The sequence below is a fragment of the Cribrihabitans pelagius genome (assembly GCF_048820915.1).
Lineage (GTDB): Bacteria > Pseudomonadota > Alphaproteobacteria > Rhodobacterales > Rhodobacteraceae > Cribrihabitans_A > Cribrihabitans_A pelagius.
Genome location: NZ_JBMERR010000003.1, coordinates 165,405 through 221,262, shown reverse-complemented (window position 1 = coordinate 221,262; position 55,858 = coordinate 165,405). Strand labels below are relative to the sequence as shown.

At 66.3% G+C, this 55,858-nt stretch carries 51 protein-coding genes (1 of these 51 running past the window's edge); 24 read left to right on the top strand and 27 right to left on the bottom strand.

Features of this window, described 5'->3' with window-relative positions; genetic code table 11:
• Positions 1–112: 112 nt before the first annotated feature.
• From ACOHX0_RS04295 to ACOHX0_RS04285, 3 genes are all read left to right on the top strand, one after another.
• Positions 113–583, top strand: a complete 471-nt coding sequence (locus tag ACOHX0_RS04295) for a transglycosylase SLT domain-containing protein (RefSeq protein ID WP_420675437.1) — start codon at positions 113–115, stop codon at positions 581–583.
• A 193-nt stretch (positions 584–776) separates the two neighbouring features.
• A complete protein-coding gene (locus ACOHX0_RS04290; RefSeq protein WP_420675436.1) occupies positions 777–1,232 on the top strand; it encodes a hypothetical protein in 456 nt (151 codons plus the stop codon).
• Positions 1,229–1,912 carry an HTTM domain-containing protein gene (locus tag ACOHX0_RS04285; protein ID WP_420675435.1) on the top strand — a complete coding sequence of 228 codons (684 nt, stop codon included), beginning with the start codon at positions 1,229–1,231 and terminating at the stop codon, positions 1,910–1,912. The genes ACOHX0_RS04290 and ACOHX0_RS04285 overlap by 4 nt, the downstream gene beginning before the upstream one ends.
• Before the next feature lie 79 nt (positions 1,913–1,991).
• Here the strand turns inward: ACOHX0_RS04285 and tig are convergent, their stop codons facing one another.
• From tig to pdxR, 4 genes are all read right to left on the bottom strand, one after another.
• Positions 1,992–3,323, bottom strand: a complete 1,332-nt coding sequence (gene tig, locus ACOHX0_RS04280; protein WP_420675434.1) for a trigger factor — start codon at positions 3,321–3,323, stop codon at positions 1,992–1,994.
• 404 nt (positions 3,324–3,727) lie between these two features.
• Complete coding sequence (locus ACOHX0_RS04275; protein ID WP_420675433.1) at positions 3,728–4,846, bottom strand: porin; 1,119 nt, start codon at positions 4,844–4,846, stop codon at positions 3,728–3,730.
• Between the two features lie 328 nt (positions 4,847–5,174).
• Positions 5,175–5,906: a hypothetical protein gene (locus ACOHX0_RS04270; RefSeq protein WP_420675432.1), complete on the bottom strand. Its 732-nt coding sequence runs from the start codon at positions 5,904–5,906 to the stop codon at positions 5,175–5,177.
• 44 nt (positions 5,907–5,950) lie between these two features.
• Positions 5,951–7,429 (bottom strand): MocR-like pyridoxine biosynthesis transcription factor PdxR, encoded by a 1,479-nt coding sequence (gene pdxR / locus ACOHX0_RS04265; protein WP_420675431.1) that lies wholly within the window; start codon positions 7,427–7,429, stop codon positions 5,951–5,953.
• 122 nt (positions 7,430–7,551) lie between these two features.
• On the opposite strand from pdxR, the gene ACOHX0_RS04260 reads away from it, so the two are divergent.
• The 7 genes from ACOHX0_RS04260 to ACOHX0_RS04230 all read left to right on the top strand — a co-directional run bounded on the left by ACOHX0_RS04260 (position 7,552) and on the right by ACOHX0_RS04230 (position 14,790).
• Positions 7,552–8,373, top strand: coding sequence for a YggS family pyridoxal phosphate-dependent enzyme (locus tag ACOHX0_RS04260; protein ID WP_420675430.1), 822 nt, complete (start codon positions 7,552–7,554; stop codon positions 8,371–8,373).
• Positions 8,374–8,433: 60 nt separating this feature from the next.
• Entirely contained in the window at positions 8,434–9,255 is an 822-nt protein-coding gene (locus ACOHX0_RS04255; RefSeq protein WP_420675429.1) for an arginase family protein, read from the top strand.
• A 128-nt stretch (positions 9,256–9,383) separates the two neighbouring features.
• Positions 9,384–10,196 carry a YqcI/YcgG family protein gene (locus ACOHX0_RS04250; RefSeq protein ID WP_420675428.1) on the top strand — a complete coding sequence of 271 codons (813 nt, stop codon included), beginning with the start codon at positions 9,384–9,386 and terminating at the stop codon, positions 10,194–10,196.
• A 70-nt stretch (positions 10,197–10,266) separates the two neighbouring features.
• On the top strand, positions 10,267–11,193 hold the full coding sequence (locus ACOHX0_RS04245) for a DMT family transporter (RefSeq protein WP_420675427.1): 927 nt from the start codon (positions 10,267–10,269) through the stop codon (positions 11,191–11,193).
• 126 nt (positions 11,194–11,319) lie between these two features.
• Entirely contained in the window at positions 11,320–12,300 is a 981-nt protein-coding gene (gene cysK, locus ACOHX0_RS04240; RefSeq protein ID WP_420675426.1) for a cysteine synthase A, read from the top strand.
• A 15-nt stretch (positions 12,301–12,315) separates the two neighbouring features.
• Entirely contained in the window at positions 12,316–13,455 is a 1,140-nt protein-coding gene (metX, locus tag ACOHX0_RS04235) for a homoserine O-acetyltransferase MetX (protein ID WP_420675425.1), read from the top strand.
• An 81-nt stretch (positions 13,456–13,536) separates the two neighbouring features.
• Positions 13,537–14,790 (top strand): Zn-dependent hydrolase, encoded by a 1,254-nt coding sequence (locus tag ACOHX0_RS04230; RefSeq protein ID WP_420675424.1) that lies wholly within the window; start codon positions 13,537–13,539, stop codon positions 14,788–14,790.
• Between the two features lie 48 nt (positions 14,791–14,838).
• Here the strand turns inward: ACOHX0_RS04230 and ACOHX0_RS04225 are convergent, their stop codons facing one another.
• From ACOHX0_RS04225 to ACOHX0_RS04210, 4 genes are all read right to left on the bottom strand, one after another.
• Positions 14,839–16,818, bottom strand: coding sequence for a CocE/NonD family hydrolase (locus ACOHX0_RS04225; RefSeq protein WP_420675423.1), 1,980 nt, complete (start codon positions 16,816–16,818; stop codon positions 14,839–14,841).
• An 89-nt stretch (positions 16,819–16,907) separates the two neighbouring features.
• On the bottom strand, positions 16,908–18,311 hold the full coding sequence (locus ACOHX0_RS04220; protein ID WP_420675422.1) for a TRAP transporter large permease: 1,404 nt from the start codon (positions 18,309–18,311) through the stop codon (positions 16,908–16,910).
• Positions 18,312–18,316: 5 nt separating this feature from the next.
• Complete coding sequence (locus ACOHX0_RS04215) at positions 18,317–18,955, bottom strand: TRAP transporter small permease subunit (RefSeq protein WP_420675421.1); 639 nt, start codon at positions 18,953–18,955, stop codon at positions 18,317–18,319.
• 82 nt (positions 18,956–19,037) lie between these two features.
• Entirely contained in the window at positions 19,038–20,054 is a 1,017-nt protein-coding gene (locus ACOHX0_RS04210; RefSeq protein WP_420675420.1) for a C4-dicarboxylate TRAP transporter substrate-binding protein, read from the bottom strand.
• A gap of 502 nt (positions 20,055–20,556) precedes the next feature.
• Between ACOHX0_RS04210 and acs the strand changes: the two genes are divergently transcribed.
• The 8 genes from acs to ACOHX0_RS04170 all read left to right on the top strand — a co-directional run bounded on the left by acs (position 20,557) and on the right by ACOHX0_RS04170 (position 30,035).
• Positions 20,557–22,518, top strand: coding sequence for an acetate--CoA ligase (gene acs, locus ACOHX0_RS04205; protein ID WP_420675418.1), 1,962 nt, complete (start codon positions 20,557–20,559; stop codon positions 22,516–22,518).
• Positions 22,519–22,526: 8 nt separating this feature from the next.
• A complete protein-coding gene (locus tag ACOHX0_RS04200) occupies positions 22,527–23,210 on the top strand; it encodes an adenylate kinase (RefSeq protein WP_420675510.1) in 684 nt (227 codons plus the stop codon).
• Between the two features lie 203 nt (positions 23,211–23,413).
• A complete protein-coding gene (locus tag ACOHX0_RS04195) occupies positions 23,414–23,698 on the top strand; it encodes a DUF4212 domain-containing protein (protein ID WP_420675417.1) in 285 nt (94 codons plus the stop codon).
• Position 23,699: 1 nt separating this feature from the next.
• On the top strand, positions 23,700–25,481 hold the full coding sequence (locus ACOHX0_RS04190) for a sodium:solute symporter family protein (protein WP_420675415.1): 1,782 nt from the start codon (positions 23,700–23,702) through the stop codon (positions 25,479–25,481).
• 102 nt (positions 25,482–25,583) lie between these two features.
• Positions 25,584–27,419 (top strand): putative nucleotidyltransferase substrate binding domain-containing protein, encoded by a 1,836-nt coding sequence (locus ACOHX0_RS04185; protein ID WP_420675414.1) that lies wholly within the window; start codon positions 25,584–25,586, stop codon positions 27,417–27,419.
• Between the two features lie 106 nt (positions 27,420–27,525).
• Complete coding sequence (locus ACOHX0_RS04180) at positions 27,526–28,050, top strand: hypothetical protein (RefSeq protein WP_420675413.1); 525 nt, start codon at positions 27,526–27,528, stop codon at positions 28,048–28,050.
• Positions 28,047–29,459, top strand: a complete 1,413-nt coding sequence (locus tag ACOHX0_RS04175) for a 3'-5' exonuclease (RefSeq protein WP_420675412.1) — start codon at positions 28,047–28,049, stop codon at positions 29,457–29,459. The genes ACOHX0_RS04180 and ACOHX0_RS04175 overlap by 4 nt, the downstream gene beginning before the upstream one ends.
• A 75-nt stretch (positions 29,460–29,534) precedes the next feature.
• A complete protein-coding gene (locus tag ACOHX0_RS04170) occupies positions 29,535–30,035 on the top strand; it encodes a flavin reductase family protein (protein ID WP_420675411.1) in 501 nt (166 codons plus the stop codon).
• On the opposite strand, the gene ACOHX0_RS04165 is transcribed toward ACOHX0_RS04170, so the two are convergent.
• The 8 genes from ACOHX0_RS04165 to ACOHX0_RS04130 form a co-directional block, all read right to left on the bottom strand.
• Positions 29,995–30,942, bottom strand: a complete 948-nt coding sequence (locus ACOHX0_RS04165; protein WP_420675410.1) for an ATP-binding protein — start codon at positions 30,940–30,942, stop codon at positions 29,995–29,997. The two genes, ACOHX0_RS04170 and ACOHX0_RS04165, sit on opposite strands and share 41 nt — an antisense overlap.
• A 151-nt stretch (positions 30,943–31,093) precedes the next feature.
• A complete protein-coding gene (locus ACOHX0_RS04160) occupies positions 31,094–32,080 on the bottom strand; it encodes an ABC transporter substrate-binding protein (RefSeq protein WP_420675409.1) in 987 nt (328 codons plus the stop codon).
• 118 nt (positions 32,081–32,198) lie between these two features.
• Positions 32,199–33,044, bottom strand: coding sequence for an ABC transporter permease (locus ACOHX0_RS04155; RefSeq protein WP_420675408.1), 846 nt, complete (start codon positions 33,042–33,044; stop codon positions 32,199–32,201).
• An 85-nt stretch (positions 33,045–33,129) separates the two neighbouring features.
• A complete protein-coding gene (locus tag ACOHX0_RS04150) occupies positions 33,130–34,047 on the bottom strand; it encodes an ABC transporter permease (RefSeq protein WP_420675407.1) in 918 nt (305 codons plus the stop codon).
• Entirely contained in the window at positions 34,044–34,502 is a 459-nt protein-coding gene (locus ACOHX0_RS04145; RefSeq protein ID WP_420675406.1) for a GNAT family N-acetyltransferase, read from the bottom strand. The genes ACOHX0_RS04150 and ACOHX0_RS04145 overlap by 4 nt, the downstream gene beginning before the upstream one ends.
• Positions 34,495–35,334 carry an ABC transporter ATP-binding protein gene (locus ACOHX0_RS04140; protein WP_420675404.1) on the bottom strand — a complete coding sequence of 280 codons (840 nt, stop codon included), beginning with the start codon at positions 35,332–35,334 and terminating at the stop codon, positions 34,495–34,497. Before ACOHX0_RS04140 ends, ACOHX0_RS04145 begins: the two co-directional genes overlap by 8 nt.
• Before the next feature lie 58 nt (positions 35,335–35,392).
• Positions 35,393–36,847 carry a dihydropyrimidinase gene (hydA, locus tag ACOHX0_RS04135; RefSeq protein ID WP_420675403.1) on the bottom strand — a complete coding sequence of 485 codons (1,455 nt, stop codon included), beginning with the start codon at positions 36,845–36,847 and terminating at the stop codon, positions 35,393–35,395.
• A 198-nt stretch (positions 36,848–37,045) separates the two neighbouring features.
• Positions 37,046–38,296, bottom strand: coding sequence for a Zn-dependent hydrolase (locus tag ACOHX0_RS04130; protein ID WP_420675402.1), 1,251 nt, complete (start codon positions 38,294–38,296; stop codon positions 37,046–37,048).
• A gap of 280 nt (positions 38,297–38,576) precedes the next feature.
• Here ACOHX0_RS04130 and ACOHX0_RS04125 point away from each other — a divergent pair, with 280 nt between their 5' ends.
• Positions 38,577–39,191 (top strand): TetR family transcriptional regulator C-terminal domain-containing protein, encoded by a 615-nt coding sequence (locus ACOHX0_RS04125; protein ID WP_420675401.1) that lies wholly within the window; start codon positions 38,577–38,579, stop codon positions 39,189–39,191.
• 217 nt (positions 39,192–39,408) lie between these two features.
• On the opposite strand, the gene preA is transcribed toward ACOHX0_RS04125, so the two are convergent.
• From preA to ACOHX0_RS04100, 5 genes are all read right to left on the bottom strand, one after another.
• A complete protein-coding gene (gene preA / locus ACOHX0_RS04120; protein WP_420675400.1) occupies positions 39,409–40,713 on the bottom strand; it encodes an NAD-dependent dihydropyrimidine dehydrogenase subunit PreA in 1,305 nt (434 codons plus the stop codon).
• Positions 40,706–42,100, bottom strand: a complete 1,395-nt coding sequence (locus ACOHX0_RS04115) for an NAD(P)-dependent oxidoreductase (RefSeq protein ID WP_420675399.1) — start codon at positions 42,098–42,100, stop codon at positions 40,706–40,708. Before ACOHX0_RS04115 ends, preA begins: the two co-directional genes overlap by 8 nt.
• 166 nt (positions 42,101–42,266) lie before the next feature.
• Positions 42,267–42,908 (bottom strand): cupin domain-containing protein, encoded by a 642-nt coding sequence (locus ACOHX0_RS04110; protein WP_420675398.1) that lies wholly within the window; start codon positions 42,906–42,908, stop codon positions 42,267–42,269.
• An 83-nt stretch (positions 42,909–42,991) separates the two neighbouring features.
• On the bottom strand, positions 42,992–43,390 hold the full coding sequence (locus ACOHX0_RS04105; RefSeq protein WP_420675397.1) for a RidA family protein: 399 nt from the start codon (positions 43,388–43,390) through the stop codon (positions 42,992–42,994).
• 364 nt (positions 43,391–43,754) lie between these two features.
• Complete coding sequence (locus ACOHX0_RS04100) at positions 43,755–44,018, bottom strand: DUF2312 domain-containing protein (RefSeq protein ID WP_420664257.1); 264 nt, start codon at positions 44,016–44,018, stop codon at positions 43,755–43,757.
• A 225-nt stretch (positions 44,019–44,243) separates the two neighbouring features.
• On the opposite strand from ACOHX0_RS04100, the gene ACOHX0_RS04095 reads away from it, so the two are divergent.
• The gene (locus ACOHX0_RS04095) at positions 44,244–44,462 is read left to right on the top strand and encodes a hypothetical protein (protein WP_420675396.1); all 219 of its coding nucleotides are present in this window, start codon (positions 44,244–44,246) and stop codon (positions 44,460–44,462) included.
• Positions 44,463–44,602: 140 nt separating this feature from the next.
• On the opposite strand, the gene ACOHX0_RS04090 is transcribed toward ACOHX0_RS04095, so the two are convergent.
• A complete protein-coding gene (locus ACOHX0_RS04090; RefSeq protein ID WP_420675395.1) occupies positions 44,603–44,818 on the bottom strand; it encodes a hypothetical protein in 216 nt (71 codons plus the stop codon).
• A 264-nt stretch (positions 44,819–45,082) separates the two neighbouring features.
• On the opposite strand from ACOHX0_RS04090, the gene ACOHX0_RS04085 reads away from it, so the two are divergent.
• Both ACOHX0_RS04085 and ACOHX0_RS04080 read left to right on the top strand, forming a co-directional pair.
• Positions 45,083–45,946 (top strand): MBL fold metallo-hydrolase, encoded by an 864-nt coding sequence (locus tag ACOHX0_RS04085; RefSeq protein WP_420675394.1) that lies wholly within the window; start codon positions 45,083–45,085, stop codon positions 45,944–45,946.
• Between the two features lie 79 nt (positions 45,947–46,025).
• Positions 46,026–46,454 (top strand): protein tyrosine phosphatase family protein, encoded by a 429-nt coding sequence (locus ACOHX0_RS04080; protein ID WP_420675393.1) that lies wholly within the window; start codon positions 46,026–46,028, stop codon positions 46,452–46,454.
• A 1,034-nt stretch (positions 46,455–47,488) separates the two neighbouring features.
• On the opposite strand, the gene ACOHX0_RS04075 is transcribed toward ACOHX0_RS04080, so the two are convergent.
• The 5 genes from ACOHX0_RS04075 to ACOHX0_RS04055 form a co-directional block, all read right to left on the bottom strand.
• Positions 47,489–48,841, bottom strand: coding sequence for a FliM/FliN family flagellar motor switch protein (locus ACOHX0_RS04075; RefSeq protein WP_420675392.1), 1,353 nt, complete (start codon positions 48,839–48,841; stop codon positions 47,489–47,491).
• A 74-nt stretch (positions 48,842–48,915) separates the two neighbouring features.
• Positions 48,916–51,594 carry an ATP-binding protein gene (locus tag ACOHX0_RS04070; RefSeq protein WP_420675391.1) on the bottom strand — a complete coding sequence of 893 codons (2,679 nt, stop codon included), beginning with the start codon at positions 51,592–51,594 and terminating at the stop codon, positions 48,916–48,918.
• Entirely contained in the window at positions 51,594–52,112 is a 519-nt protein-coding gene (locus tag ACOHX0_RS04065) for a hypothetical protein (RefSeq protein ID WP_420675390.1), read from the bottom strand. Before ACOHX0_RS04065 ends, ACOHX0_RS04070 begins: the two co-directional genes overlap by 1 nt.
• Before the next feature lie 59 nt (positions 52,113–52,171).
• On the bottom strand, positions 52,172–52,552 hold the full coding sequence (locus ACOHX0_RS04060) for a response regulator transcription factor (RefSeq protein WP_420675389.1): 381 nt from the start codon (positions 52,550–52,552) through the stop codon (positions 52,172–52,174).
• Positions 52,553–52,645: 93 nt separating this feature from the next.
• Positions 52,646–53,953 (bottom strand): short-chain fatty acyl-CoA regulator family protein, encoded by a 1,308-nt coding sequence (locus ACOHX0_RS04055; protein ID WP_420675388.1) that lies wholly within the window; start codon positions 53,951–53,953, stop codon positions 52,646–52,648.
• A 232-nt stretch (positions 53,954–54,185) separates the two neighbouring features.
• Here ACOHX0_RS04055 and ACOHX0_RS04050 point away from each other — a divergent pair, with 232 nt between their 5' ends.
• Both ACOHX0_RS04050 and ACOHX0_RS04045 read left to right on the top strand, forming a co-directional pair.
• Positions 54,186–55,532: a substrate-binding protein gene (locus ACOHX0_RS04050; RefSeq protein WP_420675387.1), complete on the top strand. Its 1,347-nt coding sequence runs from the start codon at positions 54,186–54,188 to the stop codon at positions 55,530–55,532.
• Between the two features lie 186 nt (positions 55,533–55,718).
• Positions 55,719–55,858 carry the 5' portion of a branched-chain amino acid ABC transporter permease gene (locus ACOHX0_RS04045; RefSeq protein ID WP_420675386.1) on the top strand. The gene runs 883 nt beyond the window's last position, so 140 of the gene's 1,023 nt are visible here — the first part of the coding sequence; the start codon lies at positions 55,719–55,721; its stop codon lies off the right edge, out of view.

The following is a 55,858-nucleotide window of genomic DNA, read 5'->3' as shown; positions in this document are numbered from 1 at the left end:
CCGGCAATTCCCCGCCGCTGCGCCGCGGATTTGCGCGGCTGGCGCAACCGCCCCGTTGCAGGATGCCGGAAGCTGGCTAATCTCGCTGCGACAAACAACCAGCGGAGCCCGCATGACGCGCCGGATCAGTCTCATTTTATTTTTTGCCGCCGCGGTTCTCGCCGCCTGCGGCACCCAGGCGGAACCGCCGCAACGGGCCGCATTCAGCCCGCCGCTCTTTCCCAATGAAACCCCCCAGCTGCGCCAGGAAATCAACCACTGGGCCGACCACTACGAGGTTCCGCGCAGCCTGGTCCACCGCCTAGCCATCCGCGAGAGCACGCACCGCCCCTGGGCCGTCAACCGCCCCTACTACGGGCTCTTGCAGATCCTGCCGGCCACCGCCCGCTCGATGGGCTTCAAAGGCCAGCCGGACGCGCTTCTGGACCCCGGCACCAACCTCCAATATGCGGTGAAATACCTGCGCGGCGCCTGGCTCCTGGCCGACGGCAGCCAGGATCAGGCCGTCAAACATTATTCGCGCGGCTATTATTATGAGGCCAAGCGCCGCGGCATGCTGGAAGAGACCGGCCTGCGGAACTGACCGCGCCGCCTCACGGAACTGGCGCCACAGACCAACCGCAGCGCGCCGCAGGCGCGCTGCCCGGCCCAACGGGACGCAGGCAGGCCCGTCAGGGCGTGCCAAGGACGGGCGGGAGCCCCCGGGCTGGCAGTCTTCACGCTTCAGCCGGGGCGGTTTAGGCAAATTGTAACCGTTGCCGCGGCAGACTTGCGCCATGGCCTCTCTGCTCTCCCTCCTGCTGCCCGCGCTGCTGCCGTCCTGGCGCTTCTTCAAGACCGTCGAGCCCTCGCCGCGGCTGGAATGGGCGCTGCTGCCCGGCGCGGAACAGCCCGCGGAAACCTGGCAAGAATTCCGCCCCCGCCCGCAGCGGATCGGCCCCTTTCGCATGGCGCTGCGGCTGCTGTGGAACCCGCGCGGGAACGAGACCCTGTTCCTGGTCAGCTGCGCCGAGCGCCTTACCGCCAACCCCTCCGCCCACACTGCGAACGAAATCCACAGCCGCATCGCCGCCGAGCTGCAACGCCACCCGCCGCCGGGTTCAGCCCTGCCCTCCGCCCTGCCCTATCTGCAGTTCCGACTGGTCTTCCATGACCGGCAGGAGGGCGCGCTTGTGCGCGCCGTCACCTATGTCTCCGAGCCGCGGCGGCTCCCATGCAGGGCCGCGGCATGAGTTTTGAGACCGCCCTGCGCGCAACCGAGATGCTGCTGGCTTTTGCCTTCCTGCAGCAAAGCGCCGAACACCTTACAGCCCGCGGGGACGAGCAGCGGCTTCACATCGCCCGGCTGATCCTCAGCGGGCTTTTGCTGTCCGGCATCGCCACGCCTTACGTGCTGCTTGCGCTCTGCGGGCTGGGTCTGGCGCTGCTGCGCCGCTTCCAGGGCCCCTACAATGGCGGCAGTGACAAGATGAGCCTTCTGATCCTCACCTGCCTGACGCTCGCGCACCTGCTGCCTTCCCGCCCCTGGCAGGAACTCGCCTTCGCCTATCTCGCGGCCCAGCTTGTGCTCTCCTACTTCATCTCCGGCCAAGTCAAGATCATGAACCCCGAATGGCGCGCGGGCCGGGCCTTAGGGGACGTCTTTGCCTTCTCCGCCTACCCGGTCAGCGAGGGCCTGCGCGGCTATGCCGCCCGCCCTGGCCTTCTTTTCATGATGAGCTGGGCGGTAATGCTGTTCGAACTTCTATTCCCGCTCGCACTCTTCCACCGGGAAGCACTGATGCTGGCGCTGTTCACCGCAGCACTGTTCCACCTTGCCAATGCCTGCCTGTTCGGGCTCAACCGTTTCTTCTGGATCTGGCTCGCGGCCTACCCGTCGATCCTATGGCTGCAAGAGCGGCTGGTGCTGTGACCGCGCCACACTCCTAAACGCAAAAGACCGCCCCGGGGGGCGGCCTTTCGTCAATTCTGCTTGCGGCAGGGAGAGGAAATTACTCCTCTTCCAGCGCCTCGACAGCTTTCTGCAGATCTTCCTTGGAGACTTCTTTCTCCTCGACCTTGGCCTGCTCGACGATGTGGTCGACAACCTTGTCTTCGAACAGCGGCGCGCGCAGCTGCTGCTGCATCTGGGCGTTCTGCTGGATGAATTCGAAGAACTGGCGCTCCTGGCCCGGGTACTGGCGGGCTTGCTGCATGATCGCTTGGGTCATCTCGGCGTCGGTCACTTCGACCTCTGCTTTCTGGCCCAGCTCGGCCAGCAGCAGGCCCAGGCGCACACGGCGCTCGGCCAGCTTCACGTGCTCTTCGGTCGGCTCGATCTCGGCGTGGTCGTGGCCCTGCACTTCCGGGTTTTCCTCGTGCCACAGCTGATGCGCGATCTGCTTGGCCTCGGCGTCGACCAGCGACGGCGGCAGGTCGAAGGAGACCAGATCGTCCAGCTTGTCCAGCAGCGCGCGCTTCAGCACGGCGCGGGCGGCACCGGCGTATTCGGCTTCCAGGCGCTCACGGATCTGGGCTTTCAGGGCGTCCAGATCGTCGGAGCCGAATTTCTTCGCCAGCTCGTCGTCGATCTCGGCCGCTTTCGGCGCCTTCACTTCCTTCACGGTGCAGGAGAACACGGCTTCCTTGCCCGCCAGATGCTCGGCCTGGTAGTCCTCGGGGAAGGAGACGGTCACGTCCTTCTCTTCGCCCGCCTTCACACCGACCAGCTGCTCTTCGAAGCCGGGGATGAAGGAGTTGGAGCCCAGAACCAGCGGGTAGTCGTCGCCTGCGCCGCCTTCAAAGGCTTCGCCGTCGACCTTGCCGACAAAGTCCATCACGACCTGGTCGCCGTCTTCGGCTGCTGCACCGTCTTCGCGGGCCTCATATTCCTTGGCGGTGTCGGCCAGGTTGGCGAGCGCTTCGTCAACCGCTTCGTCTTCGGCCTTCACGACCAGCTTTTCCAGCTCGATGCCCGAGAAGTCGACGTCCGGGATTTCCGGCAGCGCTTCATACGACAGATCGACGGCAACGTCGTCGCCCTCTTTCCAGTCCTCGTTGGTCATCTTGACGTCCGGCTGCATCGCCGGGCGGTCGCCGCTGTCCTCGAAGTGCTTGTTCATCGCCCCGTCGATGGCTTCCTGCATCGCTTCGCCCATCAGGCGCTGGCCGAACTGTTTCTTCAAGAGCGCCATCGGGACCTTGCCCTTGCGGAAACCCTTCATCTCGATTTCCGGCTGCGCTTCGACCAGCTTTTCGTTGACCTTCTCGTCCAGCTCGGAAGCGGTGACGGTGATGGCGTAGCCGCGTTTCAGACCTTCGTTCAGCGTCTCGGTGACCTGCATCCTATTCCCCATAGAGATTCGGGGCGCGCGCGCAGGCTCCGCCCCCAGACAATTTGGGGCCTTCTATTTGCCCAGGCCGCCCGGCGCAAGAGGCATTGCCCGCCTGCGGCGGAAATAGGCAGCTTGGCATTGGTTTCGGTCTGGAAACCAACGGCGGCCGCGCATCGCCGGCGCGCGCGGGGGCGATGCAGGCGGAAGTGACTGGCAGTTTACACCGGCCAAGTCCGTACGCCTTCTCGATGGGCCGCCCAACCGCTGCAAAATCGCCGCCCGCGTGGGAGCGCGCCGGCGATGCGCGGCGGCCTGCGGCCTTGTCCCGCGCCTGAGGAATCTGTGCCCCCCAAAAAAAGAAAACACGCCCGCGGGGGCGTGTTCTCCGTTCCGGTATCCGAGGGAAGGGACGATCAGAACTTCCAGCGGGCGCCCGCCAGGACCACGTCTGCGTCCTGGTAGCCGGCACCGCTGTTGTCCTCGTAGGAGTATTCGCGGTAGGCAAGATAGGTTTCGACGTTGTAGGCGTCGACCTTCTGCACCGCGGCCACCCCCCAGGAGTCCGCGCTGTCGCCCGCGCTCTCCATGTCGGAGCCGTCATAATAGTCGACGGAGAAAGCGGTGGAGCCGGCCGCGAACAGGTTGGCCTTATAGCCGAGCTTGGCATAGGCGTAGCTGCCCGCGATGTCGCGCTCTCCTGCGGCGAGGTTCAGCGACAGGCCGGTGGCCTTGTGCAGAACTGCGAAGGAGCCCGAGACGTCGCGGCTGTCTTCCTTGCCGGTCTCCTCGGTCCACGAAGCGCCCAGGCCTGCGTCCAGGTTGAAGCCCGCAACATCCTCGCGGCCATAGCGCACGGCGACGTCATAGGTCTCGCGGTCGTTGTCCTCCTTCAGGATGTCGGTGCCGTAGGAGGTCGAGAGGGTGAAGCCCGCCAGTTCCGGCGTGTCATAGCGCACACGGCCCAAACGGGTGCCGTCCAGATCGGTAAACACGTCGCCAATCTCGATGGTGCTCAGCGTGCCATCGGCCTGGCGGAACCGGTAGCCGCCCGCGGAATCCGCAACCGAGTTGGAGGCGCCAAGGCCGGTGCCCGAGAAATCGGCGCCGGTGATGCTGTCAGTGGCCATCGAGCCCTGACCGGCGGAAAAACGGCCATAGCGCGCGGTGTCGAACTGCAAGTCCACATGGCGGATGTCGGTGCGGTCCCAGCTCAGGTTTTCGCCGGTGGAGATCTGATCCACCCCGGCCGAGGAGCGGAACCCCATCGCGGTCTCGAAGTTGAAGCGCAGAGTATTTTCACCGTAGCTCTGCTCCAGCCAGAAGCCGAGGCGCGACTTGGAGGCTTCATTGTCGACCAGGCGGCCGAAGTCTTCCGCGCCGTCATCGAAGGACTGGAAGGCGGGGTTCAGATGACCGTACCAGCTAAATCTGCCGCCGGTGTCATTGGAATATTCGGGGCCCGCCAGCGCGGGACCTGCAAGCGCCACAGCCAGCGCGGTTGCGCTGACAGTTGCAGCGAATTTGGTGCTCATTTTTCTGAGTCTCCTGTTCCATGCCGGACCGTGGTCTTCTCCATCCCTGAAGCCGCGGCCCGGCACCGGGCTATCATTGCATTTTTGCAGAGGAGAGGGTTGAAACACGGGCCGCGCACCCACGCCGAAAACGCCAGCGGAATCCCGCCTATGGCGGAATTTTGCCTGCGAAAATCCGCCTGCTTTCAGTCAGTTGCGTAATCCGGATCACATTCCTGAACCAGCCCTTGCAGAGCTGCCATGCGGGCGCCGCAACCCTGCGCCAACGCACAGAAGCCAGTTTAGTGCCGCACGGCCGGGAACAGCAAGCTGGCGGGAGTTCGCGGCTTCACACCGCGATCAGCAGCGCCGAATAGGCGGCCGCGCCAACCGCAAAGGCAGCAAAGCTGCTCTGGCGCTCCTCCGGCAGTTCCTCCTTCAGCACGTTGAGCACCACACCGCCGGCAAGGAAGGAAAAAACACCGATCAGCCATTCCTCGGGGATCTCCGCCACCACCCCCATCAGCCAGCCGGCAAGAACCGCGCCCGCAATGATGAAGCGGCCCTTGCGGTCGTAAAGCTCCCGGTGGTCGTCATGCATACCGAAATCATTGGTGACGAAATGCAGCCCCATTGCCACCACGTAGAGACCCAGCGACAGCAGCCCCGGGTCTTCGCGGTGCAAAAGGAAATAGCCGACAAGAAAGTTATAGAGCGCAAAGGCCCCGATATGAATCCAGAAGGCCCGCGCCTCGGTCCGGTCGCGTCCCGCCTTGGAGGTCTGCACCAGCCGCTCCAGCCCATAGAACACCGCTAGCCCCGCCAGTGCCAGCACATAGACCAGCCGCTCAAGCGCTTCCGCCACGCTGGCCAGCGCACCCTCGTGGTCTGCCAGCGCCTCCTGATGCTCGGCCAGCTCGGGCAGCAGGTGGACAAAGACATAGGCCACCGCCACCCCGCCCGCGATCGACAGCCAGCGGCTGCGCGGAATCCCGTCGAGGAATTTCAGCTTGGGCACCAGATAGTGGATGGCGGCAAAGGCCAGCGCGGCAAACAGCGAAGGAACATATAGGTCAGGCATGGAAAGCCAACGCCTGGGCGTCCCCCGGGTTCCCGCCGCGCGCCCTAGGCAATCTTGTCCGCCGCCTTGCGCAGGAGCGACACGCCCTGGCGGATCCACTCCGGGTCGACGGCGGCATAGCCCATCACCAGCCCGATCTGCGCATTGCGCCCCGAAGACAGCGGCGGGTCGCACAGGCCGCGCACCGAGTAGATCCCCACCCCCAGCCGCAGCGCCTGCTCGATCAGCTCGCCCTCGCGGGCGGCAGGCAAGTCGCGGAACCAGACCACCACATGCAGCCCCGCCTCGCCGCCCTCGATCTCCACCGCATCGCCAAAGGCCGCGTGCAGCGAGTCGATCAGCGCCGCCCGCCGCTGCGCGTTCAGCCGCCGCTGCCGGCGCACCTGGCGCTCATAGGCGCCGCTCTCGATCAGATCGGCCAGCGCCTCCTGCCCGTAAAGCGAGGTATGGCGGTCGGTCAGCTGCTTGGCGGTGACGAAGGCCTCGCGCAGCCCCTCGGGCACCACCACATAGCCGATCCGCATGGTGGGCGAGAGGATCTTTGAAATCGTGCCGACATAGATCACCCGGCCAATCTCGTCGACCGAACACAGCGGCGGCAGCGGCTTCACGTCATAGCGGTACTCGCTGTCGTAATCGTCCTCGATGATCCAGGCGTCTGCCTGCTTCGACCACTCGATCAGCTCCAGCCGCCGCTCGATCGGCATCACCCCGCCCAGCGGGTACTGGTGCGAAGGCGTGACATAGGCCAGCCGCGCCCGCATTCCGGCAAGCTGCGCGGTATCCAGCCCCTTGGAGTCGACATCGATCGGCACCGGCCGTGCCCCAGTCATGGTGAAGGCCATCCGCGCCATTGCATAGGCCGGGTTTTCGATCACGAAGGCATCGCTCGGGTCCAGCAGCATCCGCGCCGACAGGTCCAATGCCTGCTGCGAGCCGCTGACGATGATGATCTGCTCCAGCTGGCAGCTGAGCGACCGCGAGCGCCACAGGTAGCCCTGCAAGGCCCGGCGCAGGCGGCGCGAGCCTGCCGGCTCGCCATAGGCCAGCACCGGGCTGCGGCGCAGAAGTGCCGCGTTGACCGCCCGCTTCCAGGCCGCGATAGGGAAATCGCCGGGCGCCATCTCGCCGTAGCGAAAGTTGACCACCAGCCCCTTGCGCGAAGGCTGCGGCAGCGGTCCGGCGGTCAGCAGCTTCCGCCCGAAACTGGACAGCGGCACCGCCCCCGCCGTGCCGGCACTGGCCCGCTTGGCCCGCGCCGGGGTGCCCGGCAGCGGCGCCTTTACCGCAACCCGCGGCCGCGCGCCCTGGCGCACTGCGATATAGCCCTCGGCCGCGAGCTGCTCATAGGCAACCGTGACGGTGGTGCGCGACACGCCCAGCTCCTCGGCCAGGGCTCGGGAGGACGGGATGTCCTCGCCCGCCGCATAGACGCCGGAGAGGATCTGCTTCCGCAATGTCAGATAGATTCGCTTCGCGCCAGGCCTGGTAATGCGTGTTTTTGCCTCTGCCAACTGGACCACCTTTTTTCTGCCAAACTGGCCGTGTTGCCCAAGCTAGTTTGGTTTTAGACAAATCGCAATTCTGGATTGAGCGCTTACTAGCAAGCTCGCCGCTGTCACGAAACCGCGAAGTGGACGACACCATGCAGACTGACGCCGACGCCCGTTTCGGAGAAGACCCGCAGCAGCTGTTCCGCCGCCGCCACGCCGAGGTGCTGGCCCGCATCGCAGCCGCCTGCACTGAAGCCGGGCGCGACCCGGCCGGGGTGCGGCTGCTGCCGGTGACCAAGACGGTGCCCGCGGAGATCCTGCGCCACGCCCATGCCGCCGGACTGGACCAGTTTGCCGAAAACAAGGTGCAGGAAGCCCGCGGCAAGGTGGAAACGCTGGCGGATCTGCCGCTGCGCTGGAGCATGGTGGGCCACCTGCAAACCAACAAGGTGAAATACGCGGTCCGCTTCGCGTCCGAATTCCAGGCGCTCGACAGCCTGAGGCTCGCGGCGGAGCTCGACCGCCAGCTGGACCGCGCCGGGCGCAAGCTCGCTGTCCATGTGCAGGTCAATACCTCCGGTGAAGCAAGCAAATACGGGCTTTCCCCCGCAGAACTGCCTGCCTTCCTGGACGCCCTCGCCGCCTATCCGCGGCTGAAACCGCAGGGCCTGATGACGCTCGCCCTGTTCAGCGGCACCCGCGATCAGGTGCGCGGCTGCTTCCGCCTGCTCCGGCGCCTGCGCGACGAAAATCTGGCAGCGCATCCGGCAGTTAACGGCCTGTCGATGGGCATGTCCGGCGATTTCGAGGACGCGGTGCGCGAGGGCGCCACCGTGGTGCGCGTGGGTCAGGCCCTCTTTGGCACCCGGCCGACGCCGGACGGACACTACTGGCCCGGCACGGCGGGCACGCCCGCTGACGCCGCCCCCGATACCACCGCAAGCAGGCCCGGGCGCAGCAGCGCCGCAGGCTGAGCCAGCCAAGAGGCCGCCAACGGCCCGATGACAATAGTTTTGAAAGTGAGGATTACACCTGTGGACTTCAACCTGATCGTATCGCAAGGCCGTGCGGCCGACAAAACCGCGCGGACCATCAAGGGCGCGGCGCTGACCGCAGCCGCGCTGGAGGAGACCTTTGGGGTCAAGGCGCTCTCCGTCGGCGAGCCCTCGCCCCCGGCCGAGGACGACTGGACCGACAGCCTGCCCCAGGCCAAGCCCACGCTGGAGGCGGTGCGCGCCGCCGTCAGCCGCAGCGTCGAGAGCGGCAAGCTGACCGTGCTGGCCTCCAACACCTGCTCGATCAGCCTTGCCACCCTGCCGGTGCTGGCCAAGCATCACCCGGATGCGGTGCTGCTCTGGGTCGATGCCCATGGCGATTTCAACACGCCGGATACCACCGATACCGGCTATCTCGGCGGCATGGTGGTGGCCGCGGCCTGCGGGTTGTGGAACAGCGGCCACGGCGCCGGGCTCAAAGCCAGCCAGGTGATCTTCACCGGCGCCCGCGACATCGACCCGCTGGAGGCCAAGCTGATCGAAAAGGCCGGCGGGCAGATCCTGCCGGCGGGGGATTTCTCTCCGGAAGCGGTGCTGAAGGCGGTCGGCGGCCGCAAGGTCTGGATCCATATCGACTGGGACGTGCTGGAGCCCGGCCATATCCCGGCAGACTACAAGGTGCCCGGCGGCCTGGTGCCCAAGCAGCTGCGCGCGCTTCTTGCGGCGCTGCCTTCTGAGCAGGTGCTGGGGCTGGAGCTTGCGGAATACCAGGTGCCCGCCGATGCAGGCGAGGCCGACGCCGCGCTCACCGCCATCGTCGATACCGTCACCCCGCTGCTCGACCGGGTCGAGGCCGCCTGAGGCCGACACCCCCCCTGGGTATCACTGCACCAGCGCCCGCAGGACGCCCAGCGCGCTTGCGGCGGCGGAGACGTCTTGCCCTCCGTCCCGCCGCCGCAAGCCTTGCCCCAGTCCAGAGAGGAACTCTCATGTATTCTGATATCGCGCTTGAAAAGCAGGCCGGGAAACGCCGCGTCACCACCGGAACCCTCTATCTACAGCCCGAACTCTACGACGAAGACATCAGCACCAGCCGCTGGCAGCAGCAGGCGCTTGCGGATTTCGCCCAGCGCGCAGGCAGCGAGGCCTTCCCCTGCCTGTTCTGCCGCAAGGCCTGGAAGGACGGCAGCATCCGCTTCCTGTTTGGCGAATGCGGGCCGGACCGGGAATATGACGACCTGCTCCTGGGTCTCACGGATTACACAAGTTTCGTGCGCCGCACGGACCTCCAGGACCGTCTGCTGGCGCCGCTGGTCGTGTTCTTCGAGACCTCGCGGCTGGACAGCGGATCGCTGCATGCGCTGGGCTGGGACATCCTGAACTGGGTGCACCGGATGGACCCCGCGCCCTGGCCCGACGGGGTCCCGCGTGAGCCGGACCATGCCGACTGGTGCTTCTGCTTCAACGGCGTGCAGCTTTTCGTCAACATGAGCACGCCCGAGCACGAGACGCTGCAAAGCCGCAATCTCGGCCGGTATCTCACCTTCGTCATCAACCCGCGGGAAAACTTCGACGCGCTGGCCAGCCTCAAGACCCGCAGCGGCCATCTGGTGCGCGAGCGCATCCGAAACCGCGTTGCTGCCTACAACGGCAGCCCGGTGCCGCAGGAGCTGGGCTTCTACGGCGACGCCGATAACCGCGAATGGAAGCAATACCAGCTGGAGGAAGACGGCCTGCCCCGGCCGGCCGCCTGCCCCTTCAGCGCCCGAAAATCCCTTGTGAAGAAACCCGGGACCGCCTGAGCCGCCGCGACGGCCCCATCCGGGCCGCCACGGTCTGCCCTCGGGCGCCCGCCCCATCTGGAGAACTGAAATGAACGACCTCACCGACCAGCGCCGCGGCCTATTGGAGATGATCGCCGCCATGATCGTCATGGGCACCGTCGGCTACTTCGTGCTGGAATCCGGGCTCGATGCCCATAACGCGGTGTTTTTCCGCTGCCTGTTCGGCGCGATGTTCCTGGCGCTCTACTGCTTTGCGCGCGGCCTCTTCCGCAACACCGGGCTGACCCGGGCGACGCTGCTGGTCGCGGGCCTCAGCGGCGTGTTCCTGGTCTGCAACTGGATCATGCTGTTTGCCTCCTTCAGCTTTGCCTCGATCTCCACCGCCACCGTGGTTTACCACACCCAGCCGCTGTTCTTCGTGATCATGGGAGCGATGTTCCTCGGCGATACCGTAACCAAGGACAAGCTGGCCTGGATCGTCATTGCCTTTGCCGGCGTGGTCCTGATCGTCGGCCCCGACATGGAGGACCTGAGCCTCGCCTCCAGCCATCTGGCCGGTGTGGGCCTCGCGATCTCGGCGGCGATCTTCTACGCCATCACCTCGATCATCGTGAAGCGGCTGAAGGGCATCAAGCCGCATCTGATCGCCCTGATCCAGGTTTCGGTCGGCGCGGTAATGCTGATCCCCTTCGTGAACCTTGGCGCGGTGCCCACCTTCACCGGCGCGCAGTGGAGCGATCTTCTGATCCTCGGCGCCTTCCACACCTGCCTCACCTACATCCTGATGTATTCCGCCTTCCAGCGGCTGCCCACGCCCCTGATCGCGGTGCTCTCCTACATCTATCCGGTGGTGGCGATCGTGGTGGATTACTTCGCCTACGGCAAAGCGATGCACGGTGTGCAGATCGCGGGCGGGCTGATGATCCTCTTTGCCGGCTACGCGGTGAACCAGAACCTGCCGCTTCTGAGCCGCCCGCGCACCGGCGCCCTGCGTGCTTCGCAAAGCCGCGACTGAACCGCCCGAGGCTGCGCGCCTGCGGCAGGCCGGACACCGGGCCTGCCGCCCCCAAACCTCTCCTGACCTCCCCTTCCCGTTCCACGATCCCGCGCCCCAGCGGCGCCGCAAGACAGGATGACTGCAATGGCACTCTATGAATCGATCCTCGACACCATCGGCCGCACCCCGATTGTCCGCCTGAACCACATCGCGCCCAAGCACGTGACGATCTACGCCAAGGCCGAATCCTTCAACCCCGGCGGCTCGGTCAAGGACCGGCTGGCGCTGTCGGTGGTGCTCGACGCCGAACGCAAGGGCCAGCTGAAGCCGGGCGACACCATCATCGAATGCACTTCCGGCAATGTCGGCATTGCGCTGGCGATGGTGGCAGCGGCGCGCGGCTACAAGTTCGTCGCGGTAATGGGCGAGAAATACTCCATCGAACGGCGCAAGCTGATCCGCGCCTATGGCGGCAAGGTAATCCTGTTCCCCAGCGAACTGGGCAGCAGCGGCGGCAACAAGATCGCCGATGACCTGGCCGAGCGGCACGGCTGGTTCCGCGCCCGCCAGTTCGACAACCCGGCCAACCCGCATTACCACCGGGTCACCACCGCCTCGGAAATCCTCAGCGATTTCGCGGGCAAACGGCTGGACTATTTCGTGACCGGCTTTGGCACCAGCGGCACGCTCACCGGCGTTGGCCAGATGCTGCGGCTGGCGCGCCCGGATGTGGAGATCGTCGCCACCGAACCGGCCAATGCCGCGATCCTGGCGGACAAGACCTGGAACGTGCACGAAATCCAGGGGCTGGCGCCCAACTTCGTGCCCAGCGTGCTGGACCCCAGCGTGATCGGTGACCTGCGCAAGGTCGACCAGGTTACGGCCCGCGACACCGCCCGGCGCCTGTCCACCGAAGAAGGCATCTTCACCGGCATCTCGGCCGGGGCTGCGGTGGCCACCGCGCTGGATGTGGCCAAGACAGCGCCCGAAGGCTCGGTGCTGCTGGCGATGCTGCCCGACACCGGCGAGCGCTACCTGTCGACCTTCCTCTTTGACGGGCTGAACGAGGGCTCGGACGATGAATGGCTGGCCTCGCTCGAGCCCCAGCTCGAGTACGAAGCCTGAGCAGGGGGCGGAGCGATGAACAACCTCACCCCGCCCGACAGCACCAGCGAGATCGTTCCGGCGGCCTCGCGCTTCCTCACCCTGCGCGGCCCGTTTGCGATGAAACACGGCGGCCAGCTGCGCCAGGCCCGCATCGCTTACGAGACCTGGGGCCGCCTGTCGCCCGCGAAGGACAACGCGATCCTGATCCTCGCCGGATTCTCCGCCAGCGCCCATGCCGCCTCGCAGGCCGGCGATCCCAGCCCCGGCTGGTGGGAGAAGATGATCGGCCCGGGCAAGGCCATCGACACAGACCGCTGGCACGTGATCTGCGTCAACGCGCTGGGCAGCTGTTTCGGCTCCACAGGGCCGGCCTCGGTGAACCCCGCCACCGGGCGGCCCTACCGGCTGGACTTCCCCGCCCTCGCCATGGAGGACGTGGCCGATGCCGCCGCCTGCGTGGTGAAGGCACTGGGCATCCGCCAGCTTGCCTGCCTGATCGGCACCTCGATGGGCGGGATGAGCGCGCTCGCTTATCTCAGCCGCAATCCGGGCGCTGCACGCAGCCATATCAACATCTCCGGCGCCGCCCAGGCAGCAACCTTTGCCATCGCCTTGCGCTCGCTGCAGCGCCAGGCGATCCGCAGCGATCCGGACTGGGCGGGCGGCAGCTACAGCCAGCTGCGCTACCCGGAAAACGGCATGCGGATCGCGCGGATGCTGGGCATGCTTTCCTACCGCTCGGCGGCTGAATGGCAGCAGCGCTTTGCCCGCGACCGGGTCAGCCCGGCGGCCCAAGGCGGCGCTCCCTTCCTGCCGGAGTTCATGGTGGAGAGCTACCTGCAGCACCATGCCGACCGCTTTATCGGACGCTATGACCCGAACTGCTATCTCTACCTCAGCCGCGCCATCGACCGTTTCGACCTGGCCGAAATCGCGGGCGGCGACCTGAGCCTCGCACTGTCGCAGCTGGTGCTGCAGAAGGCATTGGTGATCGGCACGCCGACCGATGTGCTGTTCCCGCTGTGGCAGCAGGAGCAGATTGCCGAAGGGCTGAGCGCCGGCAGCGTTCCCACCGATATGGTGCGGCTCCACTCCGACCACGGCCATGACGCTTTCTTGAGCGATTTTGATCAGCTGATCCCGGCGATGGACCGCTTTCTCGCAACCCTCTGAGGGGCCCGTCCCAGCGCCCCCCCGCGCAAGGCGCCGCCTCCGCGCCTTGCCCTCATGCAAGACCTCACGAAAGGACACGACATGCTAGACGCGGCAACCCGCACTGCGCGCATCAACATTGACAGGCTTTGGGCCGCAATCGGGGAGATGGCGCAGATCGGCCCCGGCGTGGCCGGCGGCTGCAACCGGCAGACCCTCACCGATGCCGACTCCGAAGCCCGCGCCCGCTTCGCCACCTGGTGCGAAGCCGAGGGCATGCGCATCGGCGTCGACGATATGGGCAACATGTTCGCGCTGCGCCCGGGCACCGACCCCGATGCAGACCCGGTCTACCTCGGCTCGCACCTGGATACCCAGCCCACCGGCGGCCGCTATGACGGGGTGCTCGGCGTGCTCTCGGCGCTGGAGGTGGTGCGGGTGATGAACGAACTCGGCATCCAGACCCGCCGCCCCATCGGAATTGTCAACTGGACCAACGAGGAAGGCGCGCGGTTTGCGCCCTCGATGCTGGGCTCGGGCGTATTTGCCGGCGCCTATACCCGCGACTTTGCCCACAGCCTGACGGATCAGGACGGCAAGACGCTGGGCGAAGAGCTGCAGCGGATCGGCTGGATGGGCACCGAACCGGTCGGCGCGCGGCCGATGCATGCCTACCTGGAATACCACATCGAACAGGGCCCGGTCTTGGAGGCCGAAGGCAAATCGGTGGGTGTCGTCACCCATTGCCAGGGCTTCTCCTGGCTGGAAATCACCCTCACTGGCCGCGAGGCGCATACCGGCTCCACTCCGATGACGATGCGCTCGAACGCAGGGCTGGCGATGGCGCGGATCATGGAGATGGTGCAGGATCTGGCGATGCGCCACCAGCCCGGTGCGGTGGGCAGCGTCGGTCAGGTGTTCTTCTCGCCCAACTCGCGCAACGTGCTTCCGGGCAACGTGGTCTTCACCGTCGATGTGCGCTCCCCCGATCCCGCAAAGCTCGACATGCTGCACGACGCGGTGGAGCAGAAAGCGCAGGAGATCGCCGCCGCGCTGGACGTGGGCATCTCCATCGCGCCGGCGGGCCGGGTCACCCCGGTCACCTTCGACCCCGCGCTTGCGGGCATGGTGCGTGACGCCGCAAAGACGCTGGGGGTGAGCCACATGGACCTGATCTCGGGCGCCGGTCACGACGCCTGCTGGATGGCCAAGGTGCTGCCCGCCGCGATGATCATGTGCCCCTGCGTCGGCGGTCTGTCGCATAACGAGGCCGAGGAGATCTCGCCCGAATGGGCCGAGGCCGGCGCCAACGTGCTGCTGCTCGCCGCGCTGAGCGCCGCAGAAGCGCAGCATTGAGCAGCCCGGCCGTGGCCGTGCCTCCCTGGCACGGCCACGGCCCGCATTTTACAGCAAGCCGCGCGGAATGACCTCCTGCCACACCCGGCTCAGCACTTCTGCGCCCTCTGCGCCTTCGGTGGCGCGCAGCTTGCGCCAGAGGTAGAAGTTTTGCGCATCGCAGGTCATCCGGTTTTCTGTCTCGATCGCCACCTGCCAGCTGCCGCGTTCGAAGGTGAACTGCCACACAGCTTCGAACCGGGCCGAGGCCGGGTCTTCGGGGTGGATGCTGTAGTGCATCCGAACGTGGCTGCCTGCCACCAGCCCATGGTCCGGATTGCGCGCCTTGCCGTAGTCGTCGAAGGTATCCAGCGCCGCGCGCCCGTCCGCGCCAACGCTCTGCCGCGCCGTGCCCGCGGGCGCGCGCAGCTCTTCCGCAGCGAGCTGAGGGAAATCCCGCGCCGGGCCGGGCGGGACCGGATCGGTCTCCCGCCCCGCCTGCCGCACCGGCAAGACCAGTGAACAGCGCGCGAGATCCAGCCTCACCTGCGCCCGCTCTGGTGCGGGCCAGACGATGGGCCAATAGGAGGTCGAGAGCGCCAGCCGCAGCGTATGACCTTCTCGCAAGCGGTGGGCGCATTCGTTGAGCATGATCTCCGCCTCGTAGAGCTGCCCCGGCACCAGCGCTTCCGGCGTCTCGTGGCTGGCGTGATGGGTCAGGTTCAGCGGCCGGTAGCTGATCCGCTGCGAGACACCTTCTGGCGAGACATCGCAAAGCCGCGCCACCAGCTGCGCCACCGGCTTGTCCGCGCTGAACGCGATCTTCAGCCGCGCCCGGCCCAGAAGCTCCAGCGGAGCCTCCAATGGCGCGCTGTCGAAACACAGCGACAGCGCATCATCCGCCGCCTGATCGCCCGGCAGCTCATTGTCGATACGCATGCCGGGACAGAAGTAACCGCCCGCCGCGCCAGCATGGGCGGGCGTGTCCACCACCGCCCTGCCTTCGGCCGGCGCCGCGGCAAAGCCGCCAGGTACCAAGTGCCGGACCTGCGGCTGCACGTTGGGCGACGGCCACTCGGCCTCGGCAATCCAACGGCCTTTGCGGGGGCCATTGGTGGCTTCGGGGTTGAAATGCTCCAACATGAAGGTCCGGTAATCCGGCAGGCTTTCGGCGCCGGTCTCCTCCTGCTTCAGCCAGCGCCCGAACCAGCGCAGCACTTCGCCGTGGAAATCCGACGCCTCCAGCTTGGAGATATGGCCGTAGCGGTGTTCCCACGGGCCGATCAGCGCCTTGGCGGGAACTTGCAGATTGGCGGCCAGCGCTGGCGGAGCGTTCACATAGGCATCCGCCCAGCCGGTGATGGCCAGCACCGGGGCTTGGATCGCGGACCAGTCCTCGCATACCGAGCCGTGCTTCCAGAAGGCGTCCCGCACCGCGTGGCGCAGCCAGTCGGCAGCGGAGAACGGCACTTCCTCCAGCCGCTGCAGCCAGTCTTCGCGCCAATCGGGGCGCAGCTCCGGGTCGGCGGGGCGGGTCAGATAGGCAAACATCTGGCTGCCCCAGTTCATGTTGTCACTCAGCAGGCAGCCGCCCATGTAGTGGATGTCGTCTGCGTAGCGGTCCACGGTGGAGGCCACGCTCACCACCGCCTTCAGCGCGGGCGGGCGGCGGTGGGCGAGCTGCAGGCCGTTGAAGCCGCCCCAGGAGATGCCGATCATGCCTATCCGGCCATTGCACCAGGGCTGGCTTGCGATCCAGCCCAGCACCGCCTCGCCGTCGCTGAGTTCCTGTTCGGAGTACTCGTCGTCAAACCGCCCCTCGCTGTCACCGGTGCCCGCGATGTCCACCCGCACACAGGCGTAGCCTTCCGCGGCGAAAACCGGGTGCGTGGTGGCATCCCGCGGCGCGGTGCCGTCGCGCTTGCGGTAAGGCAGGTATTCGAGGATCGCGGGCGCAGGCTCCGCGCCCTCCGGCAGCCAGATCCGCGCCGCCAGACGGCGGCCGTCCGGCAGCAAGATCCATTGGTTCTCGATCACGGTGACAGTCATATCCGGCCCTCCCCTGGCGGTTTCCCGCAGGTAACCCCGGATCGGCAGTAAGGGAAAGGGGCGGCACACCGGCCGCCCCTTTGCGGACGTCAGCCCGCCAGCGACGGCAAGTAGAGCACGATGCCCGGAAAGGCCACCAGCAGCGCGATGGTGGCGGCATCGGCGATGAAGAAGGGCATCACGCCGCGGAACACGTCCTGCACGCTCAGATCGTCGCGCACACCCGCCACCACAAAGCAGTTGAGCCCGATCGGCGGGGTAATCAGGCAGAATTCAGCCATCTTTACCACCAGGATACCGAACCAGATCGCGCACATGGTGCCGTTCATGCCAAAGGCGCTGTCCGCGGCGGAGACTGTCTCACCGCCGTTGAGCGCCATCACCGCCGGGTAGACCACCGGCAGCGTGAGCAGCAGCATCCCGATCGCATCCATGAACATGCCCAGCACCGCATAGGCCAGAAGAATGCAGATCAGGATCACCATCGGCGACAGGGTTAGCGAGGTGATCCAGTCGGAAAACGCCCCCGGCAGGTCGGCAAAGCCGAGGAATCGCACGTAGATCAAGACACCCCAGATGATGGTGAAGATCATCACGGTCAGCTTTGCGGTCTCCAGCAGCGCCGATTTCAGCTCGGCCCATTTCATGCCGCGCGCCACCGCCATGCAGAACACCACAAAGGCCCCCAGCGCGCCGCCCTCGGTCGGGGTGCCCCAAGCGTCGCCGCCAAAGGGGTTGTAGACAAAACAGATGATGATCACCACGACAAAGATGATCGGCAGCGCGCCCGGCAGCGCGGCAAAGCGCTCGCCCCAGGTGAAGCCCTTGACCGGCGGGCCGACGGATTTGAAGATCACCGCAATGCCGACGATCAGCATCCCGTAGATCACCGCCGAAAACGCGCCCGGAATGAAACCTGCGAGCAGCAGCTTCCCCACGTCCTGCTCCACGATGATGGCGTAGATCACCAGGATCGCCGACGGCGGGATCAGCGAGGCGAGCGTGCCGCCTGCCGCCACCACACCTGCGGCAAAGCGCTTGTTGTAGCCGATCGCCAGCATCTCCGGGATGGCGATGCGGGCAAACACCGCCGAGGTGGCGACCGACGCGCCGGAAACCGCGGCAAAGCCCGCGGTGGCAAAGACGGTGGAGACCGCAAGCCCGCCCGGCAGCCAGGCAATCCAGCGCTTTGCGGCAGTGAACAGCGCGCGGGTCAGCCCTGCGTAATAGGCGAGGTAGCCGATCAGGATGAAAGTGGGGATCAGGCTCAGCGCCTGGCTCGACACTTTGGAATGCGGCACCTGGCCCGCGATCTTGACCGACACGGTCAGCGCCTTGCCGAACCGCGCCGGATCATAGCCGAACTTGGCCCAGAATATCCAGATCAGACCGATCAGCCCCGAAAGCCCCGCGGCAAAGGCCACCCGCATCCCCAGCACCACCATGGCCAAGAGGCCGCCCGTGACCCAGAGGCCGATTTCAATGGGTTCCATGCGTCCTACTCCTGCCCCTCATGGCCTTCCAGCACGTCTGCCTCGGCCGCGGCCTGTTCAGCGGCGCTCTGCACCAGCGGCACCGCGGGCGGCGTCTCCAGCCCCAAGACCAGCGCGCGGCCATAGCCCCAGACCTGAAGCACAAGCCGCAGCCCCAGCACCGCAAAGGCCACCGGCACCAGAAGCTTGGCGGGCCAGATCGGCAGGCCGATGTCGATCGAGCTGTCGCGGCTCCACAGCGGCGCGGCAAAGTCGAAGGAGCGTGCGAAATGCGCCCAGCTGCCGTAGACCAGCGCCGCCACCAGCACCAGGATCAGCAGCACCGAGACCATCTCGAACAGCCACAGCGCCCGGCCCCTGAGGGCGCCGATGAAGATGTCCATGCGGATATGGCCGCCGTCGCGCTGCACATAGGCGATGCCCATGAAAGCGATCAGCGGCATGATCTGCTCGATCCAGTCGACATAACCCGGCAGCGGCGCGTTCATCGCGTTGCGCCCGCCGACCGAGACCACCGCGAGGATCATCAGCGAAAACACCGCCAGCCCGCTGAGGAGCGCCAGCAGTCTCTCCAGTTTCAATAGCTTCCGGTCCAGCCTGCTGATCAGGCTGCCGTCCTCCAGGACCGCCGCGCTGCCTGCCATGGCCTGCGCCCCCTTGTTGTGTGATAGAAAAAGAACGGAGGGTCGGCGCCAGGCGGCGCGGCCCTCCGGGTTTCAAACGCGATCAGTTGCTCGCGCGGGTCTGTTCCAGCGTGTCCTGCACCAGGTCATAGAGCTCCTGTGCCGGCAAATCTTGCGCGCTCATGTCCGAAATCCACTGCTCGCGGATCGGGTCAGCGGCCACCTTTCGGAACTCGGCCAGCTGGTCCTCCGGGATGGTCACTTTCTGGACGCCCTTCTCCGCCAGCACGCTGTCCCACTTCTCCAGAAGCGCGCCGTAGTTCGCCAAGTAATGGTCAATCGCTTCTTCGACCGAGCTGTCCAGCGCCGCGCGCTCCTCGTCGCTCAGCATCTCATAAGCATCGGTGTTGACCACCACCGGGCAGTTCACGGTGCCGGGGTTCAGGTTCTCGGTCCACCACTCGGCCTTGTTGATAGTGCCAAAGCTCAGATGCGCGTGCGGTGCAAAGGCCACGGTATCGACCACGCCCGATTCCATCGCGTTGTAGGCCTCAGTTGCGGTCACCGAGGTCGGCACCGCACCCACGGCAGAGAATGCCTGGCCGATGCCGCCTGTCGCGCGCACCCGCATGTCCTTAAACTCGCCCAGCTCGTCGCGCGGCTCGCCGGTGCCGACGATGTTGTACTGCGGCATGGGCGAGGTCATCAGCAGCTTGGCATTCCAGCGCGCCAGATCCTCCTGGACTGCCGGGTGGGCATAGACCGCATGGCTCACCGCGACCTCTTCCTCCAGTGTCTGCACACCCAGGAACGGCAGCTCCAGCACGGTGATGGAGGGGTTCTTGTCGCGGTGATAGCCGGCGCAGAACTGCGCCATCTCAAACGCGCCGATGGATATGCCGTCGAGGTTTTCCTTGTTCTTGGAAAGGCCGCCATAGCTGATGTTCAGGGTGAATTCGCCGCCGGTCTTCTCGCTCACCAGCTCGGCCAGCTTCTCCACATGCTCGGTGAATGCACGGCGTTTGCCCCATAGGGACACGTTCCACTCGGTGGCCGCCGCTTCGCCTGCAATGGCGCCGCCAATGGTTGCCGCGACGGCGGCAGTCAGAAATATCTTCATGATGTAACTCTCCCTTATTGCGTCCTTTTTCCCGGCAGACAGCCCCGGGCTGCAGACGCTTGACGTCAAGCTAGCGGCAAGCCGCCGCCCTGCCAACCCCTGCCAGCCCCGCGGGTGCCGCTTGGGAAGCGGCGACTCGCGGCCCGCCGCGTTCCAGTCCCCACGCGGCCTGCCGGCACAATATGCCGCAGCCTGCCGGGCGGCAATTGGCGCGCCCCTCCTCGTGCACGGCGGCCCGCGCCGCCTTTGCCGCATACGGGGCAGGACCGCGCATTTACACCCAAGTGCTTGAAACGCAGCGCCGCGACCCGGCCGCAGCAGCCAAAATTTACAAAACGCGGTAAACACCGGAAATTCATTCACAAGCAAATCGTTAAATTACTGCTGCTTATTCACAAATTTTCAGTCTGCGGTATTATGACTGTGGAGGAAGGAAACGGTTTGACAGGCACGTCTTATGGTTGTCGTGTCATGCCTGGAAGATTTTAGGGAGGAAGCCAGTATGAACGCGCTGCACGCAGACGCCGTCTATCCGCCGTCTGAGGAGACCGTTGCCCGCGCGCATGTCAATGCCGCACGTTACGACGAGATGTATGCCGCCTCGATCCAGGATCCGGAAGGGTTCTGGCGCGAACAGGGCCACCGGCTGGACTGGATCAAGCCCTTCACCCAAGTGAAGGATGTGGACTTCAGCCTCGGCAATGTTTCGATCAACTGGTTTGCCGACGGCACGCTGAACGTGGCCGCCAACTGCATCGACCGCCACCTGGAAACCCGCGGCGATCAGACCGCGATCATCTGGGAGCCGGATGACCCGCAGGACGCTGCGCAGCATATCACCTACAAGACGCTGCACGAGAACACCTGCCGCATGGCCAATGTGCTGAAAGGCCTGGGCGTTTCCAAGGGCGACCGGGTGGTGATCTACCTGCCGATGATCCCCGAGGCCGCCTATGCTATGCTGGCCTGCGCCCGGATCGGCGCCATCCACTCCATCGTCTTCGCCGGCTTCAGCCCGGACGCGCTCGCCGCGCGCATCAACGGCTGCGGCGCCAAGGTGCTGATCACCGCCGATGAAGCCCCCCGCGGCGGCCGCAAGACGCCGCTGAAAGGCAACGCCGATGCGGCCCTTGCCAACTGCGAGGGCGAGGTTGCCTGCCTGGTGGTGAAACGCACCGGCGGAGAGACCGCCTGGACCGAAGGGCGCGACCACGACTACACCGCGCTGGCCGCAGATGCCGATGCCGCCTGCCCGGCCGAGGAGATGAACGCCGAAGACCCGCTGTTTATCCTCTACACCTCCGGCTCCACCGGCCAGCCCAAGGGCGTGGTGCATACCTCCGGCGGCTACCTCGCCTATGCGGCGATGACGCATGAGATCACCTTCGATTACCACGACGGCGACATCTACTGGTGCACCGCAGATGTGGGCTGGGTCACCGGCCACAGCTATATCGTCTATGGCCCGCTCGCCAATGGCGCCACCACGCTGATGTTCGAGGGCGTGCCGACCTACCCCGACGCCAGCCGCTTCTGGCAGGTCTGCGAGAAACACAAGGTCAACCAGTTCTACACCGCCCCCACCGCGATCCGCGCGCTGATGGGACTGGGCGACAGCTTTGTCGAGGGCTGCGACCTCTCCAGCCTGAAACTGCTGGGCACGGTGGGCGAGCCGATCAATCCGGAAGCCTGGGAGTGGTATCACAACGTGATCGGCAAGGGCACGGTCCCGATCGTGGACACCTGGTGGCAGACCGAGACCGGCGGCCACCTGCTGACCCCGCTGCCGGGCGCCCATGCGCTGAAACCCGGCGCCGCGATGAAACCCTTTTTCGGCATCCAGCCGGTGGTGCTGGACCCGCAGTCGGGCGCCGAGATCGAGGGCAATGGCGTCGAGGGCGTCTTGTGCATCAAGGACAGCTGGCCGGGCCAGATGCGCAGTGTCTGGGGCGATCACGACCGCTTCGAGAAGACCTACTTCGCCGACTACAAGGGCTATTACTTCACCGGCGACGGCTGCCGCCGCGACGAGGACGGCGATTACTGGATCACTGGCCGCGTCGATGACGTGATCAACGTCTCCGGCCACCGCATGGGCACCGCCGAAGTCGAAAGCGCGCTGGTTGCGCATGACGCCGTGGCCGAGGCCGCGGTGGTCGGCTACCCGCATGAGATCAAGGGCCAGGGCATCTATTGCTACGTGACCCTGATGCACGGCCGCGAACCCTCGGACGATCTGCTGAAGGAGTTGCGGACCTGGGTGCGCAGCGAGATCGGCCCGATCGCCAGCCCGGACGTGATCCAATGGGCGCCGGGCCTCCCCAAGACCCGCTCCGGCAAGATCATGCGCCGTATCCTGCGCAAAATCGCGGAGAACGACTTCGGCGCCCTCGGCGACACCTCGACCCTGGCCGATCCGTCCGTGGTCGACGATCTGATCGCAAACCGCGCGAACAAGGGGTAAGGCAGATGATGGACGCAATTGTTGAAACCACCCCCGCCGTGCTGATCCTGCTGGGTCCGCCCGGTGCGGGCAAGGGCACGCAGGCACGGATGCTGGAAGAGCGCTTTGGCCTGGTCCAGCTCTCCACCGGCGATCTGCTGCGCGAGGCGGTGGCCGCGGGCACGCCTGCGGGCAGACAGGCCAAAGCGGTGATGGAAGCGGGCGAGCTGGTCAGCGACGGCATCGTCATCGCCATCCTGCGCGACCGGCTTGCTGCGCCCGACTGCTCCCGCGGCGTGATCCTCGACGGCTTCCCGCGCACCACCGTGCAGGCGGCCGCGCTGGACAAGCTCCTGGCCGAAAGCGGCCAGCGCATCAACGCCGCGATCAGCCTGGAGGTGGACGACGCCGCGATGGTGTCCCGGATCTCCGGCCGCTACACCTGCGGCGGCTGCGGCGAGGGCTACCACGACAGCTTCAAGCAGCCGAAGGCAGCTGGCACATGCGACAAGTGCAGCGGCACCAGGATGACCCGCCGCGCCGATGACAACGCCGAAACCGTGGCCAGCCGGCTGGAGGCCTACCACGCCCAGACCGCGCCGCTGATCAGCTACTACGCGGGCCGCGGCGTCTTGCAGAAAACCAATGCCATGGGCGGCATCGCCGATATCGCCCGGGACATGGCGGCCATCGTCAAACAGGCTGCCGTCTAACCACAAGAACGGGGCCTGCCGCTGAGCAGGCAGGACCCCGTCCCCCACACAAGTGAATTCCCGAAGGCGCCGCCCTGCCCTGCGCAGGCGCGGACCAGAGGAGCACTGCCTGCGCGTTCTGATACGGCGCCGGGCAAACGGAGAGAGTCTGCCCGAGGGCCGCCCCGGTCCCGGCAGCACAGGAGGAAGAAGGAGGAGCCGCCATGGCGGAACAAACCACAAATACGGCACAGGCCGCCGAAGCCGGAAAGGGCTACTGGCAGGCCAATGTGCGCATCATTCTGGTCAGTCTGGTGATCTGGGCCCTGGTCTCGTTCGGGTTCGGCATCCTGCTGCGCCCGCTGCTGTCCGGCATCAAGGTCGGCGGCAGCGACCTGGGCTTCTGGTTTGCCCAGCAGGGATCGATCCTGGTGTTCCTGGGGCTGATCTTTTTCTACGCGTTCCGGATGAACAAGCTGGACCGCGAATACGGCGTGGAGGAAGAATAAGATGGACCAGTTTACCATCAACCTGCTGTTTGTGGGCGCATCTTTTGCGATCTACATCGGCATCGCGATCTGGGCCCGGGCGGGCTCCACATCTGAATTCTATGCCGCGGGCCGGGGCGTCCACCCCGTCACCAACGGCATGGCCACCGCGGCCGACTGGATGTCGGCGGCCTCCTTCATCTCGATGGCGGGGCTCATCGCCTTCACCGGCTATGACAACTCCTCCTTCCTGATGGGCTGGACCGGCGGCTACGTGCTGCTTGCCCTCCTGCTCGCGCCTTACCTGCGCAAGTTCGGCAAGTTCACCGTGTCCGAGTTCATCGGCGACCGCTTCTACTCCCCGACCGCGCGCATCGTGGCGGTGATCTGCCTGATCGTGGCCTCAACCACCTATGTGATCGGCCAGATGACCGGCGTCGGCGTTGCCTTCGGCCGCTTCCTGGAGGTTTCCAACACTGCGGGTCTCCTGATCGGCGCCTGTGTGGTCTTTGCCTATGCGGTCTTCGGCGGCATGAAGGGCGTGACCTACACCCAGGTGGCGCAGTACTGCGTGCTGATCATGGCCTACACAATCCCGGCCATCTTCATCTCGCTGCAGCTGACCGGCAACCCGATCCCGGCGCTGGGCCTGTTCGGCGAGCACACCGCGTCCGGCGAGCCTCTGCTGTCTAAACTCGACGCCATCGTATCCGAACTCGGGTTTGCTGAGTATACAGCCCATCACGCCGACACGCTCAACATGGTGCTCTTCACCCTGTCCCTGATGATCGGCACCGCGGGTTTGCCGCATGTTATCATGCGCTTCTTCACCGTTCCTAAAGTGTCGGATGCACGCTGGTCCGCAGGCTGGGCGCTGGTCTTCATCGCGCTTCTGTACCTCACCGCCCCGGCGGTCGGCGCCATGGCCCGCCTCAACATCACCGACATGATGTGGCCCAACGGCACCAATGGCGAGGCGGTCTCGGTCGAAATGATCGAAAATGACGCCCGCTATGACTGGATGGCCACCTGGCAGAAAACCGGCCTTCTGGGCTGGGAGGACAAGAACGGCGACGGCCGCATCCAGTATTACAACGACCAATCGGCGGACATGCAGGCGAAAGCTGCTGAAAACGGCTGGGCTGGCAACGAGCTGACCAACTTCAACCGCGACATCCTGGTTCTGGCCAATCCTGAGATTGCCAACCTGCCGGGCTGGGTAATCGGTCTGGTGGCGGCGGGCGGCCTGGCGGCGGCGCTGTCGACCGCGGCGGGTCTGCTGCTCGCGATCTCCTCGGCGGTCAGCCACGACCTGATCAAGGGGTCCATCAACCCCGCGATCTCGGAAAAGGGCGAGCTGCTGTCGGCCCGTATCGCCATGGCAGTGGCCATTGCGGTGGCCACCTATCTTGGCCTCAACCCCCCGGGCTTTGCCGCGCAGACCGTGGCGCTGGCCTTTGGCCTGGCTGCGGCCTCGATCTTCCCGGCGCTGATGATGGGCATCTTCACCAAGGTGAACAACAAGGGCGCCGTGGCCGGCATGCTGGCAGGCCTGATCGTGACCCTGGTCTACATCTTCCTGCACAAGGGCTGGCTGTTCATCCCGGACACCAACTCCTTCACCGATGCCGACCCGCTTCTGGGCACCATCAAGTCGACCTCCTTCGGAGCCGTCGGCGCCATGGTGAACTTCGCGGTGGCCTTCGCGGTGTCGAAATCGACCGAGGCGATCCCGGCCGAGATCGAAGAGCTGGTCGAAAGCGTCCGCATCCCGCGCGGTGCAGGTACTGCACAGGACCACTGAACCTCCCCTGGGCGGGCTGTCTGACGGCCCGCCTCTTTCCTCGGGGTCCCGTCCGGTTCACACTTGGCGGGACCTTTTTTTCCTTTCCGCAGAGGTGCCTCCATGCCGCTTTCCCACAGCGATCTCAACCGCTTCCTCGCCTCTGTTCACCCCTACGACAGCCTCTCTCCCGCCCGGCTTCAGGCCCTCGCTCCCGCCTTCCGCCAGATTGAGGTCGAACCCGGCGCCAGCATCTACCAGTTCGGAGAGCGGCTTGACGGGCTCTACCTGGTCCACGCGGGCGAGGTAGAGGTCACGGATGAAAACGGCATACCAGTCTCACTGCTGGGCCCCCGCAACTCCTTTGGCGAGCGCGGCCTGGCCCGCGATGGCCGCGCCGCCACCTCGGCCCGCGCCACCTGCGCCAGCCAACTGCTGATGCTGCCCCGCGCGGATTTCGACGCGCTCAAGGCCGCGGAACCCATGGTCGCCCGGTTCTTCAACCGCAGCCGCCCGGCGCCAGCCGCCGCTCCCCGCGGCCCCGGCGCGATGGCCGCCACCCGCGCGGCCGACATGATGGCCAGCCCTGCGGTCACTTGCCCGCCGGAAATGACCTGCCAAGAGGCCGCACGGTTGATGCAGGACCGCGGCATCTCCTGCCTCTGCGTGACTGAAGGCGGCGCGCTGAGCGGCATCCTCACCACCCGCGACCTCACCGGCAAGCTGCTCGCCCAAGGCCGCCCCCATGCGACCGCCGTCGCCCAGGTGATGACGCGCGCGCCGCAAGTATTGCCGCCCGCGGCGCTAGGGGCCGATATCCTGCGGCTGATGAGCGAGCACGGCTTCGGCCATGTGCCCATCGTGGAAGCCGGGCGCCTCATCGGCATCGTCACCCAGACCGACCTCACCCGCTTTCAGGCGGTGAGCCAGGCCCGGCTGCTTGCCGCAGTCGCCCGCGCGTCCTCGGCCAAAGACATTGCCCGCGCCACCGCCGAGATCCCTCGCCTTCTGGTGCAACTGGTGGCGGGCGGCACGCGGCATGAGATCACCACCCGTCTGATCACCGACATTGCCGACTGTGCCACCCGCCGCCTGCTGGCGCTGGCCGAACAAGAATTCGGTCCGCCGCCAGTGCCCTATCTCTGGCTTGCCTGCGGCAGCCAGGGCCGGCAGGAGCAAACCGGCGTGAGCGATCAGGACAATTGCCTGATCCTCTCGGATGCCTGCGCGCCTGAACACGCCGAATATTTCGAGGCGCTCGCCGGCTTTGTCTGCGGCGGGCTGAACACCTGCGGATATGTCTATTGCCCGGGCGGGATGATGGCGGTGAACCCGCGCTGGCGCCAGCCGCTCGCCACCTGGCGCGGTTATTTCAAGGGCTGGATCGAAAGTCCCGGGCCGGAAGCACAAATGCTGGCTTCGGTGATGTTCGACCTGCGCCCGATCGGCGGCGAGACGTCCCTGTTTACCGGCCTGCAAGCCGAGGTGCTGGAGGCCGCCAGCGCCAATTCCATCTTCACCGCCCATATGACCGCCAATTCGCTCAAGCACACGCCGCCGCTGGGCCTGTTCCGCGGCTTTGCCACCATCCGCTCGGGCGAGCACCGCAACACGCTGGATCTGAAGCACAACGGCGTGGTGCCGGTGGCGGACTTGGCCCGGCTCTATGCGCTGCAGGGCCGTTTGAGGGAAGTTGGCACCCGCGCCCGTCTCACCGCCGCCGCCGCCGCGGGGGTGCTGAGCGCATCCGGGGCCCGCGACCTCACCGACGCCTACGACCTGATCGCCCAAACCCGGCTGGAACACCAGGCCGCCCGGATCCGCAGCGGCACGGCGCCGGACAACTACCTGGCTCCCGCCGATCTGTCGGATTTCGAGCGCAGCCACCTGCGCAACGCCTTCGTGGTCGTAAAGACGATGCAATCGGCGGCCGGGCACGGTAAGTCTGTCCTCAGCTGACAGCTCCGCGCGCGGCAGGCCGCGGGTGCCTCCGGCGGGAGTATTTGGGGCAAGATGACAAAGGCGGGATGGCGCGCGGCGCCACCGGCCAGGATGGGGAGAGCAAATGTTTCTGGAACTGATCGCGGTGATTTTTGCAGGCGTGGCAGCGGCCGGGCTGGTGATGCTGGCGGGCCGCACACTGGGCGGACGGCTGCCGCGATGGCTGGCGCCGGTGGCGGCGGCGGTGGCGATGATCGGTGTCACAATCGCGCTGGAGTACGGCTGGTACGGGCGCACCAAGGCTTCCCTGCCCGAGGGCCTGACGGTTGCAGAAACCGTGCAGCACCAGAGTTTCTACCGGCCCTGGACCTATGCGCTGCCCTACGTGGACCGCTTTGCCGCCCTCGACACCGCGGGGCTGATGAGCCATCCCGGCCATCCGGATGTCTACCTCGCGGAGATCTTCTTCTTCGGCCGCTGGGCGCCGGTCAGCAAAGTCTCGGCGCTGCTGGATTGCGGCGGCTGGCGCCGGACGCTGGTGGAGGACGGCGCGACAATCGGCACGGACGCCCTGCCCGAGGGGCTCGATTGGGTGGCGGCGGAGCCGGGCGACGCGATCCTGACCACCGCCTGCGAAGGCCGGTCATGATGGCACGGCTGAACCTCAGGTTCCGTATCTTCCTGTTTTTCTGCCTTCTGGCCTTGGGCGGCATCGCGGTGGTCTGCGGCGCGCTCTGGCTGGGCTATGGCCGGGCCGGGCAGCCGGCGCTGTCTGATGCCTTTATCTTTGCCGGGCTGCTCAGCAGCTTTTGCATCCTCGGCCTCACAGCCGCGGTCTGGCTGCTGTTCGACGAAAACGTCGCCAAGCCGATCGAGCGGTTGGCGGCGGGGATGCGGGCCAGCGCCCATGCCGGCGTGCGCGGGGACATGGACACGCATGGCGCGCGCTACCTTGGCGACCTTGCCGCCGCCGCCGAAGGCCTGGCCGGGCAGCTGGGCGCCGCGGCGCTGCAGACGGCTGAAGCCATCGCCCGCGAGACCGAACACCTGGAAGCGGAGAAGACCCGGCTCGCGGCGCTGCTCACCGACATTCCAATTGCCACGGTTATGGCCAGCCCGGCGCATCAGATCGTGCTTTATGACGGCCAGGCAGCGGCCGTATTGGCCGAGGAAGCCCCGCCGCGGCTCAATGCACCGCTTTCCGACTACCTGGACCGCAGCGGGCTGGAGGCGGCCTATGGCCGGCTGGTGCGCAGCGGCATGGAGACCGCGGCAACCATCAAAAGCGCCAGCGGCGCACAGAGCTTCGACCTGCGGCTGAAACCCCTAGGCGGCGCGCCGGGCTACATCCTGATCTTCGAGGCCAGCCGCGCCGCACCCTCCGCGCCGGGCGAGGACCGTCCGCTGGTCTACGACTTCGCCCTGCTCGACACGCCGCCGAGCGGACTGGAGGAGCGGCCGCTCTCGTCGCTGGCCTGCGTGGTCTTCGACAGCGAGACCACCGGGCTCTTGCCGCACAAGGACGAGATCGTGCAGATCGGCGCGCTCAGGGTGGTGCGCGGGAGGATCATCGAAAGCGAGCGGTTCGAGACGCTGGTCGACCCCAAGTGCCCGATCCCGCCGTCCTCGACCCGGGTGCACGGTATCAATAATGCGATGGTCGCAGGCGCGCCGGACATTGCCGGGGCCGCCCGCGCCCTTCACCGTTTTGCCTCCGACGCGGTGATCGTTGCCCATAACGCGCCCTTCGACATGGCCTTCCTGCACCGCCACGCCAAACGCGCAGGCGTCACCTGGGAGCAGCCGGTTCTGGACACGGTGCTGCTGAGTGCGGTCCTTTTCGGTGCCTCGCAGGAGCATACGCTCGATGCGCTCTCGGCCCGGCTGGAGGTCACCATCCCGCCCGCCGGGCGCCACACCGCGATGGGCGATGCCCGCGCCACCGCCGAGGTTTTCTGCAAGATGCTGCCGATGCTGGAAGCGCGCGGGCTTACCACCCTGGGCGCAGTGATAGCCGAAACGCGCAGGCACGGCCGCCTGCTCAAGGACCTCAACTAGGTGGACAATCGCCGCCGAGCGTGGCAGGTCAGGCAAAACAAGGACCAGCCCCGCGGACCACAGGAGAGGCGAGAAATGCCCGAAACCCGCTTCATCCCCGGGCCGGACACGGCGCGGGCCTACCGCGATGCGCTTGGCTGCTTCGGCACCGGCGTGACGGTGATTACAACGATGACCGCCGGCGGCCCGCTGGCAATCACCGTGAACAGCTTCACTTCGGTCTCGCTCGACCCGCCGCTCCTCCTGTGGTGCCCGGCACGCGGCTCGCATCGCCATGACGCCTTTGCCGCGGCCCGGCATTTCGCCATCCACGTGATGGGTGAGGACCAGCTGGAGCTGGCCCGGCATTTTGCCGCCAGGGGCGCGGATTTCGACGGAGTTCCATGGCAGCCCAACAGCGCCGGCACCCCTGCGCTCGACGGGGTGCTGGCGCGGTTCGACTGCCGCCACCATGCCTGCCACCCGGGCGGCGACCACACCATCATTGTTGGCGAAGTGGAAGAGGTCCGCACCCGCCCGGGCAAGGGGCTGATCTTCAAGCGCGGCCAGTACGGCGGCTTTCTGGAACAGCCTTGAGCGCCGCGCCCGGCTCGGGCTTGGTCCCGGGCGCGCGCAGGCGGCGCGGCAGCACCGCATTCACCGACAGATCCATGCCCGGCTGCAGCCGCAAGACCTGCTGCGGGCAAACCCCGGCGCAGATGCCGCATTGGAAGCAGAGGGATTCGTCAAAGTTCAGCGCGCCGCTGTCTTCCTCGATCCAGAGCGCCTCGGCCGGGCACATCCAGCTGCAGCGCGCGCAAAGATCGCATCCGGGGCCGGTAAGGGAGACCGCGCCATAAGGCGCCGGGTCCGCCAGGGGCACATGCGTCTTGCTGACCGGCAGCAGCGCCGCCGCGCTTGCCCGCGCGGTGTCGCGGCGGCTGCCCGCCACCAGCAGCTCGGGCGCGGCGCTCACCCGGGGGCTGATATCCAGCGTCAGCAGCGCCGACAGCTCTGCCTTGTCCGAAAACAGCGCAATCCGCCCCATCCCGCCAAGATCTTCCGCCAGTTCGGTTTCACGCCGCTGCTGAAGTGCTTGCGAAGCCTCCGCAGCCCGCTGCAGCAGGATCATGTCAAAGCCGCAAGCCAGCGCGTGCAGCAGATCAGGGTGCCCGACCCCGGCGAGGCGGCAGGCCGCCACATTCGCGGTATCGCAGTGCTGCGGACGCAGCACCTGCGCGGCGAGGGCAGCCCCGGCGGCGTCATCATGCAAGATCAGCACCTGCGCCCGGCCGCTAGCCTGCTTGCGCACCCCGGCAGCAGCGCACAGCGGCAGCAAGGGCAAGCTGGTAATTGCATTGGGGGCCTCCTGCAGCTGGCAGGCCTCCCCGGCGGTGCAGCCCGCCGCCCGCGCGCCTTCACGCTGATGGCAAAAGCAGAGCCGCAACGGCGGATCGCCCAGGCACGGCCGGTGGCCGGAGATATGAATCCCATGCTCGCCCATGCATGAAAGGTAGCACCTCAAGGGCGCGCCCTGCGGGCAATTTTCCATAAAACCGGCAGGGCCAGCCTGCGCTTGCAGGCTCCGGGTGGCAAAACGGCCGCCGCCGGATCGCCCCGGCGGCGGCCCTGCGGCCTGCAAACGAAGGTTCGGGTCAGTTCAGCGCAGCGTCGGTCACCTTGTGGGTCCAGGCACCCTCGGGCTCCTTGGTGATCACCGGCGCCGAGCCGCCGCTCATCAGCGTTTCCACCGTGCGCTGGTAGTCAGCCGGATCCAGCGCGCCGTTGCTGCCCGCGGTCAGCTTGGCGATCTCGCTCATCATCCGCTTCTGGTGCTCCTCGGTCTGCGCACCCGACGCGTCATTGTCGAGCACGATTTCCGCCGCTTCCTCCGGGTTTTCCTCGGCGTATTTCCAGCCCTTCATCGAGGCGCGCACGAAACGCTCCATTTTGTCCGCGAATGCGGGGTCCTCGAGGTTCTCCTCCAGCACATAGAGCCCGTCTTCCAGCGTCGCGACGCCCTGATCCTCGTATTTGAAGGTGATCAGCTCGTCCGGGGAGACTCCCGCGTCGATGACCTGCCAGTATTCATTGTAGGTCATGGTGGAGATGCAATCAGCCTGGCGCTGCAAGAGCGGATCGACGTTGAAGCCCTGCTTCAGCACTTCCACGCCGTTCTCGCCCTTGCCGCCGGTGTCGATGCCCAGCTGGCTCATCCAGCTCATGAAGGGGAACTCATTGCCGAAGAACCAGACGCCCAGGGTGCGGTTGGCCAGATCCTCGGGTTTGGAGATGCCGGTGTCCTTCCAGCAGGTCAGCATCATGCCCGAGCTCTTGAAGGGCTGGGCGATGTTCACCAGTTCCAGCCCCTTCTCGCGCGCTGCCAGCGCCGCCGGCATCCACTCCACGGTCACATCGGCGCCGCCGCCCGCGATCACCTGGGTCGGCGCGATGTCGGGGCCGCCGGGCAGGATGCTGACGTCCAGTCCCTCTTCCTCGTAAAAGCCCTTGTCCTGAGCCACGTAGTATCCTGCAAACTGCGCTTGGGTCACCCATTTGAGCTGCAGCGTGACCTCATCCGCCGCCTGCGCCGCGGAGCTTGCGCCAAGCGCCAGCGCGGCGGCTGCCAGAAACTGTTTCATGTCCTTGTTCTCCCTGTGTGTTATACGATGGAGCTTGCCCGGCTTCGTGGCCCCGTTCAAATTTTTTGTGCCGGAAATTCAGGTAACAGGCGGCCCGGCGCGGGGCCGCCCGCCGGTCTCAGCCGCGCTGCGAGGGGTGCCAGAAGGTCAGCGCCTTCTCCGCCAGCACGATCAGCCCGTAAAAGGCCGACCCCGCCAGCGCCGCCACCACGATCTCGGCCCAAACCATGTCCAGTGCCAGCTGGCCGACGCTGGTGGAGATCCGGAATCCCATGCCAACAGTGGGCGAGCCGAAGAACTCCGCTACGATCGCCCCCACCAAGGCCAGCGTCGCCGAGATCTTCAGGCCGTTGAAGATGAACGGCAGCGCGGCCGGCAGGCGCAGCTTGAAGAACCCCTGCCAGTAGCTCGCGGCATAGGTCCGCATCAGGTCGCGCTGCATGGCGGAAGTCTCGCTCAGCCCCGCCACCGTGTTCACCAGCATCGGGAAGAATACCATCACCACCACCACGGCCGCCTTGGACTGCCAGTCGAAGCCGAACCACATCACCAGGATCGGCGCGGTGCCGACAATCGGCAGCGCGGCGACGAAATTGCCCACCGGCAGCAGCCCGCGGCGCAGAAACTCGCTGCGGTCGACCAGCACCGCGGTCAGCAAGGCGGCACCGCAGCCAATCACGTAACCGCCCAGCGCGCCCTTGAGGATAGTCTGCACAAAGTCCTGCCACAGCACCGGCAGGCTCCCGGCAAAACGCGCGGCAATCTCCGACGGCGCCGGCAGGATCACCAGCGGCACTTCCAGACCCCGCACCAAAAGCTCCCAGACCACAAGCAGGGTGGCGCCAAAGATCAAGGGCACCGCCAGCCGCACCAACCGGGTGTCCGAAGCCGCCCCGTTGGCCAGCCGGCTGTTCAGCCACCAGCCGCCGCACCAGGCGCAGACCGCCAGAATGACCTCGATCATGCCGCGCCCTCCTGTCCCTTTCTGACCCAAATACCCCGGGTGAGCCGCAAAGCGGCGAGGGCAGCGCCCTCCTGCAGAACCTCAATCATGCCTGCACCCCCATGCGTTTCAGAACCAGCCGCTCGGTGAGCCCAAGGAGCCCCACCAAAAGCCCCGCCAGAATGGCCGCGGCAAACAGCGCCGACCAGATCTGCACGGTCTGCCCGTAATAACTCCCCGCCAGCAGCCGCGCGCCAAGCCCGGCAACCGCCCCGGTCGGCAGCTCTCCAACAATGGCCCCCACCAGCGAGGCTGCGATGCCGATCTTCAGCGACGCAAAGAGGTAAGGCATCGAGGACGGCAGCCGCAGCTTCCAGAACCCCTGGTTCGTATTTGCATTGTAGGTCTTCAACAGATCCAGCTGCATCGCATCCGGCGCCCTCAGCCCCTTCACCATTCCGACAACAACCGGGAAGAAACTCAGATAGGCCGAGATCACCGCCTTCGGAACGATCCCCTGCACCCCGATGGAATACAGCACCACGATGATCATCGGCGCCAGCGCAATGATCGGGATGGTCTGGCTGACGATGGCCCAGGGCATAACCGACATGTCCATCACCCGGGAATGCACGATCCCGACGGCTAGCAGGATGCCGAGCCCGGTGCCGATGGCAAAGCCCAGAAGCGTCGCCGACAACGTCACCTGCGCGTGATAGATCAGGCTGCGCTTGGAGGTGACCTTCTTCTCCACCGTGGTCTGCCACAGTTCCGCCGCCACCTGATGCGGCGCGGGCAAACGCGGGCGGTCCTGCACCCAGGTGTCCCCGATGGCAAAGCTGTTCCGCGCTATCAGGACGAGTTCGCTCATATCCCGCCGGTCCTTGGCGGCGGGCGGCACCACCTCCACCCCGGCGCGTTCGGCGGCGTCGAGCACGCCCTTGATGTTCATCGGCACACAGGCCGCATACCACAGCGCAAGGATGGCGGCAGTGACGGTCAGCACAGCAAGAAAGCTCTTCATCGGCGCCACTCCATCCGCATCTCAGGTATCGCCGAACCCGCCGCATTTCCGCGCCCCGGCGCGGCGCTTTGCGTCTCGCCTGCCGGCACCTGCACCGGCCGGAATCCTTCGCGGCGGTAAAACCGCTGCGCGCCCGTGTTCGGGACATGCGTATTCAGGGACAGGAAGCTGCGGCCTTCCTTCGCGCGGTCCAGAAGGAGCTTGCCAATTCCCCGTCCAGGCTCCGCACAATAAAACCCCCAGATGTGACCGTTTGCGGGATCCAGCGACAAATAGCCCTGAACCGGATCGCCGGCGGCCCACATCTCCCGGACTTCCAGCCCCTTGACAAACAGTGCCTCAAAATCCCCGGCTGGCAGGTCCCGCGGCATCCAGTCCGTGCGGTCGATCCAGCGGTTGATTATTGCGGACATTCCGGGCGCGTCCTCCAGGGCTGCCCTGCGCACTTCAATCATTGCCATGCCCCGCGCGCAGCCCCTCGCGCACCCTATGCGCAATCTCGATGAACTCCTTGCTGTCGCGGATATCCAGCGGCCGCTCCTTCGGCAGCGGGCTTTCGATGACATCGGTAATCCGCCCCGGCCGCGGGCTCATCACCACGATCCTGGTCGAGAGATACACTGCCTCGGGGATGGAATGGGTGACAAAGCCGATGGTCTTGTTCGTCCGAGCCCAGAGCTTCAGGAGCTGCTCGTTCAGGTGGTCGCGCACGATTTCGTCCAGTGCCCCGAAAGGCTCGTCCATCAGCAGGATGTCGGCATCAAACGCCAGCGCCCGCGCAATGCTTGCCCGCTGCTGCATGCCGCCTGACAGCTGCCAGGGAAACTTGCCGCCAAAGCCCGACAGCTCCACCAGTTCAAGCACCTCGGCCACGCGCTTCTCCTGCTCGGCGCGGGAATAGCCCATGATCTCCAGGGGCAGCTTGATGTTGCGCGCGATGCTGCGCCACGGGTACAGTCCCGCCGCCTGGAACACATAGCCATAGGCGCGGCTCTTGCGGGCCTCCTCCGGCGTCATGCCGTTGACGCTGAGTGACCCGCCAGTCGGCGTCTCCAGCGCCGCAATACAGCGCAGGAACGTGGTCTTGCCGCAGCCCGAAGGCCCGATGAAGGAGACAAAATCCCCCTTGCCGATCTCCAGGTTCACGTCTTTCAGCGCATGCACCGGCCCGTCGTTGGTCTGAAAGGTCAGATCCAGCCCGCGGGCTTCGATTACGGGCTCAGCGGCGGTTGCCGCTGCTGCGGCGGCGCCGGTCAGGGCAGCCTGGGGTGTCGTTTCCATATTCATATCTTTGCCTTGCTCAGACAGGAAAACGGGCCGCCGTTTCCGGCAGCCCGCTCCTGATTTACACGCCTGTGGCCGGAATCCCCGACCGCTCCACCGGACGGGGCGCGGTCAGCTCCTTCCAGGTGCTCAGCGCCTTGTTGACCGAAGTGTTCGCCTCGCGGGCGACGAATTTGCCGTGGCCCTCCTCGGTGCGGATCTCGCCATCATGCACCGCCACCTGGCCGCGGGTCAGAGTAAAGCGCGGCAGACCCTTCACCGCATGGCCCTCAAACACGTTGTAATCGATCGAGGACTGCTGGCTTGCAGCCGAGATCGTCTTGGTCTTCTCCGGGTCCCAAACCACAAGGTCGGCATCGGCGCCCACCAGCACCGCGCCCTTCTTCGGGTAGCAGTTCAGGATCTTGGCGATATTGGTCGAGGTCACCGCCACAAACTCGTTTGGCGTCAGCCGTCCGGTTTCCACACCATGGGTCCACAGCATCGGCATCCGGTCTTCCAAGCCGCCGGTCCCGTTCGGGATCTTGGTGAAATCCCCCACCCCGGTCCGTTTCTGTTCGGTGGTGAAGGCGCAGTGATCGGTCGCCACAACGGACAGCGAGCCCGACTGCAGGCCGGCCCAAAGACTGTCCTGATGCTGCTTGTTGCGGAACGGCGGCGACATCACCCGACGCGCGGCATGGTCCCAGTCCTTGTTGAAATACTCGCTCTCATCCAGCGTCAGATGCTGGATCAGCGGCTCGCCCCAGACCCGCTTGCCCTGCATCCGCGCGCGCCGGATCGCCTCGTGGCTTTCTTCGCAGGAGGTATGCACCACGTAGAGCGGCACACCCGCCATGTCGGCAATCATGATCGCGCGGTTGGTGGCCTCGCCCTCCACCTGCGGCGGGCGGGAATAGGCATGCGCCTCGGGGCCGGTGTTGCCCTCCGCCAAAAGCTTGGCCTGCAGTTCCGCCACCACATCGCCGTTTTCGGCATGCACCAGCGCGATGCCGCCCAGTTCCGACAGGCGTTTGAACGAGGCATAAAGCTCGTCATCATTCACCATCAGCGCGCCCTTGTAAGCCATGAAATGCTTGAAGGTGTTGATGCCGCGCTCCTGGATCACGGTCTTGATGTCGTTAAAGACCTGCTCGCCCCACCAGGTCACCGCCATATGGAAGGAGTAGTCGCAATTGGCGCGCGCCGACTTGTTGTCCCAGCGCTTCAGCGCGTCCAGCAGGCTCTCGCCCGGGTTGGGCAGCGCAAAGTCCACCACCATCGTGGTGCCGCCCGCGAGGCCTGCACGGGTGCCGCTCTCAAAATCATCCGAGGAATAGGTGCCCATGAAGGGCATCTCCAGATGGGTATGCGGATCGATCCCGCCCGGCATCACAAAACAGCCGGTGGCATCCAGTTCCTCATCACCTTTCAGGTTCGGACCGATTTGGGTAATCACCCCGTTTTCGATCAGCACATCCGCCTTGTAGGTCAGATCGGCGGTCACGATTGTGCCGTTCTTGATCACTTTACTCATGGTTACAACTCCCTGATCTGGGGCGTATGGGTACGCCTCCGCTTGTTCCCCGGCAGCCGCCGCATCCTCCTGCCCCCGGCCCGCCGCCACTTTCTGACCGCAAATACCCCGGGGGCCCGGGGGCCGGCCCCCGGATTCGCCGGAGGCCCGAGGGGCGACCCACACTTATAAACCCGGTCCCGGTGGCCTGACTCCGGCTCAGGTGAGGATCTCCGCCGTCTCGACCACCGCATGCAACAGCACGTTGGCGCCCGCCTCGGCCCATTCCTTGCTGATCTCCTCGGCCTCGTTGTGGCTCAAGCCATCAACACACGGGCACATCACCATCGCAGTGGGCGCCACCCTGTTGATCCAGCAGGCATCATGCCCGGCGCCTGAGATGATATCGAGGTGCGAATACCCCAGCCGCTCCGCCGCGCTGCGCACAGCCTGCACACAAGCCTCGTCGAATTTCACCGGATCGAATCCGCCCACCTTCTCAAAGGCGATGTCCACCCCCATCGCCTCGGCGATCTCCCCGCCCTTCTGGCGCAGGCGGTTTTCCATATCGGTGATCACCTCCAGCTCGGGGCTGCGGAAATCGACGGTGAAGACCACCTTGCCGGGGATCACGTTGCGCGAGTTCGGGTAGACATCGATATGCCCCGCCGCCCCCACCGCATGCGGCGCGCGGGACCAGGCAATCTCGTCCACCGCCTCCAGCACCCGCGCCATCGCCAGCCCCGCATTGCGGCGCATCGGCATCGGAGTGGAGCCGGTGTGGGCGTCCTTGCCGGCAATGGTCACCTCGGTCCAGCTCAGCCCCTGGCCATGGGTCACCACGCCGATGTCCTTGCCCTCGGCTTCCAGAATGGGACCCTGCTCGATGTGCAGCTCGAAGAAAGCATGCATCTTGCGCGCGCCAACCTCTTCCTCGCCGCGCCAGCCGATGCGCTCCAGCTCGGCCCCGAAGGTCTTGCCACCGGCATCCTCGCGCGCATAGGCCCAATCCTGCGTGTGAATGCCCGCAAACACCCCCGAGGACAGCATCGCCGGCGCAAACCGCGTGCCCTCCTCATTGGTGAAGTTGGTCACCACGATCGGGTGCTTTGTCCTGATGTTCATGTCGTTGAGCGTGCGGATCAGCTCCAGCCCGCCCAGCACCCCCAGCACGCCGTCGTACTTGCCGCCGGTGGGCTGCGTGTCCAGGTGCGAGCCCACATAGACCGGCAGCGCGTCCGGATCCCCGCCCTCACGCCGCGCGAACATGTTGCCCATCTGGTCGAGCCCCATGCTGCAGCCCGCATCCTCGCACCATTTCTGAAACAAGGCGCGGCCCTCGCCGTCCGCATCCGTCAGCGTCTGGCGGTTGTTGCCGCCCGCGACCCCTGGGCCGATCTGCGCCATCTCCATCAGGCTGTCCCACAGCCTGTCCGCGTTGATTGTCAGGTTCTGTCCAAGCGACGTCATCAAGAGCTTCCTTCCCTGTGCGCCCGTCTGATGCAGGCTTGCCCCGGCTTGGCGCCGTGTTAGGTGGCTTTGAAGAGCTGGCCCTCCGAACCCTGCGCGCCCCTGGCACTCCCGGCCGCACAGCTTCGATTTGACCAACTGGTCAAACTCACGCTAACACGGGGAAGGCATCAGTCAAGAATTTGCCGCATACCCTGTGAAAAAAGCGAAGCAGCCGGCTGCAACTGGCCATTTTCGCGCCACCTGCCCAGCCCCCGGGCGCAGAACGGACCGCCTGCCCATGCCTGCCACGCGCGCACCGACCCGGATCCAGAGAAAGAACCGCGCCGCTATCCTCGAGGCCGCGCTGGATGTCTTCTCCACCCACGGCTTCCGCGGCGCCACCGTGGACCAGATCGCCGGCGCCGCCGGGCTCAGCAAGCCGAACCTGCTCTATTATTTCCCCTCCAAGGAGGCGATGTTCAACGCGCTGATGGCGGGGCTGCTGGACACCTGGCTCGACCCCCTGCGCGCCATCGACCCGGAGGGCGAGCCGCTGGAGGAGATCCTCGCCTACGTCCAGCGCAAGCTTCAGATGAGCCGCGACTACCCGCGCGAAAGCCGGCTCTACGCCAATGAAATCGTGCAGGGCGCGCCGCGGCTGCATGATGTAATCGCGGGCGAGCTTGCCGTTCTGGTGGAGGAAAAGGCGGCGCTGTTCCAGGGCTGGATGGATGCCGGCCGGATCAACACGACCCACCCCAAACACCTCTTGTTCTCGATTTGGTCGCTCACCCAGCACTACGCCGACTTCGACGCCCAGGTGCGCACCCTGATGGACCCGGAAGACCCGTACGACGCCGCGCCGCAGTATCTCGAAACCCTCTACCGGCGCCTGCTGACTCCCAAGAACTGACGCCCCCGCACACGCGGTTAGCCGCGCATCTCCGGCGCGCGCGGCGGTCTTGCGGCCTTGGTCCGCGCTCTGGCAGCACCTCGGCCACGAATGGCGCGAACACACCAAACCACCGCCTGTCAAAAAAACAAACCGGCCCCGAAGGGCCGCCCGCTCTGTCATCTTGCCCAAAATACTCCCGCCGGAGGCATGCGCGCCCAAGGGGCGCGCATTCTGCTCACTCCGCCGCAGCCGCGGACGGGTTGTTCGGATGCGTGGTCCAGTTCGCATATTCGCCCGAGACGACCTCGCCCGTGCGCTCGTCGATCTGGCCCGCGGGCAGTTCCACCATTGTGATGCAGCCCTCCACCGGGCAGACGTTGACGCAGAGGTTGCAGGCCACGCATTCGTCGTCCTTTACCGTGAACACCCGGTCCTCGCTCATCGCGATGGCCTGGTGCGAGGTGTCCTCGCAGGCGGCATAGCAGCGGCCGCATTTGATGCAGTCCTCCTGGCTGATCCGCGCCTTGGTCACGTAGTTGAGGTCGAGATACTGCCAGTCGGTCACATTCGGCACCGCCATGCCCATGAAGTCCTGAATGGAGGCGTGGCCCTTCTCGTCCATCCACTCCGACAGGCCGGAGATCATCTCCTGCACGACCTTGAAGCCATAAGTCATCGCCGCGGTGCAGACCTGCACGTTGCCGGCCCCCATGGCGATGAACTCGGCCGCGTCCCTCCAGGTGGTGATCCCGCCGATGGCCGAGATCGGCAGGCCGCGGGTCTGCGGGCAACGGGCGATTTCGGCCACCATGTTGAGCGCGATCGGCTTCACCGCCGGGCCGCAGTAGCCGCCATGGGTGCCCTTGCCGCCAATGGTCGGCTCCGGCGCCATCTGGTCCAGATCCACCGAGGTGATCGAGTTGATGGTGTTGATCAGGCTCACCGCGTCGGCGCCGCCCGCCTTGGCCGCGCGCGCCGGATGGCGAATGTCGGTGATGTTCGGGGTCAGCTTCACGATCACCGGCTTGGAGTAGTATTTCTTGCACCACTCGGTGACCATCTGAATGTATTCCGGCACCTGCCCCACGGCGGAGCCCATGCCGCGCTCGGCCATGCCATGCGGGCAGCCGAAGTTCAGTTCGATCCCGTCGGCGCCGGTGGCCTCCACCTTGGGCAGGATCGCCTTCCAGGCCTCCTCCTCGCAAGGCACCATGATCGAGACGATGACTGCCCGGTCCGGGTAGTCCTTCTTGACGCGGGTGATTTCCTCCAGGTTGACCTCCAGCGAGCGGTCGGTGATCAGCTCAATGTTGTTGAGCCCCAGAAGCCGCCGGTCCGCGCCCCAGATCGCGCCGTAGCGGGGGCCGTTCACATTGACCACCGGCGGGCCTTCGGCGCCCAGCGTCTTCCAGACCACGCCGCCCCAGCCGGCCTCAAAGGCGCGGCGGACGTTGTATTCCTTGTCGGTCGGCGGCGCAGAGGCCAGCCAGAACGGGTTCGGGGATTTGATACCCAGGAATTCTGTTGTCAGATCAGCCATTTGATCTCTCCTCTTCAAGCTCGCCCAGCGCGGTCACCCGCGCCTCGCTGGCTCGGCCCATCAGGCTGGAATGAATGTCCATCGCCGCGTCGCGGCCCTCGGCCACGGCGGTCACGGTGAGGTCCTCGCCGCCGCTTGCACAGTCCCCTCCGGCCCAGACGCCCTCGACCGAAGTGCGCCCGGTTGCATCGACCTTGATCTTGCCGCCCTCGAGCGCCAATGCCTCGGGCTGGCCTTCCAGCGTCTGGCCGATTGCCTTGAACACCTGGTCGGCCTTCAGCCGCACGGTCTCGCCGGTGCCCTGCACCCGGCCGTCCGCGATCTCGGTATATTCCAGCTCGATCTCCGCCGCCGCGCCATTGCCATGCACGGCCTTGGGCATGACGTTGAACATCAGCTTCACACCCTTGGAGGCCGCCAGGTCCTGCTCGAACCGGCTCGCGCCCATCGCCTCGCGGCCGCGGCGGTAGGCGATGGTGACGTTTTCCGCGCCCAGGAGCTTGGACTGCACCGCGGCATCCACCGCGGTCATGCCGCCGCCGATCACCACCACGTCGCGGCCCACCGGCAGCGTCTTCAGGTCTTCGGCCTGGCGCAGCTCGGCAATGAAATCCACTGCATCGCGCACGCCGTCCTTGTCCTCGCCCGGTGCCCGCAGCGCGTTGACGCCGCCAAGGCCGATCGACAGGAACACCGCGTCATACTCGGCCTTCAGCGCATCGAGGCTCAGCCCCTCGCCCAGCTTCTTGCCGTATTCAATTGTAATCCCGCCGATCTTCAGAAGCCAATCGACCTCGGCCTGCGCGAAGTCATTGGTCGACTTGTAGGCCGCGATGCCATATTCGTTCAGCCCGCCGGGTTTGGGGCGCGCCTCATAGATCACCACCTCGTGGCCCAGCATCGCCAGCCGGTGCGCCGCCGCCAGGCCCGCAGGCCCCGCACCCGCCACGGCGATCTTCTTGCCGGTGGGGGCCGCGCGGGTGAAGGGATGCTCGCCCTTCGCCATCAGCGTGTCGGTGGCATAGCGCTGCAGCCGGCCGATCTCCACCGGCTTGCCCTCCGCCGCCTCGCGCACGCAGGCTTCCTCGCAGAGCGTCTCGGTCGGGCAGACCCGGGCGCACATGCCGCCAAGGATGTTCTGCTCGAAAATCGTCCGGGCCGCCGATTCCGGGTGGCCGCCCTGGATCTCGCGAATGAACTGCGGAATGTCGATCGCGGTGGGACAGGCGGTCATGCAGGGCGCGTCGAAGCAGAAATAGCAGCGGTCCGCCGCCACGGCCGCCTCATGCGCATCGAACGCAGGATGCAGATCCCCGAAATTCTCTGCGATCTCGGCAGCGTCCAAACGCGCCGCCTGAATGCCGGATGCCTGATGGCTGGTCGCCATTGGGTGTCTCCCTGGTTGGTCATTCTGTTTTTTGGCTGTTCTTGGGAATCAGAGTGCCACAGTTTCTTTTTTTATCAACTGGTAAAATTTTCCACTTTGGCAAAAAAAGGCCGCTCCAATGAGGAGCGGCCTGCAAACCTTTGAAATTGTCAGAAAATCTCGATGCCTAAGATTTCATCACATGCGCGAGATGGCCTGTCTTTATCCAGACCTTCGCGCCCCCAGGCCCTGCCGTGGCCTCAAGCCGCGCACCCGGCGGCAGCCGCAGCCAGTCCCAGCGGGCAAACTCCTCGCCAGCTTCGCGGAAGCTGCCCTCGATCACGAAGACCTCGCCGCCGTCCGGCAGGTCAATGCCGACTTCCTGCTCCGGCGCCCAGGACTGCAGGCGCACGGTCTCCACCGCATCGCGGAACAGCTCCTGATCGGCCGCGGCGCCCTGCGCGCGGATCTTCACGTCCCGGCGGTCCCCGGCGTCGAACTGGTGCAGCTTCACCAGGATCACCGCCCCTTTCGCCGCGGCCGGGGTGTGGGAGCTCGTGGGCGGGTTGCGCACGTAGGAGCCGGCCGGGAAATCACCGTGCTCGTCCTGGAAGACGCCTTCCAGAACCAGGAATTCCTCGCCGCCGTCGTGCACATGCGGGTCAAAGGCGGAGCCCGGCGCAAAGCGCACGATGGTGGTGGCGCGGGCAACTTCCCCGCCGATGCGGTCCAGCATCTTGCGTTCCACCCCCGGCGCCGGACTCGGCACCCAAGGCGTGTCATTGAAATGCACCGCAGCGCGCTTGCTGAAATCGGCGTTGATCCGCATAGCTCTCCTCCCTTGGTCCGCAGGCAATGTGGCCACGCGCGGAGGTTCCGGGAAGGGAGTTCACGAAACCGTGCTTGCGGCGCTCAGCCCGGCAGCACTGCGGTGGCTTCGATTTCGACCTTGGCCTCATCCTCCACCAGGGCAGAAACCACAACCATGGTCATTGCCGGGAAGTGGTAGCCCATCACGCCGCGGTAGGCTTTGCCGACCTCCGCCTGATGTGCGAGGTATTCGGCCTTGTCAGTCACATACCAAGTCAGCCGGGTGATATCCTCGGCAGAGCCGCCCGCGGCCTCCACCACGTCGAGGATGTTGCGCAGCGCCTGGCTCATCTGGCCGATGAAGTCCTTTGCCTCGAACACCTGATCCGCGGTCCAGCCGATCTGGCCGCCGACAAACAACAGCCTGCCCTCCGCCACCATACCGTTGGCATAGCCCTTGGCTGGCTTCCATCCTTCGGGATGCACGTTGATGGCCGGCATGGGCGCTCTCCTCTGGTTGCCTGTCTGCGCGGCCCAATATCGGGCAGCGCCGGATATATTTCAAGCTTAAAACTTCGATACTTGAAACTTATTACCCCCGGCCCCGCGCGGATAGCCGTGCCTCGACGGCGCGCGCGGAGACGGTCCAAAGGGATGTAACTGGCATTTTGCATTCGCCGAGCCCGCGCTCGCTCCCGAGAGAGCGCCCGGCCTCACCACATCGCCGCCGCGTGGGCGCGCGCCGGCGGTGCGCAGCGGCCTGCCGCCCTTGTTCTGCCCTTGGAACACGCACAAGCGGGCAAAGAAAAACCGCGCAAGCCTTGCGGCCTGCGCGGCGGTCCGTATCGTCATGAAAGGACGCAGGTCACATCCCCAGCGCTTCCTTGTACATCTCCAGCACCGCTTCTTCCTCGGCGATGTCGTCCTTATCGCGCTTGCGGAGCGCGATAAGCTTGCGGATCACCTTGGTGTCGTAGCCGCGCGCCTTGGCCTCGGCCATCACCTCTTTCTGCTGCTCGGCGATGGTCTTCTTTTCCTCGTCCAGCCGCTCGAAGCGCTCGATGAACTGGCGCAGCTCGCCTGCGGTGACGCGGTAGTTGTCGCTCTTCTCGTCTTCGGTGAAATCCATCTCGGGCTCCGTCGGCAAATGCTGTGTAGTGCTGTCGGAGCAAGGGGATACCGCCCTGCCCGCCCCGCCGCAAGCGGGGAAAGCAGGTTGCCGCCGCGGCCGGGCGATTTCCGCCGCCCCGTCCGCCTCCCTCGTGGCGCAGCTGCATCCCGGGGGCGGCACGCTTGCGCGCACAGGCGCAATCGGCTACCCGCAAGCGCAGTTTCTCAGGCAGAAAGCAAAGCGATGTACGATCTGATTGTCTGGGCCGGCGCCGGCCTCTCCGCCATTGGCCTGTTTGGCCTGATCTGGTGCATTGCCCGGGTTGCGCGCGCGCGCCGCCAGAAGCTCGGCGACGAGGACCTGCGCGCCGTGGTGCAATCGGTGCTGCCCTATAATCTGGGCGCGCTGCTGCTGTCGGTGCTGGGGATGATGCTGGTGGTGACCGGCGTTCTGCTGGGCTGAGCCAGCCGCTGCTGGACGCCCGCCGGACGCGCGAAGTAATCCTGCTAGAAACCTTGAGGCGCGGCTTCGCTGCCGCGGGATGCCGCCCCGGCGCCGGGCCCGGGCGGCAGAATGGCCCATCAGGCCAGTGAACCGGCCGGTCAGACCGGCATGTTGTCGAACATCTCTTCGGCCGCTTCCTCGCACAGCACGGTTTCCAGCCGCCGGAACCGGCCCGGAACCCGCAGCCCGCTGCCGCGCATCCGGCTCACCACGCGGGCAAACTCCGGCCGCATGGCCAGCCGCGCTGGTCCGGATTCGTTGAGGATTCTGGCTTCCAGCTTCTCGGCCGCAAGCAGAAGTTCGTCTTTCGTCATATCCAACCCTCCCTTGGTACTGATACCTTAACGCGCAACTGTGACAGCACTACAAAAAAGCCGCAAATACCAGCGCCGCCGCCGCAGATGCGCGTAAAATCGAAGCGTTTGCCCGCTGCTTCAGCAGAATTCCGCCGCCTTCATCCTAATATTACCGCCGGCTGCCGCCTTGACACAGATCAGCCCGCTGCCAGCCTGCACCGGCTATCTTGCAACATATTCCGTTCCCGATATACGATCTGCCAGCCACAGAGAGAGCCCGCCATGACCCCCGTTGTCCAAGCCTTTTTCGATGAAGCCACTAATACCGTGTCCTACGTGGTGCGCGAGCCGGAGGGCTCCGCCTGCGCGATCATCGACTCGGTGCTTGATTTCGACCAGGCCGCGGGCCGCACCAGCACGGCTTCCGCCAGCCGAATCGCCGATTGGATCGAAGCCGGGGGCCTGCGCACGGAGTGGATTCTGGAAAGCCACGTCCACGCCGACCACCTCTCGGCCGCACCCTACCTGCAGGAGCGGCTCGGCGGGCAAATCGGCATCGGTGCCAATATCACCGTGGTGCAGGACACTTTCGGCAAGGTCTTCAACGAGGGCACCGAGTTCGAGCGCGACGGCAGCCAGTTCGACCGGCTGTTTGTTGAGGGCGACACCTTCATGATCGGCCAGATGCGCGGAGACGTGCTGCATACGCCGGGCCATACCCCGGCTTGCATGACCTATGTGATCGGCGATGCGGCCTTTGTGGGCGATACCCTGTTCATGCCCGATTTCGGCACTGCGCGCTGCGATTTCCCTGGCGGTTCTTCGGGCCTGCTCTACCAGTCGATTCAGAAGATCCTGGCGCTGCCCGATGAAACCCGCATCTTCGTCGGCCACGACTACAAGGCGCCGGGGCGCGATGAATACGCCTGGGAAACCACGGTGGCGGAGGAACGCGCCCGCAACATCCATATTGGCCAGGGCCGCAGCGAGGCGGAGTTTACCGCCATGCGCGACGCCCGCGATGCGACGCTGGGGATGCCGAAGCTGATCCTTCCCTCGCTGCAGGTCAACATGCGCGCAGGCCGGATGCCGGAGCCGGACGCCCAGGGCGATGTCTTCCTCAAGATCCCGGTAAACAAGCTGTGAGCCCTGCCGCCCGCTCGGCCTTCATGCCGCAGCCGCGGCCACTGGACCGGCGCACGGCAAAGGCGTAAGGAGCGCTTTTATGGATGCACGCGTACTCACCCCCCGCTATTCGGTCTCGCCGCAGATTTCGGCCGAGGACCTGCCCGCCATCGCCGCCGCAGGCTATACGACGGTGATCTGCAACCGCCCCGACGAGGAGGTGCCGCCCAGCCATCAGGCCGAGGCGATCCGCGCCGCGGCCGAGGCTGCGGGCCTGCACTTCGAGGTGCTGCCGCTCACCCACCAGACCATGACGCCAGACAATGTCGCCCGCCAGCGCGCGCTCGCCGAGGCCAGCGAGGGCCCGGTGCTGGCCTATTGCGCCTCCGGCACACGGTCTTCGGTCGTCTGGGCGCTGGGTCAAGCGCGCGAGATGGAAACTGACGAGATCCTGGCCAAGACCGCCGCCGCGGGCTACCAGCTCGATGGTCTGCGCCCGGCCCTGGAGAGCCTCTCCGCCGCAGGTTGAGGCCGGACCCGCGCACTCTCCCCGGCCAGCCGCGCCCGGCTGCCCGGATGACGGCACCCGCCCGCTCAGGCGCAAACGTCAGAGTGATGCCGCACAGCCGCCAGACCGCGGCATCGCGGATCGCATTCCGGCGGCGCGCGCTCCACGGGGCCGGCGAAGGCCCGGTGCCGGCCTGCCGCGCCCCAGCGGCACACGCTGAACGGTGGCCTGAGCGCGGGATAATGCGCGTGAGATGGAGATTGACGAATTGACGGCCAAGGCCGCCGCCGCGGGCAAAAGCCGCGTCCGCGCCATCTCCCCGGCCAGCCGCGTCCGGATGCCCGGATGACGGCACCCGCCCGCTCAGGCGCAAACGTCAGAGTGATGCCGCGCAGCCGCCAGCCAGTGACACCACGCATTCTGTCGCGGCGGCGCGCGTTTTACGAGACGAGCGAAGGCCTTGCGCAGGCCTATTGCGTCTCCGGCTCGCCGTCTCCGGTGGTCCGGGCGCCGGGAAAAGCCGCGAGAAGGAAACTGACGAAGTCCAGGCCAAGGCCGCCGCCGCAGGCTGCCGGCCCGGCGGCCTGCGCCCGGTTTCGGAAATCCTTTCCGCTGCGAGTAAAAGCCGCGTCCGCGCCGTCTGCCGCCGGCCGCGCCGGAAATCAGCGGATGGCGGCACCCAGCGGGTGCCGGGTCGGGCTGCAAGTGCCAGCCGGGTGTGAACCTGTTGCGATTCAGAGCGTTGCGCAGTTATCAGCCGCACCGGCCGGAAAGTGGTTTTTCGGGGTGCACTGCGTGACGAACGCCCCGCGAAGATCACAGCGGTCCGGCGGAACTGGCTACCCCGGAAGTCCTGCCGCCCGGGCAGTAACGGGCCGTTTGGAACTTCAGAAACTGCGGCGCGGGGTCAGCTGAACGCGGCGCCTCCGCACGTGTTCCGGCGGCCTGCCGCTGCGCCCCGGCCCGCCTTGGCGCCGCAGGGTGCGCGGCTGAAGCGGCCAGGCCCGGAACCTGAAACCCGGCCGGGCGCTTGCTGCACCGTCCCATTTTGGCGGTTAGCCGCCGCCTCCCGGCCCGTCGAGGCCGGCAAGCTGGGAGATTTCCGCCGCAGCATCGCCCGGGTCCATCGAATCCAGCCCGCCGCCGAAGCCGTCGAGGGCCAGCGCCGAATCGCTGCCAAGACCTGCAAATTCCATCGGCGCCATGCCGCCATCGCCGTCGCCGCCCGGCAGCGCAGGCAGGCCGCCTTCCGGGCCGCTGCCCAGATCGCCACCCATACCACTGCCTATGTCACCCAGTTCTCCGGCTAGATCATCGAGGCCGCCGCCCAGATCGCCGCCCAGGTCTCCGCCGCCGCCGAGTGCCGGGAAGCCGCCGTCGTCGCCTGCATCCTGCAGCCCCTGTGCCGCGATACCGAGGTCCAGCGCTGGCGCCTCCGCGGGGGCCAGCTCCAGGGCGCCGCCGCTGCCCGCTTCGGAAAAGGTCTGGCCCGCGTCCTCGGTCTCCGCCACCAGGCGGGTGCGGGTCTGGTTCAGCCGGATCGCGCGCGCGCCGTTCATCTGCCCGAGCCGCCCCTGCGCCACTGGCTGGCCGCCGATAGTCAGCAGATCGGTCTCATACAGATATGCCTGGTCCAGCGGCAGCACGTCGCCGGTCTTCAGCCCCGTAAAGGTGCTGAGCGGCACCCGCATCTTGCACAGCACCGCCGACAGTTCCGCCCGCATCGAGCCGAGGTTGCGGCCCAGCGAGGGCCCGGTGCCGGAACCATTGGCGCCGTCCTGCAGATCATCCGGGGTCGGCTCCGGCAGGATCAGCTTCATCTGCCCTTGCATGGCGCCGTTGGCGAGGTCGAGGTTCATCTCGATCACCCGGTAATCCTCGGCTTCCAGCCCGAGCACCAGGGTGCGCACATCCTCCACCTGAGCGCCAAAGCTGTAGCCGGAGAAAATCGCCTCGTCCGATTGCCCCTCAAGCATCGCCACCGCCTTGGCAAAGAGCTTCTCCAGAAACTCGGCCGTCATCGCGGCATCGGTGGGGGTGTAATGGCGCTCGGCCGGTGCCTTGCCCATGACCTGGCCGATGGTCTGCTTCTGAATCAGCGCCGTCACGGTCGGCGCATCCATCGTTGCGGCGCCAATGCGCCCGGCGGGACCGTCCAGCACCACCAGGAGGTCCTTGTCGGACAGATGTTCCGCCAGATCCTCCGGCATCCGGTTGGCCTGGCGCGCCGCCAGCACCACTACCGGCAGCTCGCAGAGGTCGATGGCCGCGCGCGCAACCGAGCGGCGCAGCGCCTTCAGCGTCAGCGAGCTGGAGGCCGCCCCGATACCGTCCTTTGCCGCTGAAAGCTTGCGGGCGAGCACGCTTTGACCGCTGTTGCCCGCCGCTGCTGATCCTGTTTCCGACATAGGTCCCTTAACCTGCACCTTGCGCGCCCCGTTTCCCTGTTTTTAGCCGGAAGGAGGTTAACAACCCCTTAGTCTCAGGCAGCCTTTTCGCCTGCTGCGGGTATGGAAACCCGGAACGCCCCGCCATTGCGCCCGGGCAGATAAGTGATCGCGCCGCCAAGCCGCTGCATCACCTCGCGGCAAATCGCCAGCCCCAGGCCTGCACCGCCCGCGCGCTCCGGGCTCACACGGGAGAATTTCTCAAAAATCATCTGCTGATAGGCGGGCGGCACACCGCTGCCGTTGTCGGTGAAATCCACCTCCAGCCGCCCCTGCCGCACCGCGGCGGAAATGGTCAGCTCGGGGGCTTCGGCATCGCAGTATTTCTGCGCATTGGCGATCAGGTTGATGAAGACCTGCGCCAGCCGGTCCAGATCGGAGGAAACGCGCATCCCGTCGGCCGCGGCACTGCGGCGCACGGTGAGCAGCCGCGCCGATCCCGCCAGCGCGGCAGAAACCGCATGGTCCAGCACCTCGCCCAATGTGCCGGCACTCATGTTCAGGCTGACCTGGCCGTTTTCCAGCACGCTGAGGTCGAGCAGGTCGTTCAAGAGCCGGGTCAGCCGCAGTGCCTCGTCGTGGATGATGCCCGCGTAGTGGCGCTGGTCAGAGCCGCTCAGGCCCTCGCCGTCGCGCAGGATCTCGGAAAACGCCCGGATCGAGGTCATCGGGGTGCGCAGCTCGTGGCTCACCTGGCTGAGGAAGGCGTCCTTCTGCTGCGACAGCTGGGTCAGTTTCTCGTTTGTTTCCCTCAGCTTGCGTGCGGTGCGCGCCAGTTCGGCCGATTGCGCCTCAAGGCGGCTGGAATATTCCAGCATCTGCGCCGTCTCATCCGCCACCGCCAGAAGATCCTGCACCGAAACCGAGGAGCCGCCGACGATCTGGCCAATCATCGCGTGGGCGGCGGCGGCGCCGATGGAACCGCCCAGTTCGCGCTCCAGCCGCTCCAGGAAGGCCGGTGTCGGCTCCGGCAGCGCGCCGCGGCCGCCCTGGCGCACGCGCTCGCGCGCAAAGAAGGCCTGCGCCTCGCTGGCACCCAGGATACGCTGCGACATGATCATCAGATCTTCCGATTGCGCGACCGAGCCGGTCCAGCCGCGCGGGCCTGCGGAATGGTCGAAGACATTCACGAACTGCGCCGCCTGCAAGCGCTCCAGGGGGCTCGGGAAGCTCATCAGCGACACCAGGCAGAAGGCGGCGGCATTGAGGCTCATCGACCACATCACCGCATGCACGGTGGGGTCCAGCCCCTCGATGCCGAAGAGCGCCTGCGGCCGCAGCCAGGCGAGACCGAACAGACCCTCCGCCAGCACGTGGTCCGGCAGCAGCCCGCCGCCCAGCCCCGGCAGCAGCATCGTGTACATCCAGATTGCAAAGCCCGCGGTGAGCCCGGCCAGCGCCCCCGCCCGCGTGGCGCCGCGCCAGAACAGGCCGCCCACCAGCGCCGGCAGGATCTGCGCCACCCCGGCAAAGGAAATCAGCCCGATCGCCGCGAGCGCCGCGGCGCCGCCCGACAGGTGATAGTAGAAATACCCCAGCGCCATGATCACCGCGATGGAGATCCGCCGCGCCAGCAGCACCACGTCGCGCACATCGCCCGAGACCGTGGCGCGGCGGTGCTGCAGCCGCAGCCAGACCGGCATCACGATGTGGTTCGACACCATCGTCGACAGTGCCATCGCCGCCACGATCACCATCGAGGTGGCCGAGGAAAATCCGCCCAGGAAGGACAGCACCGCCAGCCCCTCCTGCCCCTGCTGCAAGGGCAGGGTCAGCACGTAAAGGTCGGGGTTGGCGCCCGCGGGCAGCAGCTCCAGCCCCAGCGCCGCTATCGGCACCACGAACATGGAAATCAGCAGGAGGTAGAGCGGAAAGGCCCAGGAGGCGATGCGCAGGTGGCGCTCGTCCTCGTTTTCCACCACCATCACCTGGAACATCCGCGGCAGGCAGACAAAGGCCGCCGCAGCGAGGAAGGTGATGGTGGCCCAGCGGCCGCCATCGACGCTCCATATGCCGATCGGGGAGGCATCGATGCGCCTCAGCGTCTCGCCCGCGCCGCCCGCGACGCCCCAGACCACGAAGATGCCGACCGCGAGCAGCGCCAGCAGCTTCACCACCGCCTCCAGCGCCACCGCCGTCACCACACCGTGGTGGCGCTCGTTGGCGTTGAGGTTGCGGGTGCCGAAGAGGATCGCAAACACCGCCAGCCCCGCCGCCACCCAGAACACGGTGGTGGTGTCATCATAGCTGCGCAGCGGGTCGGCCTCGGCAAAGATCGCGAATGACAGGGTGATCGACTGCAGCTGCAGCGAGATATAGGGCGTAACGCCGATCACCGCGAGGATGGTGACGCCGATCGCCAGCAGGTTCGACTTGCCATAGCGCGAGGACAGAAGGTCCGCGATCGAGGTGACGCGCTGGCTGCGCCCGACCCGGACCAGCTTGCGCAGCCCCCACCACCAGCCCGCCATCACCAGCGAAGGGCCGAGGTAGATGGTCACGAACTCGAGACCCGAGCGCGCCGCGTAGCCCACCGCGCCATAGAAAGTCCAGGCGGTGCAGTAGATCGACAGCGACAGCGTATAGATCAGCGGCGAGCGCATCCAGGCCGCGCTGCGCCCGCGCTGCGCCAGCCGGTCGGCCCAGAAAGCAATGAAAAACAGGAAGGCCACATAAGCGAGGCACACCAGCACCAGCACGTTGAGGGAGGCCATCAGCTTGCCGCCCCTGCCTGTCCCGGCATCGCCGGTCTTGCGGGCCCCTCAGGCAGCGAGTCAGCCGCCACGGCCGCTGCCACGGTGCCGCGGCGCTCATACTGGGGACGGTGCGCGCCGTTAGGCGCAAACCCGGGCTCCGCCGCATCGCCCGTTGCACCCGAAACTCCGTGCCCGCCGTCCGGACCGACGTCAGGGCCGCCCCCCGTCCAATGGTCGGCCCAGCGCTTCACCGCCAGGCCAAAGCCGAAGCCCGCCAGGATCAGCACTGCCCAAACCGCAAAGACATAGGTGATCGCCGCCGACATCGGCATCCCGGACGGCACGTCCGGCGCCGGGTACGGATCGCGATCGGGCCACAGGAGGGGCACCACAAACAGCAGCGCCCCCAGAACCGGCAGCAGCCGGGCAAAATCCATCAGGCGCCGCCGCCGGTAGGTCTGCCGCTCGGTCAGCGCCGCGCGGCTCATCCCCCCGCCCGGGCCGCCGCTGCCCGGCACCGTCTTTGGAACGGGCACCGGTGCAGTTTCCGGTCCGCTCTCCGGGCCGGGGGGGACGGCACCGGAGCCGTGCCCGCTCATCCCTGGCTGGCCTGGGCGTGCAGGTCGCGCACCGCCGTCAGCACCTCTGTGTTAGAAAACGGTTTGGTCATGAACCGGGTCACCCCCGCCTTCTCGGCCATCTCACGGTCGCGCAGCTGGCCGCGCGCGGTCAGCATCAGCACCGGCAGCGCCGCGGTTCCGGGCGACGCGCGCAGTTCACGCACGATTTCCAGCCCGCTCTTGCCCGGCAGCATCAGGTCCAGAATCACCAGATCCGGCGCCGCGCCGCCAATCACCTCCACCGCGGTGGCGCCGTCGGCATGCGCCTCCACGGTCCAGCCGTCACGGGTCAGCAGGAAACGGATCGCCTCGGTAATATTCGGTTCGTCCTCGACGAGAACAACATGCCTGCCCATCCGCAGTCTTTCCTCCCCGCGCCGCTGCCCGAATGCCCGGGCCCGGCGCCCCTATTCAATGGGAAAGAGATTAGCCCCGCCGCCGCAGGGCTGTCAAAACCCTTCCGTCAGGATCGACGGCTCGCGCCGGGCCGGACAGCCCTGCCGCGGGCAAAGCCGGCAGGTGGCCCCCACCGGTTGCGGCTCCTGTGCGTCATCGCTGTCCCGGGCGCCGGGCAGGATCAGCATTACCGCGCGGTAGAGCGGATCTGCGTCGAACTCCGGCATCTCCTGCGGCCAGGCCACCGCCATGCAATCGAACGCCGCGGCGTTGCGCCCCTGCTGCACCACGTTGCGCCGCACCGGCGCATGCGGGCGCACCAGCGCCGTGTACAGCGGCCAGAGCGGGCAGGACGCACCAAAGCGCGGCAGCGCAAAGCCCGCGGCGGGCTTGCGGAATAGGATCGAGCCGGAGGCATCGCAGACCACCAGCCCCGCCTCGCTGCCCAGCACCTCCTCCGGCAAAGCCGCGAGCCGCCGCAGCACCGCGGGCAGGCCGCAGCCAAACCGCCGCGCCAGCGTCACCGGCTCGATGCCGGTCTCCCCCAGCGCCTCCGCCAGCGGCGCCAGCGGCAGGGCACGCGCGTCCTCCATGTACTGCGCGAGCGCGCCGCGGGCGATGCTGCGGGCGGCCTCGCTCGCCAGCGCCGGAGAGGTCTGCAGCAAGTCTTCCGCGGTGGTGCCGCCCGACTCCAGCTCCGGGAAGTGATAGCCATGGTCCTGGAAGAACGCCTCCGCCTCCTCCTGCGGCAGGCCGCGCCGCCCGGCACTGCCGGCGTCCTCGTCGAGGAAATTCACCAGTTCCCGGCTGCTTTCGGCCAAGCGCCGCGAATCCTCGTAGAGGTTCTTGTGGAAACGGTCGCGCCATTCCGGCTCCAGCTCGCCGGTCTCCGCCAGGATCGAGGCGGTGGAGCGGATCGCCGCCGCGGTCGACAGCACTTCATGCACCGAGGCCGCGAGGTTCGGGTCGTGAGTGAGCCGGTCCGAGAGCGTCTCCACCGTGCGCTCCAGCGAGGCGATGCGGCGGTGGCTCGCAGCCAGCACCTCGGCCCAGCCCGGAAAGCGGCCCGCGAACTCGTCGGCTCGGTCCAGCTCCGCCACCGGCGTGCCGCTGTCCGCTGCCGCCTCGCGCAGGGTGGCGATCAGCGCGGCTTCCGCGCCCTCGCTCAGCATCGAGGGCTCCACCCCCAGCACCGCGGCGATCCGCACCAAGAGCTTGCCGCCGATTCTGCGCCGGTTGTGCTCGATCAGGTTGAGGTAGGACGGCGAGATCCCCGCCTCCCGCGCCAGTTCTGCCTGCCGCAGGCCGAGGATAAGCCTGCGTTCACGGATGCGGCTGCCGGTGAGGATGTCGCGGACCATGCCGGCGGCTCCCTTCAAAACCCTTTAGCGTCAAAGGCTTTCTGCGGTGCGAGGAAATTTTCTTTACAGATTGCCCAGCGCCAGTGTTCACTTCTTTACATAATATTCAAGTATTAAAAGGCATTTATTGCGCCATTTTACATAAGGCTCACATACTGACTTTGCACATTTCGTGCTGGTACCGCGCAGAAGTGAGGAGCTGCAAGGTCCCAATCATAAAAGGGAGGATACCATGTCACATTCCGCGATTTCGCGTCGCAGGGTGCTGGGGACGGGTGCGCTTGCGGGCGCCGGCCTGGCGCTGCCGACGATTTTCACCGCCTCATCCGCGGCCGCCTATACCAACGAACCCACCGGCAGCACCGTCACGCTCGGCTTCAACGTGCCGCAGACCGGTCCTTATGCCGATGAAGGCGCCGACGAGCTGCGCGCCTACAAGCTCGCGGCCGAACATCTGAACGGCGGCGGCGACGGCGGCATGATGAGCAGCTTCAGCTCCAAGGCGCTGAAGGGCAACGGCATCCTGGGCAAAGAGGTGAAATTTGTCACCGGGGACACCCAGACCAAGTCCGACGCCGCCCGCGCCTCCGCCAAGTCGATGATCGAAAAGGACGGCGCGGTGATGATCACCGGCGGGTCTTCTTCGGGCGTGGCGATCGCAGTGCAGGGGCTGTGCCAGGAGGCGGGCGTGATCTTCATGGCCGGTCTTACCCATTCCAACGACACCACCGGCAAGGACAAGAAGGCCAACGGCTTCCGCCACTTCTTCAACGGCTACATGTCCGGCGCGGCGCTGGCGCCAGTGCTGAAGAACCTCTACGGCACCGACCGCAACGCCTATCACCTGACCGCCGACTACACCTGGGGCTGGACCCAGGAGGAAAGCATCGCCGCCGCGACCGAGGCGCTGGGCTGGAACACTGTGAACAAGGTGCGCACACCGCTGGCGGCGACCGATTTCTCCTCCTACATCGCGCCGGTGCTGAACTCGGGCGCCGATGTGCTGGTGCTCAACCACTACGGCGGCAACATGGTGAATTCGCTGACGAACGCGGTGCAGTTTGGCCTGCGCGACAAAGTGGTAAACGGCAAGAACTTCGAGATTGTGGTGCCGCTATACTCCCGCCTGATGGCCAAGGGTGCAGGTGCCAACGTTAAAGGCATCCACGGCTCCACCAACTGGCACTGGTCGCTGCAGGATGACGGCTCCAAGGCTTTCGTGAAGAGCTTCGGCACCAAATACGGCTTCCCGCCGAGCCAAGCCGCCCATACCGTTTATTGCCAGACGCTGCTTTACGCCGATGCCTGCGAGCGCGCGGGCAGCTTCAACCCCTGCGCCGTCACCGAAGCGTTGGAAGGGTTCGAGTTCGACGGGCTCGGCAACGGGCCGACACTCTACCGCGCCGAGGACCACCAGTGTTTCAAGGACGTGCTGGTGGTGCGCGGCAAGGAGAACCCGACGTCCGAGTTCGACTTGCTGGAAGTGGTCGAGGTCACACCGCGCGCGCAGGTGGAATACGCCCCCGATCACCCGATGTTCGCAGGCGGAGCTCTGGGCAGCTGCAACTCCGGCGCGTAAACGCCGGCGATACCCCCGGGGGCCGGCACCGGAATTTTGAGAAAAATTCCGGCCCGAATTCCGCATCGGAATTCGGCGGCGCGGCCCCCGCCCTCCCGGCCGCCCCCCTGGCCGGGAGGGTCTATGCGCCCGGGACCATCCTGACGGGCTGGTCCCTCCTGCCGATCCTTACTTCTGATGGGACCCATGGACGCCATCCTCCTGCAAATCCTGAACGGGCTCGACAAGGGCTCGGCCTATGCGCTGATCGCGCTTGGCCTCACGCTGATCTTCGGCACGCTTGGCGTTGTGAACTTCGCCCACGGCGCCCTGTTCATGATCGGCGC

What these genes read in the sequence shown, in the direction of transcription:
- ACOHX0_RS04185 (WP_420675414.1), top strand. Translation starts at nt 25,584, where the DNA reads ATGCCGCTTTCCCACAGCGATCTCAACCGCTTCCTCGCCTCTGTTCAC.
- ACOHX0_RS04210 (WP_420675420.1), bottom strand. Translation starts at nt 20,054, where the DNA reads ATGAAGATATTTCTGACTGCCGCCGTCGCGGCAACCATTGGCGGCGCC.
- ACOHX0_RS04225 (WP_420675423.1), bottom strand. Translation starts at nt 16,818, where the DNA reads ATGACTGTCACCGTGATCGAGAACCAATGGATCTTGCTGCCGGACGGC.
- ACOHX0_RS04275 (WP_420675433.1), bottom strand. Translation starts at nt 4,846, where the DNA reads ATGAGCACCAAATTCGCTGCAACTGTCAGCGCAACCGCGCTGGCTGTG.
- ACOHX0_RS04155 (WP_420675408.1), bottom strand. Translation starts at nt 33,044, where the DNA reads ATGATCGAGGTCATTCTGGCGGTCTGCGCCTGGTGCGGCGGCTGGTGG.
- ACOHX0_RS04060 (WP_420675389.1), bottom strand. Translation starts at nt 52,552, where the DNA reads ATGGGCAGGCATGTTGTTCTCGTCGAGGACGAACCGAATATTACCGAG.
- ACOHX0_RS04290 (WP_420675436.1), top strand. Translation starts at nt 777, where the DNA reads ATGGCCTCTCTGCTCTCCCTCCTGCTGCCCGCGCTGCTGCCGTCCTGG.
- preA (WP_420675400.1), bottom strand. Translation starts at nt 40,713, where the DNA reads ATGGCTGATCTGACAACAGAATTCCTGGGTATCAAATCCCCGAACCCG.
- ACOHX0_RS04090 (WP_420675395.1), bottom strand. Translation starts at nt 44,818, where the DNA reads ATGACGAAAGACGAACTTCTGCTTGCGGCCGAGAAGCTGGAAGCCAGA.
- metX (WP_420675425.1), top strand. Translation starts at nt 12,316, where the DNA reads ATGAACAACCTCACCCCGCCCGACAGCACCAGCGAGATCGTTCCGGCG.
- ACOHX0_RS04270 (WP_420675432.1), bottom strand. Translation starts at nt 5,906, where the DNA reads ATGCCTGACCTATATGTTCCTTCGCTGTTTGCCGCGCTGGCCTTTGCC.
- ACOHX0_RS04150 (WP_420675407.1), bottom strand. Translation starts at nt 34,047, where the DNA reads ATGAAGAGCTTTCTTGCTGTGCTGACCGTCACTGCCGCCATCCTTGCG.
- ACOHX0_RS04245 (WP_420675427.1), top strand. Translation starts at nt 10,267, where the DNA reads ATGAACGACCTCACCGACCAGCGCCGCGGCCTATTGGAGATGATCGCC.
- ACOHX0_RS04070 (WP_420675391.1), bottom strand. Translation starts at nt 51,594, where the DNA reads ATGGCCTCCCTCAACGTGCTGGTGCTGGTGTGCCTCGCTTATGTGGCC.
- ACOHX0_RS04220 (WP_420675422.1), bottom strand. Translation starts at nt 18,311, where the DNA reads ATGGAACCCATTGAAATCGGCCTCTGGGTCACGGGCGGCCTCTTGGCC.
- ACOHX0_RS04180 (WP_420675413.1), top strand. Translation starts at nt 27,526, where the DNA reads ATGTTTCTGGAACTGATCGCGGTGATTTTTGCAGGCGTGGCAGCGGCC.
- ACOHX0_RS04160 (WP_420675409.1), bottom strand. Translation starts at nt 32,080, where the DNA reads ATGAAACAGTTTCTGGCAGCCGCCGCGCTGGCGCTTGGCGCAAGCTCC.
- ACOHX0_RS04250 (WP_420675428.1), top strand. Translation starts at nt 9,384, where the DNA reads ATGTATTCTGATATCGCGCTTGAAAAGCAGGCCGGGAAACGCCGCGTC.
- acs (WP_420675418.1), top strand. Translation starts at nt 20,557, where the DNA reads ATGAACGCGCTGCACGCAGACGCCGTCTATCCGCCGTCTGAGGAGACC.
- ACOHX0_RS04170 (WP_420675411.1), top strand. Translation starts at nt 29,535, where the DNA reads ATGCCCGAAACCCGCTTCATCCCCGGGCCGGACACGGCGCGGGCCTAC.
- cysK (WP_420675426.1), top strand. Translation starts at nt 11,320, where the DNA reads ATGGCACTCTATGAATCGATCCTCGACACCATCGGCCGCACCCCGATT.
- ACOHX0_RS04095 (WP_420675396.1), top strand. Translation starts at nt 44,244, where the DNA reads ATGTACGATCTGATTGTCTGGGCCGGCGCCGGCCTCTCCGCCATTGGC.
- ACOHX0_RS04130 (WP_420675402.1), bottom strand. Translation starts at nt 38,296, where the DNA reads ATGACGTCGCTTGGACAGAACCTGACAATCAACGCGGACAGGCTGTGG.
- ACOHX0_RS04195 (WP_420675417.1), top strand. Translation starts at nt 23,414, where the DNA reads ATGGCGGAACAAACCACAAATACGGCACAGGCCGCCGAAGCCGGAAAG.
- ACOHX0_RS04050 (WP_420675387.1), top strand. Translation starts at nt 54,186, where the DNA reads ATGTCACATTCCGCGATTTCGCGTCGCAGGGTGCTGGGGACGGGTGCG.
- ACOHX0_RS04075 (WP_420675392.1), bottom strand. Translation starts at nt 48,841, where the DNA reads ATGTCGGAAACAGGATCAGCAGCGGCGGGCAACAGCGGTCAAAGCGTG.
- ACOHX0_RS04230 (WP_420675424.1), top strand. Translation starts at nt 13,537, where the DNA reads ATGCTAGACGCGGCAACCCGCACTGCGCGCATCAACATTGACAGGCTT.
- ACOHX0_RS04175 (WP_420675412.1), top strand. Translation starts at nt 28,047, where the DNA reads ATGATGGCACGGCTGAACCTCAGGTTCCGTATCTTCCTGTTTTTCTGC.
- hydA (WP_420675403.1), bottom strand. Translation starts at nt 36,847, where the DNA reads ATGAGTAAAGTGATCAAGAACGGCACAATCGTGACCGCCGATCTGACC.
- ACOHX0_RS04285 (WP_420675435.1), top strand. Translation starts at nt 1,229, where the DNA reads ATGAGTTTTGAGACCGCCCTGCGCGCAACCGAGATGCTGCTGGCTTTT.
- ACOHX0_RS04110 (WP_420675398.1), bottom strand. Translation starts at nt 42,908, where the DNA reads ATGCGGATCAACGCCGATTTCAGCAAGCGCGCTGCGGTGCATTTCAAT.
- ACOHX0_RS04200 (WP_420675510.1), top strand. Translation starts at nt 22,527, where the DNA reads ATGGACGCAATTGTTGAAACCACCCCCGCCGTGCTGATCCTGCTGGGT.
- ACOHX0_RS04100 (WP_420664257.1), bottom strand. Translation starts at nt 44,018, where the DNA reads ATGGATTTCACCGAAGACGAGAAGAGCGACAACTACCGCGTCACCGCA.
- ACOHX0_RS04105 (WP_420675397.1), bottom strand. Translation starts at nt 43,390, where the DNA reads ATGCCGGCCATCAACGTGCATCCCGAAGGATGGAAGCCAGCCAAGGGC.
- ACOHX0_RS04125 (WP_420675401.1), top strand. Translation starts at nt 38,577, where the DNA reads ATGCCTGCCACGCGCGCACCGACCCGGATCCAGAGAAAGAACCGCGCC.
- ACOHX0_RS04165 (WP_420675410.1), bottom strand. Translation starts at nt 30,942, where the DNA reads ATGGGCGAGCATGGGATTCATATCTCCGGCCACCGGCCGTGCCTGGGC.
- tig (WP_420675434.1), bottom strand. Translation starts at nt 3,323, where the DNA reads ATGCAGGTCACCGAGACGCTGAACGAAGGTCTGAAACGCGGCTACGCC.
- ACOHX0_RS04140 (WP_420675404.1), bottom strand. Translation starts at nt 35,334, where the DNA reads ATGAATATGGAAACGACACCCCAGGCTGCCCTGACCGGCGCCGCCGCA.
- ACOHX0_RS04115 (WP_420675399.1), bottom strand. Translation starts at nt 42,100, where the DNA reads ATGGCGACCAGCCATCAGGCATCCGGCATTCAGGCGGCGCGTTTGGAC.
- ACOHX0_RS04260 (WP_420675430.1), top strand. Translation starts at nt 7,552, where the DNA reads ATGCAGACTGACGCCGACGCCCGTTTCGGAGAAGACCCGCAGCAGCTG.
- ACOHX0_RS04085 (WP_420675394.1), top strand. Translation starts at nt 45,083, where the DNA reads ATGACCCCCGTTGTCCAAGCCTTTTTCGATGAAGCCACTAATACCGTG.
- ACOHX0_RS04295 (WP_420675437.1), top strand. Translation starts at nt 113, where the DNA reads ATGACGCGCCGGATCAGTCTCATTTTATTTTTTGCCGCCGCGGTTCTC.
- ACOHX0_RS04190 (WP_420675415.1), top strand. Translation starts at nt 23,700, where the DNA reads ATGGACCAGTTTACCATCAACCTGCTGTTTGTGGGCGCATCTTTTGCG.
- ACOHX0_RS04215 (WP_420675421.1), bottom strand. Translation starts at nt 18,955, where the DNA reads ATGGCAGGCAGCGCGGCGGTCCTGGAGGACGGCAGCCTGATCAGCAGG.
- ACOHX0_RS04055 (WP_420675388.1), bottom strand. Translation starts at nt 53,953, where the DNA reads ATGGTCCGCGACATCCTCACCGGCAGCCGCATCCGTGAACGCAGGCTT.
- ACOHX0_RS04145 (WP_420675406.1), bottom strand. Translation starts at nt 34,502, where the DNA reads ATGATTGAAGTGCGCAGGGCAGCCCTGGAGGACGCGCCCGGAATGTCC.
- ACOHX0_RS04080 (WP_420675393.1), top strand. Translation starts at nt 46,026, where the DNA reads ATGGATGCACGCGTACTCACCCCCCGCTATTCGGTCTCGCCGCAGATT.